General features: G+C 46.9%; 54 protein-coding genes and 1 tRNA gene (1 of these 55 running past the window's edge). 39 read left to right on the top strand and 16 right to left on the bottom strand.

The annotated features are described in order from the left end of the window. The 30 genes from AAKU64_RS09225 to tatC form a co-directional block, all read left to right on the top strand. Positions 1 to 3,456: the 3' portion of a glutamate synthase-related protein gene (locus AAKU64_RS09225; RefSeq protein WP_354329098.1), read on the top strand. 1,233 nt of this gene lie to the left of the window's left edge; 3,456 of the gene's 4,689 nt are visible here — the last part of the coding sequence; its start codon lies beyond the left edge, outside the window; its stop codon occupies positions 3,454 to 3,456. Between the two features lie 127 nt (positions 3,457 to 3,583). Next, entirely contained in the window at positions 3,584 to 5,047 is a 1,464-nt protein-coding gene (locus AAKU64_RS09220) for a glutamate synthase subunit beta (protein ID WP_354329100.1), read from the top strand. A gap of 724 nt (positions 5,048 to 5,771) precedes the next feature. Further along, a complete protein-coding gene (locus tag AAKU64_RS09215; protein ID WP_354329102.1) occupies positions 5,772 to 8,627 on the top strand; it encodes a TonB-dependent receptor domain-containing protein in 2,856 nt (951 codons plus the stop codon). 619 nt (positions 8,628 to 9,246) lie between these two features. Continuing rightward, positions 9,247 to 10,557, top strand: coding sequence for a sensor histidine kinase (locus AAKU64_RS09210; protein WP_354362038.1), 1,311 nt, complete (start codon positions 9,247 to 9,249; stop codon positions 10,555 to 10,557). Between the two features lie 10 nt (positions 10,558 to 10,567). Then, on the top strand, positions 10,568 to 11,008 hold the full coding sequence (locus tag AAKU64_RS09205) for a response regulator (protein ID WP_322121076.1): 441 nt from the start codon (positions 10,568 to 10,570) through the stop codon (positions 11,006 to 11,008). Positions 11,009 to 11,033: 25 nt separating this feature from the next. Beyond that, positions 11,034 to 12,752: a putative bifunctional diguanylate cyclase/phosphodiesterase gene (locus AAKU64_RS09200; RefSeq protein WP_354362037.1), complete on the top strand. Its 1,719-nt coding sequence runs from the start codon at positions 11,034 to 11,036 to the stop codon at positions 12,750 to 12,752. Positions 12,753 to 13,069: 317 nt separating this feature from the next. Then, the gene (locus AAKU64_RS09195; RefSeq protein ID WP_354330634.1) at positions 13,070 to 13,903 is read left to right on the top strand and encodes an ABC transporter ATP-binding protein; all 834 of its coding nucleotides are present in this window, start codon (positions 13,070 to 13,072) and stop codon (positions 13,901 to 13,903) included. Then, positions 13,900 to 14,667: a lipid asymmetry maintenance ABC transporter permease subunit MlaE gene (mlaE, locus tag AAKU64_RS09190; RefSeq protein ID WP_354330636.1), complete on the top strand. Its 768-nt coding sequence runs from the start codon at positions 13,900 to 13,902 to the stop codon at positions 14,665 to 14,667. Before AAKU64_RS09195 ends, mlaE begins: the two co-directional genes overlap by 4 nt. Positions 14,668 to 14,780: 113 nt before the next feature. Next, the gene (mlaD, locus tag AAKU64_RS09185; protein ID WP_354330638.1) at positions 14,781 to 15,254 is read left to right on the top strand and encodes an outer membrane lipid asymmetry maintenance protein MlaD; all 474 of its coding nucleotides are present in this window, start codon (positions 14,781 to 14,783) and stop codon (positions 15,252 to 15,254) included. Then, positions 15,251 to 16,027 (top strand): MlaA family lipoprotein, encoded by a 777-nt coding sequence (locus AAKU64_RS09180; RefSeq protein ID WP_503012587.1) that lies wholly within the window; start codon positions 15,251 to 15,253, stop codon positions 16,025 to 16,027. Before mlaD ends, AAKU64_RS09180 begins: the two co-directional genes overlap by 4 nt. 110 nt (positions 16,028 to 16,137) lie before the next feature. Next, complete coding sequence (locus AAKU64_RS09175; RefSeq protein WP_354330639.1) at positions 16,138 to 16,767, top strand: MlaC/ttg2D family ABC transporter substrate-binding protein; 630 nt, start codon at positions 16,138 to 16,140, stop codon at positions 16,765 to 16,767. A gap of 82 nt (positions 16,768 to 16,849) precedes the next feature. Then, entirely contained in the window at positions 16,850 to 17,131 is a 282-nt protein-coding gene (locus AAKU64_RS09170) for an STAS domain-containing protein (RefSeq protein WP_322121082.1), read from the top strand. Between the two features lie 227 nt (positions 17,132 to 17,358). After that, a complete protein-coding gene (locus tag AAKU64_RS09165) occupies positions 17,359 to 18,264 on the top strand; it encodes an ABC transporter ATP-binding protein (protein ID WP_354330641.1) in 906 nt (301 codons plus the stop codon). Then, a complete protein-coding gene (locus tag AAKU64_RS09160) occupies positions 18,261 to 19,016 on the top strand; it encodes an ABC transporter permease (protein WP_354330643.1) in 756 nt (251 codons plus the stop codon). The genes AAKU64_RS09165 and AAKU64_RS09160 overlap by 4 nt, the downstream gene beginning before the upstream one ends. Before the next feature lie 23 nt (positions 19,017 to 19,039). Then, a complete protein-coding gene (locus AAKU64_RS09155; RefSeq protein ID WP_354330645.1) occupies positions 19,040 to 19,276 on the top strand; it encodes a BolA family protein in 237 nt (78 codons plus the stop codon). Continuing rightward, positions 19,276 to 20,526 carry a UDP-N-acetylglucosamine 1-carboxyvinyltransferase gene (gene murA / locus AAKU64_RS09150; RefSeq protein WP_354362036.1) on the top strand — a complete coding sequence of 417 codons (1,251 nt, stop codon included), beginning with the start codon at positions 19,276 to 19,278 and terminating at the stop codon, positions 20,524 to 20,526. The genes AAKU64_RS09155 and murA overlap by 1 nt, the downstream gene beginning before the upstream one ends. Next, positions 20,526 to 21,173: an ATP phosphoribosyltransferase gene (gene hisG / locus AAKU64_RS09145; RefSeq protein ID WP_354330649.1), complete on the top strand. Its 648-nt coding sequence runs from the start codon at positions 20,526 to 20,528 to the stop codon at positions 21,171 to 21,173. The genes murA and hisG overlap by 1 nt, the downstream gene beginning before the upstream one ends. 12 nt (positions 21,174 to 21,185) lie before the next feature. After that, positions 21,186 to 22,547 carry a histidinol dehydrogenase gene (hisD, locus tag AAKU64_RS09140; protein ID WP_354330651.1) on the top strand — a complete coding sequence of 454 codons (1,362 nt, stop codon included), beginning with the start codon at positions 21,186 to 21,188 and terminating at the stop codon, positions 22,545 to 22,547. Positions 22,548 to 22,551: 4 nt separating this feature from the next. Continuing rightward, positions 22,552 to 23,325 carry a DNA-methyltransferase gene (locus tag AAKU64_RS09135; RefSeq protein ID WP_354330653.1) on the top strand — a complete coding sequence of 258 codons (774 nt, stop codon included), beginning with the start codon at positions 22,552 to 22,554 and terminating at the stop codon, positions 23,323 to 23,325. A gap of 161 nt (positions 23,326 to 23,486) precedes the next feature. Beyond that, a complete protein-coding gene (hisC, locus tag AAKU64_RS09130; RefSeq protein ID WP_354330655.1) occupies positions 23,487 to 24,566 on the top strand; it encodes a histidinol-phosphate transaminase in 1,080 nt (359 codons plus the stop codon). Positions 24,567 to 24,648: 82 nt separating this feature from the next. Beyond that, positions 24,649 to 25,245, top strand: a complete 597-nt coding sequence (gene hisB, locus AAKU64_RS09125; protein ID WP_322121091.1) for an imidazoleglycerol-phosphate dehydratase HisB — start codon at positions 24,649 to 24,651, stop codon at positions 25,243 to 25,245. A gap of 129 nt (positions 25,246 to 25,374) precedes the next feature. Then, a complete protein-coding gene (gene hisH / locus AAKU64_RS09120; RefSeq protein ID WP_354330657.1) occupies positions 25,375 to 26,025 on the top strand; it encodes an imidazole glycerol phosphate synthase subunit HisH in 651 nt (216 codons plus the stop codon). A gap of 66 nt (positions 26,026 to 26,091) precedes the next feature. Next, positions 26,092 to 26,877, top strand: coding sequence for a 1-(5-phosphoribosyl)-5-[(5-phosphoribosylamino)methylideneamino]imidazole-4-carboxamide isomerase (gene hisA / locus AAKU64_RS09115; RefSeq protein ID WP_322121093.1), 786 nt, complete (start codon positions 26,092 to 26,094; stop codon positions 26,875 to 26,877). A gap of 2 nt (positions 26,878 to 26,879) precedes the next feature. Beyond that, complete coding sequence (gene hisF, locus AAKU64_RS09110; RefSeq protein WP_354330659.1) at positions 26,880 to 27,644, top strand: imidazole glycerol phosphate synthase subunit HisF; 765 nt, start codon at positions 26,880 to 26,882, stop codon at positions 27,642 to 27,644. Beyond that, on the top strand, positions 27,641 to 28,042 hold the full coding sequence (hisI, locus tag AAKU64_RS09105; RefSeq protein ID WP_322121095.1) for a phosphoribosyl-AMP cyclohydrolase: 402 nt from the start codon (positions 27,641 to 27,643) through the stop codon (positions 28,040 to 28,042). Before hisF ends, hisI begins: the two co-directional genes overlap by 4 nt. Positions 28,043 to 28,066: 24 nt before the next feature. Continuing rightward, complete coding sequence (locus AAKU64_RS09100) at positions 28,067 to 28,405, top strand: phosphoribosyl-ATP diphosphatase (protein ID WP_322121096.1); 339 nt, start codon at positions 28,067 to 28,069, stop codon at positions 28,403 to 28,405. Positions 28,406 to 28,573: 168 nt separating this feature from the next. Next, a complete protein-coding gene (locus AAKU64_RS09095; RefSeq protein ID WP_354362035.1) occupies positions 28,574 to 28,945 on the top strand; it encodes a histidine triad nucleotide-binding protein in 372 nt (123 codons plus the stop codon). Positions 28,946 to 29,013: 68 nt separating this feature from the next. Then, entirely contained in the window at positions 29,014 to 29,241 is a 228-nt protein-coding gene (gene tatA / locus AAKU64_RS09090) for a Sec-independent protein translocase subunit TatA (RefSeq protein ID WP_322121098.1), read from the top strand. Between the two features lie 47 nt (positions 29,242 to 29,288). Next, positions 29,289 to 29,780, top strand: coding sequence for a Sec-independent protein translocase protein TatB (gene tatB, locus AAKU64_RS09085; protein WP_322121099.1), 492 nt, complete (start codon positions 29,289 to 29,291; stop codon positions 29,778 to 29,780). Between the two features lie 59 nt (positions 29,781 to 29,839). Further along, on the top strand, positions 29,840 to 30,604 hold the full coding sequence (gene tatC / locus AAKU64_RS09080) for a twin-arginine translocase subunit TatC (protein WP_354330664.1): 765 nt from the start codon (positions 29,840 to 29,842) through the stop codon (positions 30,602 to 30,604). Here tatC and AAKU64_RS09075 read toward each other — a convergent pair. Next, positions 30,601 to 31,290, bottom strand: coding sequence for a DUF2461 domain-containing protein (locus AAKU64_RS09075; protein WP_354330666.1), 690 nt, complete (start codon positions 31,288 to 31,290; stop codon positions 30,601 to 30,603). The genes tatC and AAKU64_RS09075 overlap by 4 nt on opposite strands. A gap of 322 nt (positions 31,291 to 31,612) precedes the next feature. Then, complete coding sequence (locus AAKU64_RS09070) at positions 31,613 to 32,779, bottom strand: Do family serine endopeptidase (RefSeq protein WP_354362034.1); 1,167 nt, start codon at positions 32,777 to 32,779, stop codon at positions 31,613 to 31,615. Positions 32,780 to 32,828: 49 nt separating this feature from the next. On the opposite strand from AAKU64_RS09070, the gene AAKU64_RS09065 reads away from it, so the two are divergent. Next, positions 32,829 to 33,581: a Nif3-like dinuclear metal center hexameric protein gene (locus AAKU64_RS09065; protein WP_354362048.1), complete on the top strand. Its 753-nt coding sequence runs from the start codon at positions 32,829 to 32,831 to the stop codon at positions 33,579 to 33,581. A gap of 79 nt (positions 33,582 to 33,660) precedes the next feature. On the opposite strand, the gene mscL is transcribed toward AAKU64_RS09065, so the two are convergent. After that, positions 33,661 to 34,080 carry a large conductance mechanosensitive channel protein MscL gene (gene mscL / locus AAKU64_RS09060; RefSeq protein WP_322121103.1) on the bottom strand — a complete coding sequence of 140 codons (420 nt, stop codon included), beginning with the start codon at positions 34,078 to 34,080 and terminating at the stop codon, positions 33,661 to 33,663. 292 nt (positions 34,081 to 34,372) lie between these two features. Between mscL and petA the strand changes: the two genes are divergently transcribed. From petA to AAKU64_RS09030, 6 genes are all read left to right on the top strand, one after another. After that, complete coding sequence (gene petA, locus AAKU64_RS09055; protein WP_354330670.1) at positions 34,373 to 34,987, top strand: ubiquinol-cytochrome c reductase iron-sulfur subunit; 615 nt, start codon at positions 34,373 to 34,375, stop codon at positions 34,985 to 34,987. Continuing rightward, complete coding sequence (locus tag AAKU64_RS09050) at positions 34,987 to 36,399, top strand: cytochrome b (protein ID WP_354330799.1); 1,413 nt, start codon at positions 34,987 to 34,989, stop codon at positions 36,397 to 36,399. Before petA ends, AAKU64_RS09050 begins: the two co-directional genes overlap by 1 nt. A 63-nt stretch (positions 36,400 to 36,462) precedes the next feature. After that, complete coding sequence (locus AAKU64_RS09045; protein ID WP_354330672.1) at positions 36,463 to 37,227, top strand: cytochrome c1; 765 nt, start codon at positions 36,463 to 36,465, stop codon at positions 37,225 to 37,227. Positions 37,228 to 37,403: 176 nt separating this feature from the next. Continuing rightward, positions 37,404 to 38,015 carry a glutathione S-transferase N-terminal domain-containing protein gene (locus tag AAKU64_RS09040; protein ID WP_262838127.1) on the top strand — a complete coding sequence of 204 codons (612 nt, stop codon included), beginning with the start codon at positions 37,404 to 37,406 and terminating at the stop codon, positions 38,013 to 38,015. A gap of 135 nt (positions 38,016 to 38,150) precedes the next feature. Next, complete coding sequence (locus AAKU64_RS09035; protein WP_354362033.1) at positions 38,151 to 38,684, top strand: ClpXP protease specificity-enhancing factor; 534 nt, start codon at positions 38,151 to 38,153, stop codon at positions 38,682 to 38,684. Positions 38,685 to 38,738: 54 nt separating this feature from the next. Further along, positions 38,739 to 38,814: transfer RNA gene (locus AAKU64_RS09030), tRNA-Thr, on the top strand. 119 nt (positions 38,815 to 38,933) lie between these two features. Here the strand turns inward: AAKU64_RS09030 and AAKU64_RS09025 are convergent. The 3 genes from AAKU64_RS09025 to AAKU64_RS09015 form a co-directional block, all read right to left on the bottom strand. Further along, positions 38,934 to 39,521, bottom strand: a complete 588-nt coding sequence (locus AAKU64_RS09025) for a UbiX family flavin prenyltransferase (protein WP_354330676.1) — start codon at positions 39,519 to 39,521, stop codon at positions 38,934 to 38,936. Between the two features lie 27 nt (positions 39,522 to 39,548). After that, positions 39,549 to 39,860 (bottom strand): Grx4 family monothiol glutaredoxin, encoded by a 312-nt coding sequence (grxD, locus tag AAKU64_RS09020; protein ID WP_354330678.1) that lies wholly within the window; start codon positions 39,858 to 39,860, stop codon positions 39,549 to 39,551. A 287-nt stretch (positions 39,861 to 40,147) separates the two neighbouring features. Continuing rightward, positions 40,148 to 42,505 (bottom strand): Tex family protein, encoded by a 2,358-nt coding sequence (locus tag AAKU64_RS09015; RefSeq protein ID WP_354362032.1) that lies wholly within the window; start codon positions 42,503 to 42,505, stop codon positions 40,148 to 40,150. A gap of 725 nt (positions 42,506 to 43,230) precedes the next feature. Between AAKU64_RS09015 and AAKU64_RS09010 the strand changes: the two genes are divergently transcribed. Together AAKU64_RS09010 and AAKU64_RS09005 are read left to right on the top strand one after the other, a co-directional pair. Further along, positions 43,231 to 43,920, top strand: coding sequence for a response regulator (locus tag AAKU64_RS09010; protein ID WP_322121112.1), 690 nt, complete (start codon positions 43,231 to 43,233; stop codon positions 43,918 to 43,920). A 3-nt stretch (positions 43,921 to 43,923) separates the two neighbouring features. Then, positions 43,924 to 45,231 carry an ATP-binding protein gene (locus AAKU64_RS09005; protein ID WP_322121113.1) on the top strand — a complete coding sequence of 436 codons (1,308 nt, stop codon included), beginning with the start codon at positions 43,924 to 43,926 and terminating at the stop codon, positions 45,229 to 45,231. 42 nt (positions 45,232 to 45,273) lie between these two features. On the opposite strand, the gene prmC is transcribed toward AAKU64_RS09005, so the two are convergent. From prmC to minD, 10 genes are all read right to left on the bottom strand, one after another. Then, positions 45,274 to 46,104 carry a peptide chain release factor N(5)-glutamine methyltransferase gene (prmC, locus tag AAKU64_RS09000; protein ID WP_354330685.1) on the bottom strand — a complete coding sequence of 277 codons (831 nt, stop codon included), beginning with the start codon at positions 46,102 to 46,104 and terminating at the stop codon, positions 45,274 to 45,276. A gap of 223 nt (positions 46,105 to 46,327) precedes the next feature. Beyond that, complete coding sequence (locus AAKU64_RS08995; protein WP_354330687.1) at positions 46,328 to 46,837, bottom strand: disulfide bond formation protein B; 510 nt, start codon at positions 46,835 to 46,837, stop codon at positions 46,328 to 46,330. Between the two features lie 217 nt (positions 46,838 to 47,054). Continuing rightward, positions 47,055 to 47,705: a C40 family peptidase gene (locus AAKU64_RS08990; RefSeq protein WP_354362031.1), complete on the bottom strand. Its 651-nt coding sequence runs from the start codon at positions 47,703 to 47,705 to the stop codon at positions 47,055 to 47,057. A 195-nt stretch (positions 47,706 to 47,900) separates the two neighbouring features. After that, positions 47,901 to 48,986: a peptide chain release factor 1 gene (gene prfA / locus AAKU64_RS08985; protein WP_354330691.1), complete on the bottom strand. Its 1,086-nt coding sequence runs from the start codon at positions 48,984 to 48,986 to the stop codon at positions 47,901 to 47,903. A gap of 146 nt (positions 48,987 to 49,132) precedes the next feature. After that, positions 49,133 to 50,413, bottom strand: coding sequence for a glutamyl-tRNA reductase (gene hemA / locus AAKU64_RS08980; protein ID WP_354362030.1), 1,281 nt, complete (start codon positions 50,411 to 50,413; stop codon positions 49,133 to 49,135). A gap of 184 nt (positions 50,414 to 50,597) precedes the next feature. Further along, a complete protein-coding gene (locus tag AAKU64_RS08975; protein ID WP_354362029.1) occupies positions 50,598 to 53,042 on the bottom strand; it encodes a CHASE2 domain-containing protein in 2,445 nt (814 codons plus the stop codon). A gap of 3 nt (positions 53,043 to 53,045) precedes the next feature. After that, a complete protein-coding gene (locus AAKU64_RS08970) occupies positions 53,046 to 54,860 on the bottom strand; it encodes a FecR domain-containing protein (protein ID WP_354330696.1) in 1,815 nt (604 codons plus the stop codon). 227 nt (positions 54,861 to 55,087) lie between these two features. Further along, on the bottom strand, positions 55,088 to 55,783 hold the full coding sequence (locus tag AAKU64_RS08965) for a response regulator transcription factor (protein WP_322121121.1): 696 nt from the start codon (positions 55,781 to 55,783) through the stop codon (positions 55,088 to 55,090). 624 nt (positions 55,784 to 56,407) lie between these two features. Beyond that, positions 56,408 to 56,671, bottom strand: coding sequence for a cell division topological specificity factor MinE (gene minE, locus AAKU64_RS08960; protein WP_322121122.1), 264 nt, complete (start codon positions 56,669 to 56,671; stop codon positions 56,408 to 56,410). Between the two features lies 1 nt (position 56,672). After that, positions 56,673 to 57,488 (bottom strand): septum site-determining protein MinD, encoded by an 816-nt coding sequence (gene minD, locus AAKU64_RS08955; RefSeq protein WP_322121123.1) that lies wholly within the window; start codon positions 57,486 to 57,488, stop codon positions 56,673 to 56,675. Positions 57,489 to 57,671 lie beyond the last annotated feature (183 nt).

Here is a 57,671-nt window from a genome sequence, read left to right as displayed (position 1 = left end):
TTGATCGATCTGGATGCTGGCCGCATCATCGACGACAAAGAAATCAAAGATACCTACTCCAATGCCAAGCCATACAAGCAATGGATTCAGTCTGTGCGTATCAAACTCAACGCACTAAAAGCGGAGCAAGCAGTAGAGCCATCCAGCGCGACTTTGCTTGATCAGCAGCAGGCATTTGGCTATACACAAGAAGATTTAAAATTCTTGATGGCGCCAATGGCAACCAGTGCTGAAGAAGCGATTGGCTCCATGGGCAATGACTCATCGCTGGCGGTGATGTCAAATAAATTGAAGCCTTTGTATAACTACTTTAAGCAGTTATTCGCGCAAGTCACCAATCCACCTATCGATCCGATTCGTGAAGCGATGGTCATGTCGCTGGTATCGTTTATCGGCCCTAAACCTAACCTGCTGGACACCAACAACATCAATCCTCCGATGCGTTTGGAGGTATCGCAGCCAGTGCTGGATTTTGCCGATATTGCCAAGCTGCGTAATATTAGCGCCAACACCGGTGGCAAATTCAAGTCCTATGAACTAGATATCTGCTATCCGGTCGCATGGGGTAAAGACGGGATCGAAGCACGTCTGGCATCGATTTGTGCCGAAGTCGTCGATGCGGTCAAATCCGGTCATAACATTATGATCATCACCGACCGCAAGATGGATGCGAACAACGTCGCTATTCCTGCGCTGTTAGCAACTTCGACCGTGCATCAGCATCTGGTCAGTCGCGGTATGCGCACCATCACTGGCTTGGTGGTTGAAACTGGTTCTGCTCGCGAGACACATCACTTCGCCTTACTGGCAGGTTATGGCGCAGAAGCAGTGCATCCGTATTTGGCAATGCAAACACTTGCGGCAATGGCAAAAGATTTGCCAGGTGATTTGTCCGCAGAAAAAGCGATGTACAACTACACCAAGGCAATCGGCAAAGGCTTGATGAAAGTCATGTCCAAGATGGGTATTTCTACCTATATGTCGTATTGCGGCGCACAGATTTTTGAAGCGATAGGCTTGAATAAATCATTGGTCGACAAATACTTCAAAGGCACTGCCTCCAATGTGGAAGGGATCGGCGTATTTGAAGTCGCTGAAGAAGCATTACGTCTGCACAGTCTGGCGTTTGGTAATGATCCGGTATTGGCAAATGCTTTGGATGCAGGCGGCGAATACGCCTTCCGTATTCGCGGTGAAGACCATATGTGGACGCCGGACGCGATTGCTAAATTACAGCATTCAACCCGGACTAATAACTATAATTCCTACAAAGAATACGCTCAGATCATCAACGACCAATCTAAGCGTCACATGACCTTACGTGGTTTGTTTGAGTTCAAAATTGATCCTGCTAAAGCGATCCCGCTGGATCAGGTAGAGCCAGCCAAAGAAATTGTCAAACGCTTTGCGACTGGCGCCATGTCTCTGGGTTCTATCAGTACAGAAGCCCACGCAACCTTAGCAATTGCGATGAATCGTATTGGCGGAAAGTCGAACACAGGCGAAGGAGGGGAAGATCCTGCGCGTTATCAGCAAGAATTAAAAGGGATACCGATCAAGCAAGGCGACACCTTGGCATCGATTGTTGGTAAAGCCAATATCGAAGTTGATATGCCCTTGTTGCCAGGAGACTCTTTACGCTCCCGCATCAAGCAGGTGGCATCAGGTCGATTTGGTGTGACGACGGAATACCTGATTTCTGCTGATCAGATTCAGATCAAGATGGCACAAGGCGCCAAGCCGGGTGAGGGTGGTCAATTACCTGGGCATAAGGTATCGGAATATATCGCAAAACTGCGTTTTTCTGTGCCGGGTGTCGGCCTGATTTCCCCGCCGCCGCATCATGATATTTACTCGATTGAAGATCTGGCGCAGCTGATTCATGATTTAAAAAACGCGAATCCTAAAGCCTCAATATCTGTGAAATTGGTATCCGAAGTCGGCGTTGGTACTGTTGCCGCGGGTGTCTCTAAAGCCAAGGCCGATCATCTGGTGATTGCGGGACATGATGGCGGAACCGGCGCATCACCTTTGTCGTCCGTTAAACATGCTGGTACACCATGGGAGTTAGGTCTTTCCGAAACTCAGCAAACTCTGGTCCTGAATGGCTTGCGCGGCCGTGTGCGTGTACAGGCAGATGGTCAGATGAAGACGGGGCGTGACGTGGTAATTGCCGCAATGTTGGGTGCGGATGAAATCGGTTTTGCGACTGCACCACTGGTAGTCGAAGGCTGCATCATGATGCGCAAATGTCATTTGAACACCTGCCCTGTTGGTGTTGCAACACAAGATCCGATTTTGCGCGCTAAGTTTTCCGGCAAGCCGGAATATGTCGTCAACTACTTCTTCTTCGTTGCAGAAGAAGTACGTCAGATCATGGCGCAGTTGGGCATCCGTACTTATGACGAGTTGATTGGCCGCGTTGATTTGCTGGATAAGTCAAAAGCGATTGGACACTGGAAAGCGAAGGGATTGGATTTCAGTCGTATTTTCTATCAACCGGATGTGCCTGTAGATACGCCGATCAAGCATGTTGATGTACAAGATCATGGCTTAGAAAACGCGCTCGATAACAAGCTTATTGCGCAAGCGAAAACAGCTTTAGATACTGGTGAAAAAGTCTCTTTCATTTCACCGATCAAAAATTTAAACCGTACCGTCGGTACCATGTTGTCCGGAGAAGTCGCTAAAAAATATGGTCATGCAGGATTGCCGGACGATACGATCCATATTCAATTGCAAGGCACAGCCGGTCAATCAGCCGGTGCGTTTTTGGCACATGGCGTGACACTGGATCTGGTCGGCGAAGGTAATGATTATGTCGGCAAAGGTTTGTCCGGCGGACGTATCATTATTCGGCCTAATACCGAGTTCCGAGGCTGGGCGGTAGATAACATCATCTGCGGCAACACCGTTTTATATGGTGCTATTTCTGGTGAGGCGTTTATCAATGGCGTCGCAGGCGAGCGTTTTGCGGTACGTAACTCTGGTGCGTTGGCCGTAGTTGAAGGTACTGGTGATCATGGATGCGAATATATGACTGGCGGCACCGTGATTGTGCTGGGTGACACGGGACGTAATTTTGCTGCCGGTATGTCGGGCGGTATTGCCTATGTCTATGATCCTGATGGCGAATTTGAAGCCAGATGTAATCTATCAATGGTCGCACTAGCACCAGTTTTGGCGGGCGATGTGCAGGCAGCGACGGTTGATCCATCGCTCTGGCATAGCCGTTTGCGCGGTGGTGAAGGCGAAACAGATGAGGCGATTTTGCGTCATATGATAGAGCGCCACTTCAAACATACAGGCAGTACACGGGCGCGTAATTTGCTGGATGACTGGGCGCGTGGTCGCTCTAAATTCGTCAAAGTATTCCCAACAGAATATAAACGCGCTTTGGCTGAAATGTATGTTGCAAAACAGGCGCTTAAAGCAAAAGACACGATCGCTGCTTAATCGTACCGCGTGTACCGAGCGCACGGGATCACTTTCATGCACTCCCGTGCCGATCTTTCAGCGCAGACAAGAGCATTATTGATAAGTTGGACAGGGCATCGCCCACATCAGAATTGAAGGAATAGACATGGGTAAAGTAACCGGCTTCATGGAATACCAGCGCTTACAAGAAGCGAGCGAAGCACCGCAATCACGTAAAAAGCACTACAAAGAATTTTTAGTTCATCTGAGCGATGATCAGGCAAAAATCCAGGGCGCTCGTTGCATGGATTGTGGCATCCCTTTTTGTAATAACGGGTGTCCAGTGAATAACATCATTCCAGACTGGAATGATCTGGTCTATACCGGAAATTATCAGCAGGCCCTAGAGACACTGCATTCCACTAATAATTTTCCGGAATTTACGGGTCGGATTTGTCCCGCGCCCTGCGAAACTGCATGCACCTTGGGCATCAATGATGCGCCAGTTGGAATTAAATCGATCGAGCATTTCATCATCGACAAGGGCTGGGAAAACGGTTGGGTCAAACCACAACCCGCAGCGATTAAAACTGGAAAGAAAGTGGCGATCGTCGGCTCCGGTCCTGCCGGTCTGGCTGCAGCGCAGCAACTTGCACGGGTCGGGCATGATGTGACCGTATTTGAAAAAAATGATCGTATTGGTGGTCTGCTGCGCTATGGTATTCCTGATTTTAAAATGGAAAAGACGCATATTGACCGTCGTGTAGAACAGATGCAGGCAGAGGGTGTGGTGTTCCGTACCAGCACTTTGGTTGGTAAAGATTTTCCTTCAACAGTCACCAACTGGTCGAAAGAAACAGTCTCACCAGAGCAGCTACAAAAAGAGTTTGATGCAGTCATCATCGCGGGTGGTGCTGAGACACCACGCGATTTGCCGGTGCCTGGCCGCGAGTTAAAGGGTGTGCATTTTGCGATGGATTTCTTGCCTTCACAAAATAAAGTGAACGCGGGTGATAAGGTCAAAGATCAGATCATGGCAAGCGCCAAGCATGTGGTTGTCATTGGTGGTGGCGATACCGGCTCAGACTGCGTCGGTACTTCTAACCGTCATGGTGCTAAGTCTGTTACCCAGTTTGAACTGATGCCGCAACCACCAGAAACAGAGAACAAGCCGCTGGTCTGGCCTTATTGGCCGATCAAAATGCGCACATCTTCTTCGCACGAAGAAGGTTGCGAACGTGATTGGGCGGTCGCGACTAAACGTTTAGAAGGAAAAAACGGCAAAGTAGAAAAGCTGATTGCTGTCCGTGTGGAGTGGAAAGACGGCAAGATGCAAGAAGTACCCGATTCTGAGTTTGAAATGAAGGCAGATCTAGTGCTGCTCGCAATGGGTTTTGTTTCACCGGTACAGCAAGTGCTGGACGCTTTCGGCGTAGAAAAAGATGCCCGCGGCAATGCCAGAGCAACGACCGACGGTGTTGATTGCTACAAGACTAACGTGGACAAAGTCTACGCCGCAGGGGATATGCGTCGCGGGCAATCGCTGGTGGTATGGGCGATCCGTGAAGGCCGTCAATGCGCTCGGGAAGTGGATGCCGCTTTGATGGGGGAGTCGGTATTGCCGCGTTAATTGGTAGTAACTTAATGGCAATTTAGTAGTAATTCCTAAAGTTAACGATTTACAAGCACCCCAAAAGTTCGATATCCATCGTGACTGTTTGGGGGTTACCTTGTTTTTGAAAAGTATTAAAACCGTCCCGGCTAAACGGCGCCAATGACAGTTTTTGTGTATTAGTCAACGATTTGACGTTAATGCATCGACTATAAAATAGTCTGCAATCAAATACGTCTGCTCTTCATATCCATTACATCTCTTACTTCTCGTTTATAAAAGTCTTGCCAAGGCTTTTTATCTTGATACAAAAATTATCTTATTTCGCTTTCGTTACATTTGATTTACATGATTTTGCAATGTGATCAATGTTAGTAGCCGCATTAAGCATAAATTTACGCAAGTTTTCATTAGGCGGTACAGCCAGAAATTGCATCTTATTTCTAGTTTAGGCCAAGTGAATTTTCGTAAAACCAGCAATGAAAATGGAGTGATAGATACATTGCTTAATTGCAAGTTAAATCGATACTCTAATGCTTTGTTTTGTTGTTTTCAGGTTTTTCTAATACTGATTTGTTGACATGGAATATGTAAAAATGTTTTCATCGAGAACTGGAATTTGATTTCATGTTGTTTCAAGATGTTTCAAGTTGTATCAGGTTCGGTGTCGTTTTGGCCGCAAGATTTAATACGACGCCACAGTAACGCACTTTTAAATGTAACTAATGTAAAAGGGAAGACTATGAAGTTTCAATTGAAATTAATGCCGATGGTAATCGCCCATGTGATCGCTAGTGGTGCACTATCCGCTATGACCGCTTCAGTAGCGATGGCGCAAGAAACAACGGCCTCAGCAGATGCGCCACAGCGTATTACGATTACAGGTTCCGCGATTAGCCGCGCGAACAAAGAAACACCGAGTCCTGTGCAGGTTTTGAGTTCAGACGATTTGGCGAAATCAGGTTTTACGACAGTTCAAGAAGTACTCAATAACATTACATCTAATGGCGCAGGTGCATTGTCACAAGGCTTCGCAGGCGCATTTGCCGGTGGCGCCAGTGGTATTGCATTGCGCGGTTTGTCTGTAGGTGCAACCTTGGTCTTGATCGATGGTCACCGTATGGCGCCGTTCCCAGTTGGCGACGATGCGCAGCGTCAATTCGTCGATATTTCAAGCATCCCGTTTGATATGGTTGATCGTATTGAGGTACTTAAAGATGGTGCTTCCTCCATGTACGGTTCAGACGCGATCGCAGGCGTGGTCAACGTTATTTTGAAAAAATCTTACAAAGGTACTGCTGTTAGTGCTGAAGCCGGTGCTACACAGCATGGCGGCGGTCAAAATACCCACCTGACTTTGTCTCATGGTTTCGGTGATCTTGACACAGATGGCTACAATGCTTTTGGTAGCGTTGAATATCGCAAATCTGATCCAATTAAGGTTTCCCAGCGCTCAAACAATTTGTGGGCAAATGGTGACTGGACCTCACGTGGCGGTATCAATCAGAATCCAGGCGTACCTAATGCTGCCAATGCTGGCCGTACTGCAACCAATACACCATATTTCTATAACCAGACCGGTACTGGTGGTGCAACTAACCCAGCTAATTTTAGCTTTGCGACACCCGCTTGTGATTTTGCTAAATACAGCGCAGGCGCTTGCGCTGTAAGCAATACGTCCTCAAATATTTTAAGTGAAACTGAAAATCTCAATTTGTTGGCTGGCTTCACTAAAAAATTAGCTGGCGATTGGGAATTGAAACTCAAAGCATCAATGTTCAGCAGCGAAAACAAAAACAATCGCGGCTTACCTGCTACTTTTCCAGCGGGTTCATTTGCTGGTAGCACAACGCTGGTACCGGGTCAGGCGCCGCAAATTGTTAACGTAATCCCAAGTTTCTTGGTGCCTGCTAACTACCCTGGCAATCCTTATGGCAAAGCCGTTCGAATTTATGGTTATATCCCAGACGTTGATTCAAATGCCTCTGCAGATACAAAAACTAAATCGTATCGTCTGGCTAGTGATTTGTCTGGTTCCCTCGCTGGATGGGATGTTAACGCGTCTTTAGGTTACTCAAAAGTAGTTTCTGATACTGACTACTCTGGTTATATTAATCGTGCAGCACTTTATGCTGCGCTGACACGTGCAACTAACCCTTTCAAGATTACTGGTGGTAACACTGCCGAAGATATTGCTGCAATTTCACCGCATTTTTCTAAAGAAGCTACCTCCGAGTTGGCCTTTGCTGAATTGCGTTTTGGTCGCGAATTGATGGCGTTGCCAGGCGGAGCGTTGGGATTGTCTACTGGTCTGAGTTTTGTGCATAAGAAAATTGATTCACCATCCGCGCTGCTGTTGCAAAACGGAACTGTTGGTAACGGTGGAGCGTACTCTTTTGGTAAAGAAAATAACACCGCCGCATTTTTCGAATTAGTTGCGCCAGTCCTGAAAAATCTGGAACTAGATGTATCAGGTCGTTTCGATCATTTTGATACTTACGGTAATTCATCAACGCCAAAAGTGGGCTTCAAATTTACGCCTCATCAAATGATCACTGTGCGTGGTACATATTCGCAAGGATTCCGCGCTCCTAATGCGGCAGAGAATGGTACTGCTGGAGCATTCTTCTCATCCGGTGCGGTTAATGACCCAATTTTGTGTGCTGATGGAAATCCAAAGACTAAAGGTAACGTTGTTGCAGCTTGCGGCGTACAACCCGCTTATGTACAAACCACGACCAAAGATCTGCAACCTGAGAAATCGACTTCAGCAACGTTTGGTCTGATTATCGAGCCAATTAAAGGCTGGGCAACGACGATCGATTACTACCAGGTTGAAATTAAGAACCAAGTCAACACAGCGTCCTTGTTACCAGGTTTCGTTCCTAATTTCGTTCGCTCAACACCATTGGAAACAGCGATTGCTGATGGTAATGGCGGAACTGTTCTTGCAGTACCTCCTGTCGGTCAGATTGCTTATGCAACATCTGGTTATGTTAACGTTGGTAGCACTAAGACAACTGGCATCGATCTGGATACATCATATAAATTTAAACTTGATTCGTACGGTGATGTAAAGGTCGGTTTGCAGTTCTCCCATATGTTCAGCTATCAACTGACATTCCTTGATAAGACGTATGAACTTGCAGGTACTCATGGTCCATCAGGTGTCAGTGGTAATACTGGTAATCCTAAAAACCGCGCACAGTTGACTGTCAGTTACGACAAGGGTCCTTTGAACGTGACGACTGCTCTTAACTGGGTAGGTAGTTTCTCAGCACTCGACCCATCAGTCGATGGCAACAGCTGTGCAACTGCTGCACGTGATGTCGGTGGCCGTAACTATTTCTTCGGAAAAACTCAGCCAGATAGCTTCTGTACGATTGCATCGTTCTTGTCTACTAACATGACAGCAACTTATAAGTTGACCAAGAACTGGACAGTACACGGTACAGTGTTGAACATGTTTGATCGTCAACCACCTATCGATGCATCAACATACGGTAACGCTGGTAATGTACTCGGCTACAATGCAACCTTGCATCAAGCAGGCGCAATTGGTCGTGCATTCAACATTGGCGCAGCTTATACGTTCTAAGTTGTAAGTCATTTGATCACTATCCTGCTTCAGGATAAGTGATACAAGGGAGGGAGGGCTTTTGCCTTCTCTCCCTTTTTTCTTAATGGATTAAAACCAGATTTTCACTACATAGTGATCACTTTATAGAATTGTAAGTGACATGCGGTGCGCCTAATCGATGGGTAGTATGGCCGACCCGTGAAGTCTGTTATGGCGCAACCGAAGTTGATAGTACTTTGATGCGGGAGTCGTTATTGCCACGTTAATTCCCATTAATCCCTCTTGATTGAGATTCATAAGCTAACTGTATCAACGCAGACACAGATGTCGTGTTGGTAATAATAAAAAATAATAGACATATTTGCAAATATAGCGGTACTGCGCTACATTGGATTCATAGATTTTTCCCATCGGTAATGCATCTGTTTTATTTAAAAAAAACAGTACTTTTCGATAGCTAAGCAAGCTTGCCAGTGTTCGTGATTTTGAGATTATTGATAAAGATTCAATATACTCCCCCTTTATTTTTTTGAAATATGCCTTAATGTCCAATGATTATATGGACAAATTAAATATACTCATGACAGTATTAATTTGAGCTTTGTGTTTGTCCTATACACCAAGAAAGGTGTGCGATATGGATTCACTACTAAGTTGGATTATCACTAGCGAGTTTATGCCGCACGGTCATTGTTATTTATGGACGCCATCCTTGCTTTGGCTCTACGTCGCGTCCGATACGCTGACTGGGATTTCTTACTACTCCATCCCCCTTGCACTGATCTTTTTTGTTCGCAGACGGCATGATCTGGAATTTAACTGGATCTTCATTATGTTTTCCGCATTTATCTTTGCCTGCGGAACGACTCATTTGATTTCCATTTTAACGATATGGGAGCCGGCTTATTGGCTTGATGCCTCGGTCAAAGGATTTACCGCTGTGTTGTCGGTGGTGACTGCAGTGATGCTATGGCGCTTAATGCCAACCGCACTCAAAATTCCTAGCACTACTTTACTCAACGAAACGATTAAAAAGCTAGAGTCAGAAGTAGCTCGCAGAGGTCTGGCCGAGAGAAATCTGACTCAACTCAACAAAGAGCTGGATGCGCAAGTCATCGCGCGTACCCAGAAATTAACTGAAACAAATGAGATGCTTCTCCTGACGCAACAAAATCTTGAGAAAAAAATACAAGAAGTCACCGTCATCAATCAAGAGTTAAATAATTTTACCTATGTCGCCTCACATGACCTGAAGTCGCCGTTAAGAGGCATAGATCAGCTGGCTAACTGGATTTCTGAGGATTTAGCCGATACGCTCAATCCAGACACACAACGGCATTTATATTTAATCAGAAGCCGTATTCAGCGCATGGAGATGTTGCTGGATGATTTACTTGCTTATGCGCGCGTCGGGCGGGCAGATGATGAAATCGTGACAGTCGATACCCGCGTATTGGTAAGCGATATTTTTGAATTACTCAAAACTAGTGGGGCAATTCGATTGGAGGCCGCAGACGATTTACCTACTGTCCAAACACGAAAAGTCCCTTTGAATTTGGTGCTCCGTAATCTAATCAGTAATGCGATAAAACATCACAACAAGCCGGATGGGCGTATTTTTGTCGGAGCAAAGATTATTGCCGTGAGTGTAAATAATGAAGCAAACAATCGCCTAAACAACGACGCAAACAATGACGCAAACAAAGGTATCGCTCATTACATAGAGTTCACCGTCAAAGATGATGGCCCAGGTATTGCGCCCGAGCATCAGCAACGCGTATTTGGCATGTTTCAGACTCTTAAGCCACGCGACGAAGTTGAAGGTAGTGGTATCGGTCTGGCGCTGGTAAAGAAAGCGGTTGAATCTGTCGGTGGTACGGTACAGCTGGTTTCTGACGGGCAGACTGGATGCACATTCCGTTTTCTATGGCCTGTCAATATTACTTAATGAGGTCGCCATGCCAGACAAAGCTAAGCGTTATAAAGACGTCACAATCATGCTGGTTGACGATGATGATGTCGACGTCATGGGTGTTGAGCGCGCCCTTAAAAAGTTAAAAATTATCAATCCGGTAGTACGTGCAAGAGATGGCATTGAAGCGCTCGAATTATTACGAATGCCGAATGCCGTTCGTCAGCCGTATTTGATTATGCTGGATCTCAATATGCCCAGAATGAACGGTCTGGAGATGTTGGAGGTACTGCGCAATGATCCATCCCTTTCCAGTGCGGTCGTATTTGTTTTGACCACATCAAAGACGGATGAGGATAAGGTTGCGGCCTACCAAAAGCATGTTGCAGGTTATATCGTCAAAAGTCAGGTCGGCGATGGTTTCTTGCGGGTGATGGAGATGATCGATCATTTCTGGCGGGTGGTCGAACTACCGGTTATGGAGTGAGACAAACAAAACAACAGGTCCAACGATGAATAATTCTTCGCTTCGCTTATTGTTAATTGATGACGATGCACTTGATCGTCAATCCGTGATGCGATCTTTGCGTCAGAGCGCCGTTGTCTGTGAGATCGTTGAGGCAACGAACGCGCAGAGCGGTTTAGCATTTGCTTCAGAGCAGCACTTTGACGCGATTTTGCTAGACTATCGCTTACCTGATCAGGACGGGATTGAGGTTCTTCGGCTACTGAGAAATGGGCCGTTTGAGAGTGTCGTCATCCTGATGCTCAGTGGGGTGGATGACGAACTTATCGCTGAACGTTGTTTGCAGTTAGGAGCGCAGGATTTTTTACTAAAGACTGAGGTTACAGGCAGAGGTTTGATCCGATCAGTACGACAAGCGAGGCAGCGCTATGTTATCGAAAATGAGTTGAAAGAAAGTCGTGAGCAATTACGGCAGTTATCAGAACATGATCAGCTCACCGGCCTGATCAATCGACGGGGATTTGAATTGGCGCTCGAAACCGCAGTAGCTAGGGTACGGAGAAGTAAGAGTAATCTGGCAGTACTGTTACTCGACCTGGATGATTTCAAAAGTGTGAATGACACATTGGGGCACGAAGCTGGCGACAGATTATTGATCGAAATTGCGCGACGATTGGGAACTGTCGTTAGGGACAGTGATATTTTGTGTCGACTGGGAGGCGATGAGTTCGTCGTGTTGATGACCAATTTTGAGCATGAAGATCAGCCAGCGTTGCTCGCCGATCGTATTGTAGTAATGCTGCAATGTCCGATATCAACGGGAGTGACTGAGCAGATTATTACGACGAGTATCGGTATTGCTTTACTCGATGTATCGACAAATAATGGCGATGATTTGCTCAAATTTGCCGATGTGGCGATGTATCAGGCTAAACAAGATGGACGCAATCAAAGTCGATTCTATTCGGCATCATTGCAAGAGACAGTCGAGTTTCGTAGTTTGATGAAAAACGACCTGTATAAAGCCTTGGATAGGGAGGAATTTCTTGTCTTCTATCAAGCACAAATTAATTCTGTTGATGGATCATTGGGTGGGATGGAGGCATTGGTACGCTGGCAGCATCCGCGTTTTGGTTTGTTATCACCGATTGCGTTTATGTCAGTCGCAGAAGAGACCGGTTTGATTGTCGATATCGGCAACTGGGTTTTGCGGCAGTCTTGCCAGCAGCTTAAAGAGTGGCAACAGCGATTTCCAGCTAAGTGTAGTAACTTAGTGGTTGCTGTTAATTTGTCGGCAATACAGATTAAGCAGATTGGACTGGCGAAACTTGTATTTGATGTGCTTGCCGAATCTGGCTTGGACGCTGGGAATTTAGAATTGGAAATTACTGAAAGTGCTTTAATCAGAGATCCCAGTTCATCCGTCGCGGTACTGTCTGCTATTGCGGAGCAAGGTATTCATTTCTCTCTGGATGATTTTGGAACCGGTTATTCTTCGCTGGATCATTTGAAGTTATTCCCCGTTACCGTTTTGAAAATTGATAAAGGCTTTATTTCTACAATTGGGGATAGTACGAAGAGTGAGCGTCTGTTGATGGCGATTATTGCGTTTGCCAAAGCTTTGGAGATGAAAGTTGTCGCTGAAGGAGTCGAGACTAAAGAGCAAGCAGCTTTTTGTATTCGATATGGTTGCGACTTACTGCAGGGATACTATTATTCGCGGCCAATACCGGCAAACGAGTTTGAAGTAGCATTTTTATTATAAGGATGTACTGTAGTTGCCATACTAATATCTTAAATTCAGTACGATGCCGCCATCAATGCTGTATTTTATAGACAAAATACAAAGACTATTTCAGATTTATTTATATTGCTGACTATAGATTCATTTATTTATTGCCTCTACTAACATAGAAAAATAAATATAAGTTTGTATTCCATTAATAAATAGTATGAATATTTTATAAAAATAAGTTTCTTTGAGAGATTGTTTATTTTAATATTTTATTAGCAAGTAATTGCATTCATGCCTAATTTCTAGTTCTGCATTACAATCTCGACTTTGCAAACTAAAACTCATTTGTGACTAATCTCGTCGAAATTCGTGATTTACACTTTGGCTATGGAGATCGCTCGATTTTATCGGGTCTCCAGATGGATTTTCCACGTCGTAAAGTAATCGCAGTAATGGGCGGGTCGGGCTCTGGCAAGACAACCATTTTGCGTCTGATTGGTGGCCAATTGTTGCCGCAACAAGGATCGGTCACGGTGGATGGGCAAAATGTTCACACTCTGAACACGAAAGATCTATATGTTTTGCGTCGCAAAATGGGTATGTTATTCCAGCACGGTGCCTTGTTCACAGATTTAAGTGTATTTGACAACGTCGCTTTTCCGTTGCGTGAGCATACTGATCTGCCCGACGCGATGCTGCATGATCTGGTACTGATGAAATTGCAAGCAGTCGGTTTGCGCAACGCAGCGCAACTCAAGCCAGCGGAAATCTCAGGTGGTATGGCGCGCCGTGTAGCCTTGGCCAGAGCCGTTGCCTTAGACCCTCAGTTGATTATGTATGACGAGCCTTTTGCCGGATTAGACCCAATTTCTATGGGGGTTACCGCAAACTTAATACGGAACTTGAATGATGCATTAGGGTCTACGTCCATCCTTGTATCGCATGATGTGCATGAATCTTTTGCTATTGCTGACTATGTCTACTTCTTGTCGCAAGGGAAAATCGTTGCACAAGGTTCGCCTGAGGAAATGCGCGCTTCTAACGATCCGTATGTAAAGCAATTTGTACATGCGGAAACTGATGGTCCTGTGCCTTTCCATTATCCTGGCAAATCGTTAGCCGAGGATCTGGGCATCAAATTGGTGACGCAGGGTCAATCTGCTCAAGGGGATGCAAGATGATTACTCGCCTTGGGCAAGCCGTGCGAGAGACTGCGGCCGACGTTGGTTACGCTGCACGCAGTTTTTTTGCGATTTTGTTTAGTTCATTGGGATTATGGCGCAGACCACGTTTAGTGACAGATCAGATTCATTTTATCGGTAATTATTCCTTAGTAATCATCGCGGTGTCTGGTTTGTTTGTTGGTTTTGTATTGGGTTATCAAGGTTTTTATACCTTGAATCGCTATGGTTCTGAAGAGGCTTTGGGATTATTAGTCGCCTTATCTCTGACGCGTGAGCTTGGACCTGTCGTCACCGCTTTGTTATTTGCTGGTCGCGCCGGTACGTCGTTGACGGCAGAAATTGGCTTGATGAAAGCCGGCGAGCAATTGGCTGCGATGGAGATGATGGCGGTAAATCCAATTCAGCGCGTGCTCGCACCTCGTTTTTTAGCTGGTTTGATTGCGATGCCTGTACTGACTGCAATTTTCAATGCTATGGGTGTCATTGGTGGTTATCTGGTTGGCGTTAAGCTGATTGGTGTTGATAATGGTGCTTTCTGGTCGCAAATGCAGGCAGGTGTTGATGTCTTTCAGGATATTGGTAACGGTGTCATCAAAAGTATTGTATTTGGATTCGCAGTCACTTTCGTTGCCTTATTTCAAGGCTACGAGGCTAAGCCTACACCTGAGGGCGTAGCACGTGCGACGACTCGTACGGTAGTAATTTCTTCGTTATTAGTGCTTGCCTTAGATTTTCTGTTGACTGCATTAATGTTTCAATAGCATTTAATTAGTCTAAGTAATTGTTTGGTAGTGCGAGCACAAAAGGGCTTCGAGCGTTTTAAAGAGAATACTCTCCATGTGGACGAGGTTCCTGAATGAATTGGATGGTGTCTATGCAAAAAAAATCATTGGATTTCTGGGTTGGCTTATTTGTTTTATTGGGTGCGGCTGCCTTGCTGTTTCTGGCATTGAAGGCAGGCAATATGAGTACCTTATCTTTTGATAAAACTTACGATGTCGTAACTCGGTTTGATAATATTGGTGGCTTAAAACCGCGCGCAGCTGTCAAGAGTGCTGGCGTGGTAATCGGTCGCGTAGGTAATATTACATTTGACGATAAAACTTACCAGGCAACGGTAACTTTACAACTCGAAAATAAATACAAATTTCCAAAAGATACGTCAGCCAAAATTTTGACGGCAGGTCTTTTAGGTGAGCAATATATAGGCCTAGAACCAGGCGGTGATACCAATAATTTGGTAGCTGGTGACAGAATTAAAATGACTCAATCCGCTGTTGTACTTGAAAATCTGATTAGTCAGTTCTTGTTCAGTAAAGCAGCAGATGGTAAGGATGAAAAAAAATGAAATCCCAAATAAAAATTACTGGATTAGTCTTGGCTTTGACCTTGATTCTCAGTGGATGTGCAACAAATACGGTCAAAGATAGTCTTAAAGATACGGTCAAAGAGATTAAAGATACTACCTCTCAGACTCTCACCAAGATCAGCGTAAAAACCAATATTGGTGATAATCCGCGTGATCCGCTGGAGGGCTTTAATCGCGTGATGTTCAATTTTAACGATGCCATTGATCAGGCAGTTTTAAAACCTACAGCGAAGGCATATCGCGCTGTTTTGCCAAGTTTTGTACAAACTGGTATCAGCAACTTCTTTGGCAATATCGGCGATGTCTGGACCGCGGTGAATGACTTGCTGCAAGGTAAAGTAGCCGAGGGTGTAACTGATGTCATGCGCGTTGCTGTGAATACGACTTTTGGTCTTGGTGGCGTTATTGATATTGGTTCTGCGGCAGGAATGCAAAAACATCGGGAAGATTTTGGTCAGACCTTGGGGACTTGGGGTGTTAAATCAGGTCCTTACTTGGTACTCCCGTTATTAGGTCCTTCAACTCTACGTGATGCGGTAGCTACGCCAGTTGATTACAAAGGTGACCTCTGGTCTTATGTTACGCCAGTTAAGGATCGCAATATTGGCACTGTCGTGCGTTTAGTGGATAAGCGGGCTTCTGTTCTGGATGCGGGCGCGTTGTTAGAAGAAGCTTCGCTCGATCGTTATGTCTTTCTACGCGATGCTTATCTGCAGCGTCGGGCTGGTCAAATTAAAGCCGAGGATGATTGAATCCAAACCGTCACTTTGTAAGTAAATATAAAGGCGGTCAACCAGACCATAGTCTGGGCAGTTAATAACAACATCATTAATACGCTCTTGAGAGCGGGGAAAGTAAAATCATGAAATTATTTAGACAATTTATCTTGTTTATGTTCGCTAGCTTTGCATTTGTTGGCAGTAGCATGGCGGCAGATGAAGCAGCGGATCAATTGGTAAAGCGTTTGAGCCAAGAAATTATGGATATCGCTAAGAGTGACAAAGATATTCAATCCGGCAATCAAAAGCGCGTATATGACTTAGTCGAAACCAAGGTGTTGCCATTCGTTGATTTTCAGCGCATGACTTCGTTGGCTGCAGGTAAAAGCTGGCGCGATGCCACACCAGAACAACAAAAACAGTTGATCAATGAATTCCGTACATTGTTGGTATTCACATACTCGGGAGCGATCTCTCAAATCAAAGATCAGACTTTAGAGTTTAAACCTTTTCGTGCTGCAGCTGAAGACACCGATGTTGAGGTCCGTAGTCAGGTAATACAAAAAAATGGCGAAGCTTTGCAACTCAACTATCGCCTTGAAAAATTGGCGACAGGATGGAAAATCTATGACATCAACGTTTTAGGTGCGTGGTTGGTAGAAACTTACAAAGGCACCTTTACTGCAGAAATTACTAAATCTGGTATCGACGGTTTGATCAAAACTCTGTCTGAGAAAAATAAAAAGTTGGCTGCGGGATCACCAAAGAAATAAGTCTGAAAAGTAAGTTTAATAAATAAGCCAGATAACTAAATTGGCAGTAAAAAATTAGTTAATTCCTGACGGAGTAAGTAATATGTATCAAACAAACCGTGAACTTAGCCTGCAAAATGCCGTGAGCGTGGCGCAGTCCGGTTTGTCTGCGATTTCTCAAGGCGAGACTGAGTTTGATCTGTCTGCATTGGTTGTAGTTGATTCGGCAGCAGTTGCTGTGATGCTTGATTGGCAGCGTGCTGCGAGTCTTAAAAATAAGACTATTCATTTCAAATCTATTCCTTCAAATCTTCTTAGCTTAATCGCCCTTTACGGCATGTCTGAGCTTCTCAGCACTAATCCTTCGCAAGTCGAACGACATTGATCCTGTACTGAAAGTTTTCTCGAACTGTCGGGTTGACAATGTAATAATCGATGTGGTGAGCAAGAAGTCTGCAAAGGCTTAGCGGCTTAATAAGCGCCACAGCGATTGTCATCAGCAATTGCGTCAATCCGGTTCAAGACACGAAAATCCCCTATAATTAAAGGTTTTCGCCATATCTTTGGCGACTCACCGGATAAACGCTAGTCAACAGCGCAATAATTGTCTTCATGGCCGCCATACAAATTACTAATGTTGAAAAACGCTACCAGTCGCTGCAAGCGCTAGGTGGTGTTTCGCTTTCTATTGAAGAAGGTGAATTTTTCGGTTTGCTAGGCCCTAACGGAGCTGGCAAAACAACCTTGATTTCTATCATTGCCGGACTCAATCGTGCAGATTCAGGCCAGGTCAAGATTCAGGGGCATGATGTGGTGACGGATTACCGTGCAGCACGTAAGAACCTTGGTGTTGTGCCGCAAGAACTGGTATTCGATCCGTTCTTTACTGTACGTGAGACCTTGCGTATGCAGTCTGGTTATTTCGGTTTAAAGAATAACGATAAATGGATAGACGAGGTCATGGAGAATCTTGATCTCACCAATAAAGCTGATGTCAATATGCGTGCATTATCTGGCGGTATGAAGCGTCGGGTACTTGTTGCCCAGGCTCTGGTGCATAAGCCGCCTGTGATCGTGTTGGATGAGCCAACTGCTGGCGTTGACGTAGAGTTGCGTCAAACTTTGTGGCAGTTTGTCTCCCGCTTGAACAAAGAAGGCCATACGGTGGTGTTGACCACGCACTATTTAGAAGAAGCTCAGGCGCTTTGCAATCGTATTGCTATGCTAAAAACGGGTAAAGTAGTCGCGCTTGATAGCACTGCCGCGTTGATTAAACGTATCTCAGGATCTCAGCTCAAAGTCACATTAGTCGCTGGACAAGGCGTATTTCCAGAGGGACTTAAAGATCTGGTGACCCATCACTCTGGTGATGAATATGTTTTGCGTGTCACCGAGTATTCGCAAGTTGAGCCTATCCTCGCTGCGATCCGAACTGGTGGCTGTGCGATTGACGATCTGCAACTTCAGCAAGCTGATCTGGAAGATGTCTTCCTGCAAATTATGGGAGATCGTAAATGATTGGTTTTCAAACTCTGTTTTACAAAGAGGTTTTGCGTTTCTGGAAGGTTGCAACCCAGACGATCACTGCGCCAATCATGACGGCCTTACTGTATTTGCTGATTTTTGGTCACGCACTGGAAGAACATGTGCAAGTATACAAAGACGTTAAGTACACTGCATTTTTAGTCCCAGGCTTAGTGATGATGAGCGTGTTGCAAAACGCGTTTGCGAACTCTTCTTCTTCGCTGATTCAATCAAAAATTACTGGTAATCTGGTCTTTATTCTATTGCCACCGTTGTCGCATTGGGAGATGTTCAGTGCCTATGTACTAGCGTCTATCGTGCGTGGTTTAGCGGTTGGTCTTGGCGTATTTGTCGTGACGATCTGGATCACCAACGTCAGTTTTGTCGCGCCCTTATGGATTTTGATGTTCGCTTTTTTAGGCGCAGCAATGTTGGGAACCATGGGCTTGATCGCTGGAATCTGGGCAGAGAAATTTGATCATTTATCTGCTTTCCAAAACTTTTTGATCATGCCAGCGACATTCTTGTCGGGTGTGTTTTATTCCATTCACTCCCTGCCACCGTTATGGCAAACCATTTCGCGCTTTAATCCGTTTTTCTACATGATTGATGGATTTCGCTACGGTTTCTTTGGACAGTCTGACGTTAATCCATTTTTCAGTTTATCGGTCGTATTAGTATTTTTTATTGCATTAGTCGTGATTGCAGTACAGATGCTAAAGCGTGGTTATAAGCTCAGGCACTAATATCGTATTTTGAAAGACTCATCGTGTTTCCAACTCCTGAACAAATTAAAAAATATATTGCCGACGGACTCGCTTGCAGTCATCTGGAAGTCGAAGGCGACGGGCAGCATTTTACGGCAGTGATTGTGTCCGAACTCTTCATCGGTAAGCGTTTGATACAGCGCCATCAATTGGTGTACGCCGCTTTGGGCGACCGCATGCGCGAAGAAATTCACGCACTGTCGATGAAAACTTTAACTCCAGACGAATTTCAAAAATAATGGATAAATTATTGATTACAGGCGGACAACGCCTGAATGGTGACGTCAGCATTTCTGGTGCGAAGAACGCAGCTTTGCCCATTTTGTGCGCAGGTTTATTGAGTTCGGATGATGTCGTTTTGCACAATGTTCCATCGCTGCAAGATGTGTCCACTATGCTGAAGTTACTCGGCCAGATGGGTTTGCGCATCACACAAGAAAATGGTGTTGTTACCTTGAATGGTGCTGCGATCGACAAGTTGGAAGCACCCTATGACCTGGTAAAAACCATGCGAGCTTCTATCCTGGTCCTGGGCCCTTTGCTGGCGCGTTTCGGCGAGGCAAAAGTATCCCTGCCAGGCGGTTGTGCGATTGGTTCACGTCCTGTTGATCAGCACATCAAAGGCCTGCAAGCTATGGGTGCCGAGATCACAATTGAGGCCGGTTACATCCATGCTAAAGCCAAGCGTTTGAAGGGTACACGTGTCGTCACCGATATGATTACCGTCACAGGTACAGAAAATTTGTTGATGGCAGCTACCTTGGCTGAGGGCGAAACCATACTGGAAAACGCGGCACGCGAACCCGAGGTCACTGACCTTGCCCATTTATTGGTGGCTATGGGTGCCAAGATCGAAGGCATAGGCACAGATCGTCTGGTTATCCAGGGTGTTGATCGCTTGCATGGCGCGGCTCACGCCGTGATTGCAGACCGGATTGAAACTGCAACCTTCCTTTGCGCAGTCGCGGCAGCAGGTGGCGACATCACCTTAAAAAATGTACGTAGCGATATTCTGGATGTGGCATTAGATAAGTTGCGTGAAGCCGGCGTCATCCTGACCAGTGGCACAGATTGGATACGCGCACAAATGGGCGCACGTCCTAAGGCCGTCAGTTTCCGTACCACCGAATATCCCGGCTTTCCTACCGATATGCAGGCGCAGTTTATGGCGGTTAATTGCATCGCCCAGGGTAGCAGCCGCGTGACTGAAACGATCTTTGAAAATCGTTTTATGCACGTACAAGAAATGAATCGCTTGGGCGCACATATAGAAATCGATGGCCACACTGCGATGATTTCCGGCGTTGATAAACTGGTCGGCGCTCCAGTCATGGCGACAGACTTACGCGCTTCGGCGTCGCTGGTCATTGCCGGTCTGGCTGCTGAGGGCGAAACCCTGATAGACCGTATTTACCATCTAGATCGAGGTTACGATCGGATGGAAGTCAAATTGTCCGGTGTCGGTGCATTAATTAAGCGAGTCAAATAATGTCGACCCAATTGACCCTGGCGCTCTCCAAAGGTCGTATTTTTGAAGAGACTCTGCCGTTATTAGAAGCTGCCGGTATCCGCGTGACCGAAGATCCAGAGAAGTCGCGCAAGTTGATTTTAGCGACCAACGATCCTCATGTACGTGTGATTATTGTCCGTGCTTCTGATGTGCCAACCTATGTGCAATATGGTGCAGCGGATTTGGGCGTGGCAGGTAAGGATGTTCTGCATGAGCACGGTGGGGAAGGCTTATACCAGCCTTTGGATTTGGACATTGCTAAATGCCGCATGTCAGTCGCGGTATCGGTCGGTTTTGATTATGCCAACGCGGTACGTCAGGGTGCACGCCTGCGGGTCGCAACGAAATATACCGAAACCGCTCGTGAGCATTTTGCCAGCAAAGGCGTACACGTTGATTTGATCAAACTGTATGGCTCCATGGAACTGGCTCCGTTAGTCGGTTTGTCCGATGCCATCGTTGATCTGGTCAGTACCGGCAACACCTTGATTGCGAATAATCTGGTTGAGGTTGAACACATCATGGATATTTCTTCCCGACTGGTGGTCAACCAAGCTGCTTTAAAAATGAAACGTGAGCGCTTGCAACCTATCCTTGAAGCATTTGAGCGCGCCACTAAAAAATAGATCGAGAACATCATGTCGTCCAATTCTTCTGCTTATTCTTCACCACAGCCATCTTCCATCAGCTCGCTTCCGATCCGAAAATTAGACGCCAGCGCACCAGGATTCGCACAGACGCTTAGTGCCTTGCTAGCGTTTGAAGCCAGTGAAGATGCCGCAATTGATCAGGCAGCGGCACAGATTTTGGCGGAAGTAAAAAAACATGGTGATGCGGCAGTGCTCGCTGCAACGAACCGGTTTGACCGCTTGCAGGCAAGCAGTATGGGTGCATTGGAATTGACTCAGCAAGAGATGCATGCGGCATTGGCATCGCTGACGGCAGAGCGTCGTCACGCGTTAGAGGCCGCCGCAGCCAGAGTACGTGCTTACCACGAACAGCAAAAAATTGAATGCGGCTCAGCGGGCTTTAGCTATACCGAGGCCGACGGCACAGTGCTTGGTCAAAAAGTGACACCCTTAGATCGAGTTGGACTTTACGTTCCGGGTGGCAAGGCTGCCTATCCCTCATCGGTATTGATGAATGCGATTCCGGCTAAAGTCGCCGGAGTCAAAGAAATTATCATGGTCGTACCAACGCCTGATGGCATCAAAAATCCTTTGGTATTGGCTGCCGCCGCGATTGCTGGCGTAGACCGTGTCTTCACTATTGGCGGTGCTCAAGCGGTTGGTGCTCTGGCCTACGGTACCGAGACCATTCCCCAAGTAGATAAAATTGTCGGGCCCGGCAATGCCTATGTTGCTGCGGCCAAGCGCCGTGTCTTCGGTACGGTGGGTATTGATATGATCGCAGGCCCCTCTGAGATTTTAGTAATTTGCGACGGCAGCACTGATCCAGACTGGATCGCCATGGATTTGTTCTCGCAAGCAGAGCATGATGAGCTGGCGCAATCTATTTTGCTATGTCCTGATGCCGCCTACATTAATGCCGTACACGCCAGCATTGATAAATTATTGCCGACCATGCCGCGTCAGGAAGTCATTCGTACTTCATTGACTAACCGTGGAGCTTTGATCAAGGTCAAAGACATGCAACAAGCCTGCGATATTGCGAACGATATTGCGGCAGAACATTTAGAGATTTCTACTGAAAATCCCCAGCAGTGGGCGGACAAAATTCGCCATGCCGGTGCGATGTTCTTAGGACGTTTTTCGTCGGAAGCGCTGGGGGACTACTGCGCCGGACCAAACCATGTATTGCCGACCTCACGTACTGCACGGTTCTCATCACCGCTTGGCGTGTACGATTTTCAAAAACGTTCATCAATCATCTACGTTAGCGAACAGGGCGCACAAACCTTGGGTCGCGTTGCCGCAGAGTTAGCGTATGGCGAAGGCTTGCAAGCGCATGCACGCAGCGCCGAATTGCGCTTGAAATGACGTCATGACAGATCTGGTGAGCAGTTGGCGTAATCAGATATTTTGTGAGGATGCGCTGATCGGTTTAGCGCGTATTCCCGATGCCAGCGTTGATTTGTTGCTGGCAGATCCACCTTACGGATTGGGTAAGGATTACGGCAACGATTCAGACAAAATGGCATCCGCTGACTATCTTGCCTGGACAGAGCAATGGATTGACACAGCTTTGCCTAAGCTAAAAGAAAACGGCAGTCTGTACATTTTTTTGACCTGGCGCTACTCACCTGAGATTTTTGTCATGCTCAAACAGCGCATGAGCATGATGAATGAAATTATCTGGGACAGACGGGTGCCGTCGATGGGGGGCAGTGTGCGCAAGTATTCATCTGTGCACGACAGCATCGGTTTTTTCGTTAAGGCGAAAGATTATTACTTTGATCTGGACGCCATCCGCATTCCCTACGACGCCGTGACTAAAAAGGCACGTAGCCGCAAGATTTTTGAGGGCGCGAAATGGCTGGAACTGGGCTACAACCCAAAAGATATTTGGAGCGTATCCCGCCTACATCGTGAACATGCCGAACGGGAAGATCATCCAACCCAGAAACCACTAGAGATTATTGAGCGCATGATCAAAGCCTCATGCCCGGTTGGCGGCGTTGTCTTAGATCCGTTTATGGGCAGCGGCACCACGGCGGTAGCTGCGAGAAATTGTGGTCGTGACTTCGTCGGCTTTGAATTGAATCAGGATTATTGCGAGCGGATTGTAGAGCGCTTGAGTCGTCTGGAAGCTGCTTGAATTTATGCTCAGAATTGATCATTAAATTTACCTGCTAAAACCCAGCGTTCAGAACTTGAATCTGAACCTATAATTGAGTAAAAATAGGGGAGTATGCGACTAAATAGCATACATAGTTCAGATAATGTATGGACGATTAAAAATACAAGTGGGAGTATATTTTGTCATTGATTGAAAATATTATTCGTTCTGACGTGCGCGCGTTGTCTGCCTACCATGTGCAGGACTCCGCCGGTTTCGTCAAACTCGATGCCATGGAAAATCCCTACACGCTGCCGGAGTCTCTGCGTTTGGAACTGGCACAACGTTTGTCTGAAGTGGCTTTAAACCGTTACCCCATTCCGTCTTATTCCGCGTTAAAAGCCGCCATCAGCGACAAGCTTGGCGTCCCGGTAGGTTTTGATGTCGTCCTTGGCAATGGCTCTGATGAGCTGATCAGTATGGTCTCGGTTGCCTGCGCCAAGCCAGGTGCAAAAGTGTTGGCACCTATCCCAGGTTTTGTGATGTATGCGATTTCTGCACGTTTCGCCGGGCTAGAATTTATCGGCGTGCCGTTTCATCCTGATTTCAGCTTAGACAAAGCCGCTATGCTGGCCGCGATCGCAGAACATCGTCCTGCAATTATCTATCTGGCTTACCCGAATAATCCGACCGGCACCTTGTTTAATACCGGTGAGATGGAAGAAATTCTGCACGCGGTCGGCGACAGTGGCGTGGTGATTGTGGACGAAGCCTATCAACCTTTTGCACAAACCAGTTTTATGCCACGTCTGGCCGAATTCGATAATCTGGTTGTGATGCGTACCGTATCGAAGCTCGGCCTAGCTGGTATCCGCCTCGGTTACATGTCGGGCAACAACGCGCTGATGCAAGAGTTCGAAAAAGTCCGGCCACCTTACAACATCAATGTCCTGACGCAAGCCGCGGCAGAGTTTGTGCTGGAGCATGCAGATATTCTGGATGCGCAAGCAGCTGAATTACGTCACCAGCGCAGTGAGCTCAGCGCAGCCTTGGCGGCATTGCCGGGCGTGCAAGTGTTTCCATCAGCGGCAAATTTCCTACTGATACGCGTGACAAAAGCGGAACAAGTCTTTGCCAAATTGCTGGAACAAAAAATTTTAGTCAAAAATGTAGGTAAAATGCATGGGCTGCTGGAAAACTGCTTGCGTATCACCGTCAGTAATCCGCAGGAAAACGCCTTATTTCTCGCGGCTTTTAAAGCATCCTTGGTTGCTTCATAGTTAGGCTCAGTCTTAAAGCCCGACTTTTATAAAGCCGCAAACTAAAGACCAGACCACCGGTTCAAATTCAAAGATCAAAATCATGCAAGCCCAACGCACTGCTGAAGTAAGCCGCAATACTAACGAAACTCAGATCCGCGTCGCCATCAATATTGACGGAACCGGAAAGCAAAAGCTCAATACGGGCGTTCCCTTTCTGGATCACATGCTGGATCAGATTGCCCGTCATGGTTTAATCGATCTGGAAATTGAAGCCGTCGGTGATTTGCATATCGATGCACACCATACGGTAGAAGATGTCGGTATTACGCTCGGTCAGGCATTTGCAAAAGCTATCGGTGACAAAAAAGGTATTCGTCGTTACGGTCATTCTTATGTGCCGCTAGATGAAGCTTTATCGCGTGTGGTGATTGATTTTTCCGGTCGCCCTGGACTAGAGTTCCACGTACCGTTTAAGCGCGCCATGATAGGGTCGTTCGATGTCGATTTGACCCATGAATTTTTTCAGGGTTTTGTGAACCACGCGTTGGTATCTTTGCATATCGATAATCTACGTGGCGATAATGCTCACCATCAATGCGAAACCGTCTTCAAGGCCTTTGGCCGAGCCTTGCGTATGGCGGCTGAATTAGATGCGCGCGCTGCTGGTACCATTCCATCGACCAAAGGCAGCTTGTAATTCTGTTTGAATCAAATCTGAATCAAACCAGAATCTCAGGCCTTACATTTGCTGCTTAAGATGTCTTTGAATTTGATTCTGAATTTATTCTTTAAATTGCTAAATCATTAGCCAAATAAACTCATCAGCATGAATAAAATTGTTGTAGTCGATTACGGCATGGGCAATTTGCGCTCAGTAGCGCAAGCCCTGCGTGCAGTCGCGCCGGACGCCGATGTCAAAATTTCTGGCGAGATCACCGATATCCAAAGTGCCGATCGCCTGGTGTTGCCAGGCCAGGGCGCGATGCCCGATTGCATGCGCAGTCTGCGCGAATCCGGTGTGCAAGAGGCAGTATTGCAAGCTGCGCGTAGCAAACCGCTGTTTGGCGTTTGCGTAGGTGAGCAAATGCTGTTTGATCTGAGCGATGAAGGCAATACGCCGGGATTGGGTTTATTGCCTGGCAAAGTAGTGCGTTTTGCGCTGGACGGTCAGCTACAAGATGACGGGTCGCGTTTTAAAGTGCCGCAAATGGGGTGGAATAAAGTCAGGCAAGCACGGACGCAAGGCCAAGTACATGCGCTCTGGCAAGATATTGCCGATGAGGCTTATTTCTATTTTGTTCATAGTTACTATGCTCAGCCAGCCGATGTGGCACACACAGTCGGAACTACCGACTATGGCACGCCGTTCGCCTGTGCAGTTGCAAGAGATAATATTTTTGCCACGCAATTCCATCCTGAAAAGAGTGCACATGCTGGCTTGCAACTATACAAAAACTTTGTACACTGGAACCCTTAAGCTTGTGATACCGTCAAACTGATTTACCCATTTATTCTGTCTTTAATTACTTAACTTTATACAGCCATGCTGCTCATTCCTGCTATCGACCTGAAAGACGGTCACTGCGTACGCCTTAAACAAGGTGATATGAACCAAGCCACCGTGTTCTCCGAAGACCCCGCCGAGATGGCGCGTCATTGGCTAGAGCAAGGCGCAAGACGACTACATCTGGTCGATCTGAACGGAGCTTTCGCAGGTAAGCCAAAAAATGAAACAGCAGTCAAAGCGATTTTGAAGGCGGTGCGTGAGTTTGCGGAAGAAAATGATATTGATGAAATCCCGGTGCAACTCGGTGGCGGTATACGTGATCTGGATACGATAGAGCGTTATCTGGATGACGGTATCAGCTACATCATCATCGGCACCGCAGCAGTCAAAAATCCTGGATTTCTGGCAGATGCCTGTGGTGCCTTCCCAGGACAAATTATTGTCGGTATTGACGCCAAAGATGGCAAGGTCGCTACCGATGGCTGGAGCAAACTGTCGGGTCATGAAGTCATCGATCTGGCGAAAAAATTTGAAGGTTACGGCGTCGAGTCGATTATTTATACCGACATCGGCCGCGATGGCATGATGGGCGGCGTCAATATCGAAGCCACAGTCAAGCTGGCGCAAGCTGTGAGTATTCCGGTGATTGCATCTGGCGGCGTCCATAATCTGCAAGATGTTGAAGCCTTGTGCGCGGTGCAAGGCGAGGGGATAGAAGGCGTGATTTGTGGCCGTTCTATTTACGAAGGCACATTAGATCTTGCCAGCGCACAGGAACGCGCCGATGAATTTGATGACATAGACGATAGCGAAGAAAATTAAGTATGGCTTTAGCAAAGCGCATTATCCCTTGTCTTGACGTGACTGCTGGTCGTGTCGTCAAGGGCATCAATTTTCAGGAACTGCGTGACGCCGGTGATCCAGTTGAGATTGCGCGCCGCTATGATGGACAAGGCGCTGATGAAATTACCTTTCTTGATATCACCGCGTCCAGTGACGGACGCGATTTAATTTTGCCGATTATCGAGGCAGTCGCGTCACAAGTATTTATTCCTTTAACGGTGGGTGGTGGCGTACGCACTGTGGCCGATGTGCGTCGCTTATTAAATGCCGGTGCAGATAAGATTGGCATCAACACATCTGCGGTGACCAATCCGCAATTGGTGTTTGAAGCATCGCAAAAATACGGATCACAGTGCATTGTTGTGGCGATTGACGCAAAACAAACGGCGCCTGGAAAATGGGAAGTCTTTACGCATGGCGGTCGCAACGCCACTGGCTTAGATGCAGTGGAGTGGGCGCAAAATATGGCACGCTTGGGCGCTGGAGAAATTCTGCTGACTAGTATGGACAGAGATGGCACCAAGATTGGTTTTGACCTGGGACTGACACGTGCAGTGTCGGACGCAGTCTCAATACCGGTGATCGCTTCCGGTGGCGTTGGTGGTCTACAAGACTTAGCCGACGGCATCAAAATCGGTGGCGCTGATGCGGTACTCGCCGCAAGTATTTTCCATTATGGACAACATACCGTGCAAGAAGCCAAGAAATTCATGGCAGCACAACAGATTTCAATGAGACTGTCATGAGCGCGTCAAAATGGTTGAATAAAGTGCGCTGGGACGATCAAGGTCTGGTACCTGTGATTGCGCAAGAAGCATCCAGCAATGATGTGCTGATGTTTGCCTGGATGAACCGCGATGCACTAACCAAAACAGTGGAATTAGGCGAGGCCGTTTACTGGAGCCGTTCGCGTAAAAAGTTATGGCACAAAGGTGAAGAATCCGGTCATGTTCAAAAGGTATTAGAGATACGCCTGGATTGTGATGAAGACGTGGTATTGCTCAAAATAGAACAAGTCGATAGCATCGCTTGCCATACGGGTCGCCATTCTTGCTTCTTCCAAAAGTTTGAAGGTGGCGTCAATGACGGTGACTGGGAGGCAGTTGATCCGGTCTTAAAAGACCCAGAAACCATCTACAAATAATGACCAGTAATCAGAAAAGATTGTATGAGTGAAACCTTAAAGCGACTGTCTGAAGTCATTGAGAGCCGCAAAGCTGCTAACGGCGGCGACCCGGCAACTTCGTATGTCGCGCGTTTGTTTTCCAAGGGCGACGACGCGATACTCAAAAAAATTGGCGAAGAAGCGACCGAAACTGTAATGGCCGCCAAAGATGCCCGTGTATCAGGTGACAAATCTAAAGTCTTGTATGAATGTGCCGATCTCTGGTTTCATTCCATGGTCTTGCTGGCACAGTTTGATTTGACACCGCAAGATGTCTTGAATGAGTTGGCAAGACGCGAAGGCTTATCTGGTATCGAGGAAAAAGCTTCCCGCCCAGATTAAGTTAGAACTTACGCGAAATCGCCCCAGCTGCGTTGCAGCGCCTAGTCGTACTAAAGTACTGCCTTCGTCGCTACGCCTTGCTGGGACAATTTGGCATAAGTCCTATAAGAATTTAAGCAAATTTTTTAACTGTATTTCAACCGTCTTGCACAACAATATGAGGACACCGTGAGTAACTGTATTTTCTGTAAAATTGTGGCAAAACAAATTCCGTCTAGTGTGGTTTATGAAGACGAAGAGTTTCTGGCGTTTAAAGATATTAATCCTGCTGCTCCGGTGCATTTTTTAATTATTCCCAAGCAGCATGTAGAAACTCTGGCGCAAACAACTCCGGAGCATGCAGGCATGTTGGGGCGGATGTTAGCGCTGGCGCCTAAATTGGCGCAAGAGCAAGGTTGCGGTCTCACGCAAGATATCGATGGTAACGTCAGTGGTGGTTACAAGACGCTGATCAACACCGGACCGGATGGCGGGCAAGAGGTGTATCATCTTCATTTACATGTGATTGGCGGTCCGCAGCCATGGCGCGGTCAGCGATAGTTCCGCATCAACCGCTTCTTATAGATCAATAATTTGTCTGAGCGTTCACGCTCGTTTTAGGAGATATCATGGGTTCATTCAGTATTTGGCACTGGTTAATTGTGTTGGTCATTGTGATGCTGGTATTCGGCACCAAAAAAATTGGCAACATCGGGTCCGATCTTGGCAAGGCTGTCAAAGGTTTTAAAGACGGCGTCAAGGGCGAAGAAGAGAAGGCTGCAGACGCACAAAAAGTCGCGGATAAAACATCGGGTACAACAATTGATGTTGATGCTAAAGAAAAATCCAAGCTCTGATGTTGCTACCTCAGATTGCTAGCCTCTGGTTTTAAAAGACACCACTCATGATAGATCTTGGCATCAGTAAGTTGGCGTTAATTGGCGTGGTTGCTTTAATCGTAATCGGTCCTGAAAAACTGCCAAAAGTAGCGCGTATGGCTGGCACTTTATTTGGTCGTGCCCAACGTTACATCAACGAAGTGAAATCGGAAGTCAGTCGTGAGATTGAGCTTGATGAGTTGCGTCAGATGCATAAAGATGCGCAAGAGGCAGTGCAGGACGTCGGGCAGTCGATTGCTAAAGGTTTGTCTGAAACGCAGAACGATATCCGCTCTGCCTGGCAAGATCCAGAAACGGATTCTTCCTTGCTCAATCCACCCAGCGTGAGTCATCTGGCTTTTAAGGCAAAAGATTTCCGTCGTAAAAAGATCGCTAAGACATCAGCAATTCCTGCCTGGTATAAAAATCGTCATGGCGGTCGCAGTCATGTGATGTCCGGCGCGGCGCGGGTTGCCAAGTTCAGAGCAAAACGCAATTCTTCCGCCAGTTTCTTTTAAATGACATGCCTTATCGCTAGTCATATCATTTTCCACATTGTTATAGGTTCTGCACCAGCATGAGTGACCCACAAGTATCGGGAGTTGAAGACACGTTTATCTCGCATCTGGTCGAATTGCGTGATCGGCTGGTCAAAGCATCGATCGGTATTGCGATTGTCTGTGCGGCTTTGTTTGCCTGGCCCGGGCCTTCTGCCATTTATGATTTTCTGGCGAAGCCGATGATTGCATCCTTGCCTGTTGGTGCCAAGATGATTGCGACGGGTGTGATTTCTCCTTTTCTGGTACCGATGAAAGTGACCTTGCTTTTAGCGTTTATGCTGGCGCTACCATGGGTGTTGTATCAAGTCTGGGCATTTGTCGCGCCTGGTTTATATTCGCATGAGAAAAGGTTGGTGGCGCCTTTAGTGATTTCCTCTTCACTGCTGTTTTTTTCTGGCGTGGCGTTTTGTTATTTCTTCGTGTTTGGGCGCGTATTTAAATTCATCAGCGAGTTTGCACCGACCTCAATTACCGTTTCGCCGGACATAGAAAATTACCTCGATTTTGTGATGTCGATGTGCCTTGCCTTTGGCATGACATTTGAAGTGCCGATTGTGGTCGTGGTGTTGGTACGCATGGGACTGGTATCGGTAGAGCAGTTGAAGGCGATGCGTCCTTACATCATCGTCGGCGCCTTTGTGGTTGCCGCGATTGTGACGCCACCTGACATAGTCAGCCAGTTCTCACTGGCATTGCCGATGTGGTTTTTATTTGAATTGGGTTTGCTGGTGGCTCCGATCTTTGTCAAAGCCACGCAAGCACCGGATGAAGTCCCTGATTAGTCTTGGGCCACGCTACTAGCGGCGGTGCGCAACCAGCTGACCAGGGGATAGGCTGCCTTAAAACCTTCGGTGACAATTTCCCCCATTTGTTCTGGCGTGGTTTCATCCAGCGTAAACTCGGTCCAGACCATAAAATTCTTCAGCTTAATTTGCTCGATGTGCGGCGATTCTGGATCAAAGCCTTTGGGCGGCCGGGTTAATTTCCCTTCCTCTTGCAAGCTACCAAAAATTTGTTTCAGCCCTTTATTTTTTAAGACTTTAGAAAAACCCTCTGGATCAGCCAGGATCTGATTGCGGATGGCGCGCAAGCGATCCGATGGCGGCATGTATTCGCCCACAGCGAAGAACAATCGTCCCGTCGCATCAATCTGAAAATAATAAGCAGGGCCACCACCTTCGCTAGGTTTCTTGCGACCGCTAGGCAAAATCGAGGCGGAGAAGGTGGTCTTGTAAGGCGATTTATCTGCAGAAAAGCGCATGTCGCGGTTGATACGGAACAAAGCTTTTTTGGGCTCGCAACCAATGATCGCCGGATCAAATTTGCTGATTTTAGCGATCAGATCAGTCACGAGTTCTAAAAATTCAGCGCGTAAAATATCGTAGCGAGGCTTGTTCATGACGAACCAGGCGCGGTTATTGTTTTCGGATAATTCGAACAGAAAGCGTTTTAAATCACGGATATGCATTGCGTGCCTTTGCGTCTTTTAAGTGCTGGTGAACCATGTATTAAATGTATATTTTTTATTGTGTAGTGCAGGGATGTAAAGCAAACCCCATGCATTGTTTAAATAATTGAATTGATCAAAATTCGTGCCAATTTCAATATACTCCCCCTCATTTTTATGAAAAATGCCGTATTGTCCAGTAAATGATTGGACAATTAAATATACATGGTGGGAGTATATTTAATGTTCACTAGCAGGCTGATTATGTATTTTAGATAAAATATTGGCTAAATCATACTAGCGCAGCAGCATATTAACTTTTTCCATTAGTGCGCGGAGTCGCTTATTCTTCTCGTTTTAGAACCGGGCGCTTGCCTATAAATACTTCAAACGTTGATTCTGCGGTATTGCGTAAAACGGCAATTTTAGCTTTTTGGTTGGGTGGCAATTGCGCAATCAGATTCAGCATTTCGGTAGTGTCGGCGACCGGTTTGCCTTCAATCGCCAGCAAAATATCACCCGGCTTGATGCCTGCTTTATCCGCTGGCCCACCACGAATTACGCCCGCAATAATCGCACCGGATTTTTGTTTGATGCCAAAACTTTCTGCCAGTTCTGGTGTGATGTCTTGCGGTTCTACGCCGATCCAACCGCGCACGACTTGCCCATTTTTGATAATCGATTCCATCACTGTTTTGATGGTGGTTACAGGAATTGCAAAGCCTATCCCCAGCGAGCCGCCGCTGCGGGAATAGATCGCAGTATTAATTCCTAATAAATTGCCGTTGACATCGACCAATGCGCCGCCCGAGTTGCCGGGATTGATCGCAGCATCGGTCTGGATAAAATTTTCAAAGGTATTGATGTCGAGATGATTGCGTCCCAGCGCAGAGATAATTCCCATCGTCACTGTTTGGCCCACGCCAAACGGATTACCGATCGCCAGCACCACATCACCGACGCTTGCTTGTTCGGGATGTCCTAATGTGATTGCAGGCAAATCCGGCAAATCAATTTTAATCACAGCCAAATCGGTCTCTGGATCAGTGCCTATGACTTTGGCAATCGATTTGCGCCCATCGGCTAACACGATATCAATTTCTTCAGCAGCTTCGACCACATGGTTGTTGGTCAGGATATAGCCCTCTGGACTGAGAATAACGCCAGAGCCAAGGCTGACTTGTTTTTCCGCTTGTTGATTCTGCTGGTCGCCAAAAAAGCGCTTTAGGAATGGATCGTTCAGCAAGGGATTATTTGTTTGCTTTGCCTCTTTTGAAGTGTAAATATTGACCACCGATGGCATCGCGCGCTTGGCCGCATTTCGATACGAACTTTGGCTGGCGACAGAATTTGCAGGTGCTTCTTGCATTGTGACTGTGGACGCCATGCGCAGGCTTTGATTGCCGCTGAACCCCTTGTTTGCCCATTCTGGTTTTAAGGTGGTTACAATAAACCAGAGTGCTAAAGCCACCGTAATGGTTTGCGCAAATAAGAGCCAGAGACGTCGCATAGAGGAACCAGAAAAAATGAATCAAGTGAAAATGACACAGCCGCAATCAGTGACGAGAGCAAAGCTATCGGACTATTTGGCAGAAGAGCTACAGATTAACCGCTTTCGTGATTATTGCCCAAATGGCGTGCAGGTGGAAGGGCGTGAACAGATTAAACGTATCGTGACCGGGGTCACGGCCAGTTTGGCGCTGCTGGAAAAAGCGGTTCATTTAAAAGCCGATGCGATCTTGGTACACCACGGTTATTTTTGGCGCGGCGAAGACATGCGAGTCATCGGGCAAAAGCACAAGAGGTTAAAGCTGTTGCTAGAGCATGATATTTCTTTGTTCGCCTACCATTTTCCGTTGGACATGCATGCTCAGCTCGGTAATAACGCACAACTGGCGCAGCAATTGAGCTTGTTACCAAAAGCGCGATTTGGTGAGGATGATCTGGGCTGGATCGGCATCGCTGAGGACGCCTCTCTGCGTACCGTCGGACAACTGGTCGCACAAATTGAAGCACGCCTGGGCCGCAAGCCTTTGTTGATTGGTGATCCAGAGCAGCTAGTCGCTAAGATCGCATGGTGTACCGGCGCGGCACAAAACATGCTGGATCAGGCGATCAGTGCCGGTGCCAGTGTCTACTTAAGTGGAGAAATTTCTGAACCCACCGTGCATCTGGCACGTGAGTCTGGCGTGGCTTATCTGGCATGCGGACATCATGCGACTGAACGATACGGCATACAGGCTTTGGGACAACACCTGGCTGAGAAGTTTGGGTTAGCGCATCATTTTGTCGATATCGATAATCCAGTTTGATATAAAAAAGCCGCTAATTCTTAAAGTTACTTTGAAATTAGCGGCTTTTTTATGCCTAAATTTTTACTGCAAGTGGGTGTTACTTTTTTAAGGCATCACGAATTTCACGCAGCAAAATCACATCCTCAGGTGTTACCGGCGCTGCAGCTGGTGCTGCCGGCTCGTCCTTTTTCATCTTGTTAAACATTCTTACCATTTGAAAAATCAGAAAAGCCAAAATAACAAAGTTAAGTGCAATCGTGATGAAATTACCGTATGCCAGTACGGCACCAGCTTTTTTTGCTTCTACCAAGGTAAGGCCGCTAGCCTGACCATTTAACGCTACATAGTAGTTGGAAAAATCTAAACCACCGAAAATTTTACCAACAACAGGCATCACGATATCGGCTACCAAAGAGTCAACAATCTTGCCAAACGCTGCACCAATGATGACGCCGACCGCTAAATCAACCACATTGCCTTTGCTGGCAAAACTCTTAAATTCTTGCATCATGCTCATGTTGACTCCCAGGTTATGTATGACAAAGTAGCAATATTTTAATCCGCAAAGGCAAATTACATGGTGGTTTATTTGTCAAACTTTGTGTCGATTACTTTGAGCGTTTTCTGCTTGATAAGAAATAATCAACGGAAAGCATCAAAATAACCGACAAAACTGAAAAAAAGCGCCGCAGTTTGAACCTATAAACAACTTTTGCTTTAAAACCACTCTCGGCTCCTTTATAATTTAAGGTTGCTAGAAGTAGGTTTATGCTTCGACAAGTTTTGATTTTTGACAGATTGGGGTTGGTATGAGTATTGAAAAGCAGGTCGATTCTGGCCGCCGCGGCTTACTCGTCGCCACGTGCGCGGCGGGTGGTGTTGCAGGTTTAGCAACGGCAGGTGCGCTAGTCAGCACCTTTCAGCCGTCTGAACGTGCTAAGGCGGCAGGTGCGCCGGTAGAAGTAGATATTTCGACTTTAAATCCGGGTGAGATGAGAACAGTAGAATGGCGCGGTAAACCAGTTTGGATACTCAAGCGCACGCCGGAAATGATGGCGAGTCTTGCTAGCACTGAAGACAAGGTTGCCGATCCAAAATCGTTGAAGCCTTACACGATGGAATTACCTGATTATTGCGATAAACAGAGCCGCTCCCGTAAAGAGCATGCAGATGTGTTGATTGCAGTCGGTATTTGTTCTCACCTTGGTTGTTCCCCAAGTTCTAAATTTCAGGCTGGTGCGCAGCCATCTTTGCCGGATGACTGGGCAGGTGGTTTCTTGTGCCCATGCCACGGTTCAACTTTCGACCTGGCTGGTCGTGTTTTCAAAAACAAACCAGCTCCGCAAAATCTGGACGTGCCACGCCATATGTATTTGTCGGACACTAAAATTGTCATCGGTAAAGATCAGAAAGGCGAGGCTTAATCATGGCTTTTGTTGAAAAGAAGCTGCCAGCAGATGCACCTATTGCTGCTAAGGCGCTGAATTGGGTAGATTCCCGTTTTCCGTTGACCAAGCTATGGAATGATCAATGGGGTCAATACTACGCACCGAAGAACTTTAACTTCTGGTACATCTTCGGTTCTCTGGCAATGTTGGTGCTGGTGATACAGATTGTCACTGGTATTTTCCTGGTCATGCATTATAAGCCTGATGCTAATCTGGCATTTGCTTCGGTTGAGTACATCATGCGCGAGGTGCCTGCTGGTTGGTTTGTGCGATATGCACATTCAACCGGCGCGTCGGCATTCTTCATTATTATCTATCTTCACATGACACGTGCGCTGATGTACGGTTCATACCGTAAGCCACGCGAATTGATATGGTTGTTCGGTTTCGCAATTTTCCTGTGTTTGATGGCAGAAGCCTTCTTTGGTTACTTGCTGCCTTGGGGACAAATGTCGTATTGGGGCGCACAAGTTATTGTTAACTTATTCGGCGCAATTCCTTTTATTGGCCCTGATCTGTCTCTATGGATACGTGGTGATTATGTGGTGTCTGATGCGACGCTGAATCGCTTCTTCTCGTTCCACGTGATTGCGATTCCTCTGGTCTTGTTAGGATTGGTTGCAGCGCATTTAATCGCTTTGCACGAAGTCGGATCGAATAATCCTGATGGCATTGAAATTAAAGACAATATCGGTGCAGATGGGCATCCAGTTGACGGTATCCCTTCCCATCCTTATTACACTTTCCATGATATTTTTGGTGTCACCGTATTTTTAACAATTTTCAGCGCGATTATTTTCTTTGCGCCGGAAATGGGCGGTTACTTCCTTGAATACAATAATTTTATTCCTGCCGATTCACTGAAAACACCTTCACATATCGCGCCGACCTGGTATTTCACGCCGTTTTATTCCATTTTGCGTGCTACTACATCTGAGTTTTTATATGTGGTACAAGCTGGTGTCGTTGCCTATGTCGCTTTGATTTTCCTGACAACTAGATTGCCGCAATTGATTAAGATTGCAATTGCTGCGGTAGGCTTATTAGCCATCGTTGGCATGATGCCTTTTGGTCTGGATGCAAAATTCTGGGGCGTTGTACTGTTTGGCGGTTCAGTGATGATATTGGGTGGCCTGCCGTGGTTGGATCTGTCTCCCGTTAAGTCGATTCGTTATCGTCCAGAGTGGCATAAATATGTCTATATCGTATTTGGCATTGCTTTTGTCGCCTTAGGTTATTTGGGTGTTCAGCCGCCATCACCATTGTTTGAACGTATTTCACAAGTATGTGCAGTTCTTTACTTTTCGTTCTTCTTGCTGATGCCTTGGTGGAGCACGATGGGTACATTTAAGACTCCACCGAAGCGCGTTACTTTTTCTGCGCACTAGGCATACTCAGCGCGACTAAATGTGATGTTATGCACCCAAGTAAGCGTCAAAGGAATTAAAAGTATGAAATTATTTAAAAAATTAATCGCAACTTTGGCTTTTGTTCCAGCCCTAGCTTTGGCGAATGAAGGCGGATATCCATTAGATCAGGCACCAGATCGCTCAACCGATATGGCTGCCTTACAGCATGGCGCTAAATTATTCGTCAACTACTGCTTGAATTGCCATTCTGCTTCAGCAATGCGTTACAACCGTCTGAAAGACATTGGTCTGACAGATGATCAAATCAAAGCTAATTTGCTGTTTACTGGCGAAAAAGTGGGTGATTTGATGAAAACGACCTTGACTGCAAAAGATGCCAAAGCCTGGTTCGGTGCAGTTCCGCCGGATTTGTCGGTAATCGCTCGTGCTAAAGCATCTGGTGCGGGTTCCGGTGCTGATTGGATTTACACTTATCTGCGTACTTATTACAAAGATGAGACTCGTCCAACTGGCTGGAATAATATGGTGTTCCCAAATGTTGGCATGCCGCATGTACTGTGGGAGTTGCAAGGCGTGCGTACAGCTAAATTTGTGGAAGAAAAAGATGAGCATGACGCATCCAAAACTGTTCATAAATTTGAAGGTTTTGAAACAGTCACTGCAGGTACTCTGACCGGACCTGAGTACGACATAGCGGTTGCAGACTTGGTCGGATATCTTCAATGGATGGGTGAGCCTGCACAAAAAACACGTACCAAACTCGGCGTATGGGTTTTAATGTTCCTCGCAGGATTGAGTTTCTTGGCATGGCGCTTAAATGCATCATTCTGGAAAGAAGTTAAGTAATTTTGGTAATTTAGTCGTCTGTAAAAAGAAGTTTTAGTTGGTGTTGTAGCTCAGGTTTTAGCTCAGTCTTAATCTAAGTTTTTAGTGTCGCTTGAACTTTTTTAGCAGATGTGTCATCCCAGGGTGAGGTACGCAAATTGGTGCCTCGCCCTAATCGTTTTTAAGGAACTATAAAAATGATGGTTCTCTACTCGGGCACAACTTGCCCATTCTCTCAGCGTTGCCGTCTAGTGTTGTTTGAAAAAGGTATGGATTTTGAAATTCGTGATGTTGATTTATTCAACAAACCGGAAGACATTTCCACGATGAATCCTTACGGTCAAGTGCCAATTCTGGTTGAGCGCGAATTGATTTTGTATGAATCAAATATCATCAATGAATACATTGATGAGCGTTTCCCACATCCGCAACTGATGCCGGCTGATCCATTGCAACGTGCCCGTGCTCGTTTGATGTTGTTCAATTTTGAAAAAGAATTGTTCATTCATGTGCATACATTGGAAAACGATAAATCGACTTCCTCTGCCAAAGTACAAGATAAAGCACGTGCAGAAATTCGTGATCGCCTGACGCAACTGGCACCACTGTTTATCAAGAACAAATACATGCTCGGTGATGAGTTCTCTATGCTGGATGTTGCTGTTGCACCTTTACTGTGGCGTCTGGATCATTATGGTATTGAATTGTCCAAAACGGCTGCACCGCTAATGAAATATGCTGAGCGTATTTTCTCTCGCCCAGCCTATATTGAGGCGCTGACACCATCCGAAAAAGTGATGCGTCGTTAATCGTTTTAATAAGTATGCACAATCAGTATTAATGCGCTGCAAAACAAGGCTGACGAGATGCAATCAAGTCAGCCTTGTCGTTTATAGAATCACAGACTATTCTTCAGTCACTTATCGTTCAGGAAATTTTCAAGCATGTCAGAAACGTCCACTAAACCTTATTTCATGCGCGCCATTTATGAATGGTGTACCGATAACGGCTACACGCCGTATATTGCAGTCAAAGTGAATGCCGCATCGCGGGTTCCTATGGAGTTTGTGCGTAATGGAGAGATAGTTCTTAACATTAGTTTTGGCGCGACTAGTAGCCTTAAGATGGACAACGAGGCGGTGACTTTTAAAGCGCGCTTTGGCGGAATTTCACGCGACATCTATGTTCCTGTTGAAAATGTACAAGCTGTCTATGCCAGTGAAAACGGTCAGGGTATGGCGTTTGAGGTGGATTTATCCGAAGCTTTGCATGAGCAAGCAGATTTACAGCCAATAACTACGGCAAGCAAAGTACCTGCTGCTGCGCTGAATTCTGCATCGGGGAACAAGCCGGTGCTAGGTCTGGCGGTAGTTAATACAAAAACTGAAAGCAATCCGGCTGGGCTGGCCTCGCAATCAGAAAAGCCGCAAGAATCGCAAAAAAAATCAGAAAAGCCCTCGCTAAAAATAATAAAATAGCCTATAATTTTGTTCTTCGAGATTGATTGCAGAATTAATTTTTGAAACAGTTTCGCCGACTTAGCTCATTTGGTAGAGCAGTTGACTTGTAATCATCAGGTGGCCAGTTCGATTCCGGCAGTCGGCACCAGTTAAAAACCCATCGTTAGCAATAACGGTGGGTTTTTGCTTTTCTGCCCCAGACATTCTTGGCAGTGTGGAATGGGCTCGATTGGATGTGTTTGGCTTTATTTAGCAATGCTGAACAAACTATTCTGTTCCTGACTTCATGCCGCTCCAGCGCGGTGCCAGTTCGGTCGCTATGCTAAACAGGTCTAATACTCTAGCAGTGGTGTGTTGCACCATCTCGTCAATGCTGGCAGGTTTGTGATAGAAGCTGGGAAGCGGGGGGAAGATGATGCCACCCATTTCTGTAACGGCGGTCATATTGCGTAAGTGTGCCAGATTGAAGGGCGTTTCGCGCACCATCAATACCAGCCGGCGGCGTTCTTTGAGGACGACATCGGCAGCGCGGGTGATCAGATTATCCGCCATGCCGTGGGCGACGGAGGCCAGAGTTTTCATCGAGCATGGCGCAATGACCATGCCGTCTGATTGAAACGACCCGCTAGCAATGCTGGCACCCACATCACGCACGTTATGCACAACATCTGCCAGTGCTTCAACGTCTTTGCGGCGCATGTCTAATTCTTGATGCAGCGTCAATGTGCCGGCTTCAGAAATCAGTAGGTGGCTCTCTATATGCGGCAACTCGCGGATAGCTTGTAGCAAGCGCACGCCGTACACCGCGCCTGTGGCGCCAGTGATGGCGATAATCAGGCGTTGGGGTGTTGGCATAGTGGGATGATGACGATGTTAAATAAATCAGGCTTTGATCAAGGCTTGTAGTTCGCCGTTTTCAAACATCTCATTCATGATGTCGGAGCCGCCGATGAATTCGCCGTTGATGTACAGCTGCGGTACGGTTGGCCAGTTGGAAAAATCTTTAATCCCTTGGCGTACAGCAGGATCTTCCAGCACATTGATTGTGACCAGATTCGTTGCGCCGGAGGTTTTTAGCAATTGAATGGCACGTCCAGAAAAGCCGCACTGTGGAAATTGTGCAGTACCTTTCATGAACAGTACGATAGGATTTTTGCTTACGGTTTCTTTGATCCAGGCTTGAACGTCGCTCATGGCTATTCCTTGGTTAACAATATGGCGTCATTATAAAGGAAATAGGACTTCCGCAAAAATGCTCTGCCTGTTAGCCCGCGTGGTCTTTTTTATGCTGGATATGTGAGGAACACTTGATCTTGACACGATTTTTTTGATCAGGTAATCGTCAAAGTCACATTATGCAAATAAATATACTCCCCCTTTGTATATTTGTATTGTCCAAATAAAGTCTGGACAATCAGCCTATTTCTATAAAAAATAAGGGGAGTATATTGTGCTGTGCCTCAGTTTCTATCTCAGTCTAACTATGAACGCAGCTTGGCAAAAGCGGCGGCCATCGCGCTACTGCCCGTACTTGGCGCGGCTGGGGCTGGCGATCGCTGGCGATGTTGGTCTAGACGTTTGGCGTCATTACGATCTGCTTTTTGCTCTGGCGTGCTGCCTGGTTGTGGCGCAGAGTCGGTCAGTCGCATGGTCAGCGCAATACGCTTGCGCTTTTCATCGACTTCCAGCACTTTTACTTTGACGACTTGTCCCGCTTTGACGACGGTATGAGGGTCTTTGACAAAGGTGTTGGAGAGTGCCGAAATATGCACTAATCCATCTTGATGCACGCCAATATCGACGAACGCACCGAATGCTGCGACGTTGGTGACCACACCTTCCAATATCATGTCAGGACGCAGATCGCGGATTTCTTCGACGCCGTCTTTGAAGGTCGCAGTGGTGAATTCAGGGCGAGGATCGCGGCCTGGTTTTTCCAGTTCTTTCAAAATATCGGTAATGGTCGGGATACCGAATTGTTCGTCTGCATATTTTGCTGGATTGAGCGATTTCAGCAAGCGTTCATCACCGATCACACCTGCGACATCTTTCTTGATATCCGCCAGGATTTTTTCCACCAATGGATAGGATTCAGGATGAACTGCTGATGCGTCGAGTGGATTATTTCCGCCCATCACGCGCAAGAATCCAGCCGCTTGTTCAAATGTTTTATCACCCAGGCGCGGCACCGACCGCAGATCGGCACGCGAGGTGAACATGCCTTTGGCATCACGATAATTCACGATACTTTGCGCCACTGACGACGACAAACCCGACACACGTGCCAACAAAGGTGCAGAGGCTGTATTGACATCGACACCGACCGCATTGACGCAATCTTCCACCACCGCATCGAGCGAACGGGCGAGTTGCGACTGGCCGACATCATGCTGATACTGACCGACGCCTATCGACTTCGGATCGATCTTCACCAGCTCTGCAAGCGGGTCTTGCAAGCGACGCGCAATGGATACCGCGCCACGAATGGATACATCTAAATCCGGCAGTTCTTTCGACGCAAATTCTGACGCGGAATACACCGATGCTCCGGCTTCTGATACCACGATTTTCGTCAGTTTGAGTTCAGGCTTTAGCTTGATTAAATCTTGCGCGAGTTTGTCGGTTTCACGCGATGCAGTGCCGTTACCAATCGAGATTAAAGAGACATTATGTTTCGCCGCCAACTGCGCCAATACATGCAGTGATCCATCCCAATCGTTACGCGGCTGATGCGGATAAATGGTGGCGTATTCCATGACCTTGCCAGTGGCATCAACGATCGCTACTTTGACGCCAGTACGCAGACCGGGATCGAGTCCCATAGTGGCGCGTGGCCCAGCCGGGGCGGCCAGCAACAGGGCTTTTAAATTCAAGGCAAATACGTGAATCGCTTCGACTTCAGCCTTCTCACGCAGATTACCCATCAATTCGGTTTCCAAATGCATAAATACTTTGACGCGCCAGCTCCAGCGCACCGTGTCGGCTAACCATTTGTCGGCAGGGCGACCGATATTGCTGACGCCAAACTTAGCGGCGATACGGCTTTCGCAAGGATTGAGCGGCGCATCCCATTTTGGCTTTTCTTCTTCTGTATCCAGGCGCAAAGTGACCGTCAGCATTTCTTCGCGGCGTCCGCGGAACATCGCTAGGGCGCGGTGTGATGGAATGGTGCCCAAGGTTTCGGAGTAATCGAAATAGTCGGCAAACTTGGCGCCAGCTTCTTCCTTGCCGGCGACAACTTTAGATTCGACAATGCCGTGGTCCAGCAGATATTCGCGGATCGCTTGCAATAAGGACGCATCTTCGGCAAAGCGTTCCATCAGAATCTGGCGTGCACCATCAAGCGCTGCCTTGGTATCGGCCACACCCGGATTGTCGCCGTTGCTAGTGCTGAAGGGCGCTTTTAAATAGGCGGCAGCTTCCTCTTCTGGATTCTTGCCTGGGTCAGCCAGCAAAGCATCAGCCAAATCTTGCAAGCCCGCTTCAATCGCAATCTGTGCCTTGGTGCGGCGCTTGAGTTTGTACGGCAAATATAAATCTTCAAGCCGGGTTTTGTCTTCGGCATGCGTGATCGCATCGAGCAGCACCGGCGTCATTTTGCCTTGTTCTTCAATCGAAGACATGATCGCAGAGCGACGGTCTTCGAGCTCGCGCAGATAGCGCAGACGCTCTTCTAACAAGCGCAATTGAATATCGTCCAAACCGCCGGTCGCCTCTTTGCGATAACGTGCAATAAAAGGCACGGTCGCGCCTTCATCTAGCAGGGCAATAGCAGCAGCCACTTGTACTGGTTTGGCGGCAAGTTCTAGGGCGAGACGTTGTTCGATGGAAGGCAGCATAAATAATGGTATGAGAGATAAACTCTGAGAATTAAAATCAAGTCGCAGATGATACGCGCTCTGTGTGATTGCACCAGTCTTGACATCACGCTGTAGTCGCAGTAATCAAGCCGATAATATGAATAATATGGGGAGTATCTAAAAATAATCACGTATTGTCCAATTAAGATATGGACAATTCATTTTGATATTGATATACCTACCCTCAGTATATGTAGGTTTTATTTTTTTAATGATGGCTATAAGCAAGCGACTTCAAGGTGCGAGCGGGACAAAATCTAGTTTTTTTCTACGCCGGATTGCCGGAAACCGATATTGGATATCGATGATAGTTTGTCCGTGAGGCAAGTATTTGCTGTAAAACTGGGTAAATCATCGTTGCCTAATCCTAGCCGAATCGGTATTTTAGGTATGATAATCCTAGAAAAGGCAGTTGACCGCTTGTCAGTACTAATTAGTATTTGATTCAATTGAATCATTTCAGTGTTTTCAGCGTCACGGTTTTGGTGAGAGCGCTACGAATCTGATTGCCCCTTTTTCGGCTCCTCAGCTGCCGTTTTTAGGATAATTCGATGATTTGTTTAACGAATTTAGTTTGCGTCGGTACAAGCTGCTCCTCACAGGTGGCGATGTGTCCTATCATATTCTTGCCGCCGCCCTAAAAGTCACTCTATAAGCCACTCTATTAGCCACCTTCAACGCCACGCTTTACAACAAGGTTTTACATGACCCAAGTTTTACTCGCAGATGATGATGTTGAATTAGTTGATATGCTCAAAGAATACCTAGAGCGTGAAGGCTATCTCATTACGACCGTGCATGATGGCGAACGAGCCGTTGCAGAAGCTTTAATGGGGGATTACGCCATTATGGTGCTGGATGTAATGATGCCGCGTATGAACGGGATTGAGGCTTTGCGACGGATTCGTGCAGAAAGTCGTTTGCCCGTCTTGATGTTGACCGCTAAAGGCGATGACGTCGATCGCATTATCGGTCTGGAATTGGGCGCAGATGATTATGTCCCCAAGCCATGCACCCCGCGTGAATTGCTGGCAAGGATTCGTGCGATTTTGCGACGTACACAAGTCGTTGCCGGTACCGAAGCGCAGGCGCATCCGCTGGTCATTGGTTCATTAACGATCTGGCAGGCGCAGCGTCGTGCCGATTGGGATGGCAAGCATCTGGATTTGACCAGTACAGAGTTCAGCTTATTGGAGGTACTGGCAAAAAATGCTGGTCATACCGTCAGCAAAACGGATTTATCAGAACAAGGATTGGGTCGTCCGCTCGCGCGATTTGATCGTAATATCGATGTCCATATCAGCAGCATCCGCCAAAAATTTGGCCCTCTAATTGATGGACGTACGATCATTCAGACCGTCTATCGTCAAGGTTACTTGCTGACTAAGGAGTAGGCGGTGGGGCGTCTGTTCTGGAAGTTTTTCTTTTTTATCTGGCTGGCGCAAGTCACGGGTATTGTCGGGATTGGCGTCACTCTATCGCTGCGGCATCAAAGCGAACAAGCGATGCTCGCTGCGGGGATTCGTGAGCATATGCAACTGCATCTTGAAACTGGCGCTAGTGCTAGTAGTGCTAGTTCCACGACAGAATCGTACGTTCCGCCGAACCCGGATCAGCTGAGAATGTGGCCAGAGCAGGACGATAATTTGCCGCCGCATTTACGCCGCCACCGGCTGCATTCAGCTTATCCACCTGATGGGTTTTCTGCGTTTGTCCCCATGGTGGCCGCCTTAATCGTTAGTCTGTTATTTGCCGCTTTGCTGGCCTGGTACACCTCCAAACCTATTCGTAATTTGCGTTCTGCTTTTCTCTCTTTGGCTGCGGGTAATTTACAAACACGGGTTGGCAGTAGCATGGGACGACGGCGCGATGAGTTGGCTGATCTGGGGCGTGAATTTGACAATATGGCAGAACAGCTTTCCAAATTAATGGAAAGTCAGCGCCGGCTGTTGCACGATGTATCGCACGAGTTGCGTTCACCTCTGGCTCGTTTGCAAGCGGCGATCGGATTAGCGCGCCAACAGCCGGAGCGCGTCGAGGCCACCATGGAGCGGGTAGAGCGCGAAGCGGTAAGGATGGATAAGCTGGTGGGGGAGTTACTCACTTTGTCGCGGATTGAGGCTGGTGTCATGGCTAGCATGGACGCGATTCAGATTGATGAATTGCTGGCGGAAGTGGTGGATAACGCAGGATTTGAGGCAGAGTCCAAACACAAGCAATTGGTTTTTTCGAGTGTTACCTTGGGTGGCAACATTATGCTGCAAGGGCGCTATGAATTGCTGTATCGCGCCCTTGAAAATGTCGTCCGTAATGCAATCAAACACACTGCCAAGCTTGGTATCATTACTTTTGAGGTGCAGTTGTTATCAGCGGACCAGGAGTTATTGATCCGTATATTGGATCAAGGACAAGGCGTACCAGAGGATGAGTTGCAGGCGATTTTTGAGCCTTTTTATCGCGGTAGTAACTCGACCTCTAGTTTAAATACTAGCCTTAGTACAGAGCTCGATAGTAACGTCAATAACAGTACCAACAACAGCCCCAATACCCGGGGTGATGATGGTTATGGCTTGGGCCTAGCCATCGCTCAGCGCGTCATCCTCGCCCATGGTGGCAGCATTTCAGCCTCCAATCGCAAGGACGGCGGATTGTGCGTAGAGATTAGATTATCGCTACGTAATCCTGAGCATCCTGGCAATATCTGAGCATACTTTTGCGGCGGGAGTTGCGACTGAATTACCGCTTGCTTACTTCAGGCGACCGCCACTGACGCGATCGATTCCCGATAAGTCAAGCCAGCTTTGCACTTCAATGAAACCATGTTGTGTCAATAAATCACGTACCGCTTGCGCTTGGTTGTAGCCATGCTCCATCAGAAGCCAGCCTTGAGGATGCAGATGTTCTGCTGCATTCTTGATGATATGCCGATAGTTAGTTAAACCATCTGCATGGTCGGTCAAAGCGACCGTCGGCTCAAAGCGCAAATCGCCCTGACTCAGATGAAGATCATCTTTTTGGATATAAGGCGGATTGGCTACGATAGTATGAAAATGCTGACCAGCGAGTGCGCTATACCAGTCACTTTCACAAATATGCATGTTCGCGTCAGGGACATTTCTGTCAGCATTTTTTTGTGCTACTGCTACCGCAGCTGCGCTGATATCCGTTGCACTGACATGCGTATCACGCCGTTGATGTGCAATTGCAATCGCGATTGCGCCCGAGCCTGTACCCATATCCAGAACGCGACTATTTTGCGGCGTATGCTGAATTGCCAGCTCGACTAATAATTCTGTATCTGGTCGTGGGATTAAAACATCTGCAGTGATGTGGAAAGGCAAACCAAAAAATTCTCGCTCACCGATCAGATAGGCAATTGGCTCGCCATCATAACGACGTTGCAGCAGATCGCCGACTTGCTGCGCCTGCGCAGCGGTGAGCTGCATCTCCGACTGGGTGATCAGTTGTATCCGGCTTAAACCTAATGCATGCATCAATAAAATGCGGGTGTCGATCAAATCCAGAGGGCCTGCTTTTTGGCAGTCGGCAAGCGTGATGCCTTCTTTAATCCATTCCATTTTTATGTCCGATTCAGTAAAAAAGTTGCTATAGAAATCGACATGTCGGTATCTGTTCGCTTGCTGCTTGGTGAGTAATATAGTCGAGATTTTTTGTGATATTGCGGTAATGATGTAGATCGTAATTCTAAAACGGGCGAGTCATGATTAGTCTGGCGAGCCTGTTTTCAATATGAACTAATTAATTCAGGCCAATTAATGCAGACTAATTACGGCTGACTAATCACCGCAGACTTCTAAATAAATGGCGCCTTTGCGCTTTACGGTTTTGAATAAGGATAACCAAGAGCGCGATTGAAAAAATGCCAAACCATACGGCTGACCACGCTGGTATGGATAAACCCAAAATCGGTTCATAAGGTGTTTCGCATATGCCATCCGCTCGGAACATCGTTGGCAGCAGCTTGGCCGGAAAAATCTTATTCAGCGATGTTTCCAGCGGGTCGATACCGCAAGTTAATTGCGGATTGGCTAATATCCACACATGGTAAGCAGCAACGCCTAGTCCGAAAGCCGATGCGGTCAGAGCCATTGCACTGGAGAGGCGACGTCCAACATCGGGCAATGCCAGCGCTAGCAGGCAAAACAAGGCGACCATAACAAATGCATAGCGCTGCATTACACAATAAGGGCAGGGCAACATTTTTTCAACCAGTTGCAGGTATAAGGCGATCCCTAGCAAGGCAATACAAACAGAGGCGATAGAAATTAGTAGTGGTTTTGTAGGATTCATAGTGAGCTGGGTTTGCTTACGTTGCAATCTATGCAAATATAGTAACAACGTGCCATCAATAAAAACAATACGCGCATTGTGTACTGGTTCGTGGAATTACACCACCTGCAAATTAGGATACGTAAAGCGCGATTTGGTTCGGTGATGGGCTTAATAAATTGTAAGCTGCGCTATAACTGATGCTTCATAGATAGCTCTTTGCAACATAAAACATAAATCAAACATCAATCTTGACGACATCAAGTAGTTGATACTGAGTCATAAATTCATCCAGAGTTTGCCTGATCACACCGCGTTCACCATGCGCATGCCAAATGTCCGAGTTGATATAAATGCCGACGTGATGAATGCCGCGACCACCGATGCGTGTGCAAAAGACCAGATCATTATTTGTGATGTCCGCCAAGGTCTTGCTGATACCTGCACGGCGCTGGTCGTAGGTGTTTTTGGGAATGCGTTGATTCAGTACATCTAAAAAATAACGTTGCGTCAGACCTGAGCAATCTACGCCATGGCGCGTGATGCCGCCCCAGATATAGGGTGTGTTTTGCCATTGCTGGAAGAACACTTCTACCGAAAGTTGCGCTGATTGCGGTAGTACAAACGCGGTCAGCGTTGCATCAACAGCGAGGCTGCTTACTGATAACCAGCCCAGCACCTGATCTGATTTCATGACAAGCGCATGGACGTTATAGAAACCTAAGATACGCACCACTTCGTCCGCTTCGATTTGTGATTGCCGCAAGCTGTCTTTTTCAATCGCGGTCATAGTCTCGTAATCGGCTGCCGGGTGACGCAGCACATCGACCAGACTTAGCGCTTTTGCGTAAGTTTGCGGCAGCCATTGGTCTGGTTCAATTCTGATCATGGGTGATAGCTTTGGCTAAGTGCGTAGAGATTGAGCAGAATGATTTTAAAATACTCCCACTGTGTATATTCTAATTGTCCATATATTATCTGGACGTAAAGCTATATTTTACTTAATTTATGGGGGAGTATATGTATTTTGGTATTTGTCCCGTGTGAATCCGCGTTGAATCTACAATACCTGCTTTAGCCCATTTTAAATCCCATCATCACCCAAAGCTGCCAGCAATTCTGCCTGATGTTCTGCCACAAGTGCATTGGTCAGCTCCACTAGATCGCCGTCCAAAATAAAATCTAGTTTGTACAGAGTCAGGTTGATGCGGTGATCGGTCATCCGGCCTTGCGGATAATTATAGGTGCGGATACGTTCGCTACGGTCGCCCGAGCCGATCAGGCTCTTGCGGGTTGCCGCCTCTTTTGCTTGCTTCGCGCGCATCTGACCGTCCATGATGCGGGTTGCCAGAACGCGCATCGCCTGGGCTTTATTTTGATGCTGGCTGCGACCGTCCTGGCATTCGACTACGATCCCGGTCGGTAAGTGGGTCAGACGCACGGCAGAATCGGTTTTATTAATATGCTGACCACCTGCACCGGAGGCGCGGAAGGTGTCGATACGCAAATCGGCATTATTGATCACGACATCGGCCAGTTCATCTGCCTCTGGCATCACCGCGACGGTACATGCAGAAGTGTGAATGCGGCCTTGAGTCTCGGTGGTCGGCACACGTTGTACGCGATGACCGCCGGATTCGAACTTGAGCTTTGAGTAAGCACCAAAACCGGCGATGCGGATGATGACTTCTTTGTAGCCGCCCAACTCGGATGGGGATTCGGACATCATTTCGATTTGCCAGCGATTACGTTCCGCAAAACGGGTGTACATACGCAGCAAGTCGCCCGCAAATAACGCTGCTTCATCGCCACCGGTACCGGCGCGAACTTCCAGCAAAATATTACGTTCGTCATTCGGGTCTTTGGGCAGCAGCATTTTTTGCAAATCGACTTGTAACTCTTCCATGCGCTGTTTGGCGTCATTGATCTCTTCCTGAGCAAAATCTTTCATCTCAGGATCTGCCATCATTTCTTGCGCCGAATCGATATCATTTTGTGCTTGCTGGTAATTCTTATACAGTTCCACCAAGGGTTCCAACTCGGCATGCTCACGGGTGAGCTTGCGGTAGTTGTCCATGTCATTGGTGACGCCTTCCTGATTTAATAGTTGACCCACTTCGACCAGGCGTTCTGCCAATTGGTCGAGCTTAGAGAGCATGGATGGTTTCATCGTCTTACCTGTTATTGTGAGTACAGTGAGATCGTCACTATGGGATTATTGCAGATACGCAGTCGTTCTTGGTGCGCATCAGTTTTGATTCGATTTTGATGATGAGTGGCAAGTTGCCAGTGTCATCAGATGAGTTTTGTGCGTCGCTAACGCTTGGTACGGAATAATTGCGGTAATAGTGTAGCAAGACGGGCGCGTTCGTCGCCGCTAGCCTGATGCAAAGCCTGTTGCGGGCCATGCAGAAATTTGGCGGTGATGCCTTTGGAGAGCGCTTCTAACACCGCTTCAATATCATCCCCACGGGCTAGCATTTTGCGTGCTCTTTCTAGCTCCAGCAAGCGCATGGCTTCGCTGTTTTCATGCAAATCCTGAATGATAGGTACTACCAGGCGACCATCTACCCAATGCATAAAGGACTGCACACGGGTTTCGATAATTGCTTCTGCCTGCGTCACCGCCGCCTGGCGATTTTCTTTACCGGTTTGCACCACATTGCCCAGATCATCTACGGTGTATAGAAACACGTCATCCAGCGCGCCGACTTCTGACTCAATATCGCGTGGTACCGCCAGATCCACCATAAACATAGGGCGATGACGACGCGCTTTGACTGCGCGTTCAACCATGCCCAAACCGATAATCGGCAATGACGACGCCGTGCAAGAGATGATGATGTCAAACTGGGACAAACTATTTGGTAGTTCTGCCAGACGGATTGCTTTGCCATTAAAGCGGTGCGCCAGTACTTCGCCGCGTTCCAGCGTGCGGTTGGCGATGGTGATGCTCTTAGGATTTTGTGCAGCAAAGTGGGTGGCGCATAATTCGATCATTTCACCAGCGCCGATAAACAGCACATTTTGCTCAGAAATTTTATCGAAAATCCGCTGCGACAAACGTACAGCAGCAGCTGCCATTGACACACTGTGCGCACCGATTTCAGTGGTGCTGCGAACTTCTTTTGCGACGGCAAAAGTACGCTGGAATAACTGATGCAGATAAGTGCCAAGCCCACCCGCGGCATCCGCCTGGCGCACGGCGTCTTTCATCTGACCTAAAATTTGCGGTTCGCCCAACACCATCGAATCCAGACCAGACGCTACGCGGAAAGCATGGCGGACAGCATTGTCTTGTGGCAGCGTGTACAGATGATGGCGCAACTCGGCATAAGGCAATTTGTGGAAATCTGCCAAAAAATGCGCAGTCGCATCGACCGGATTATCCACATGGCTCGCCGCATACATTTCGGTACGGTTGCAGGTCGATAAAATCGCTGCCTCCACTTCCGTTTGCTGATTGAATCCGTCGCGACCAAACCAGGAGCGTGCAGCTACCACCGCCGGACCAATCTGGTCAGGCGAAAACGCCAGCTTTTCGCGGAGCGAAACTGGCGCAGTCGTGTGGTTGAGGCCAACAGCTAGTAGTTGCATAATTGGGCGGTTAGGGCGTATGGCTTAGGCAGCTTAATGTAGATCAAATGCTTAGATCGCTTGCTGACGTGTTTGCAAACACTTGCAAACAGCAGCAAACACGGCTGTCATTATAACGCTTAGCGCAGATCAAGTTTCTGCACAGTTACATGGTTTGATCCAGATCAATATAAATCAAACCAGATCAAATACTAAATGCTGGTAATTTGATATTAAAGGTCGTGCCTTCGTTGGGGGCGCTGACGAAACTGATCTGACCGTGATGACGATCAATCACTGCTTTGACGAATACCATTCCCAGGCCGACACCATCATTTTTGGGTTGCTCGCCATTTCTAAAACGTTGAAAGCGCTGGAATAATTTGGGCTGATCGGCTCTGGCGATGCCATAACCTTGGTCGCTGATAGAGCAAATGACGGAGGCTTCTGCCAGACCCCGTTCGTATTCCAGGCTGCAACTGATAATCGTGTTGGGCGGACTATATTTGATCGCGTTAGAGAGCAAATTGGTCAGAGCGCGCGTCATTAGCGCCCGGTCAACCCTCACCGGATAGTCACCTGCTGGTATTTGACTCGAGATACGGATATTTTTGGCCCTAGTGAGGGTCCACATTTCTTCGGTCGCATCCAACAAGATATCCTGAAAGTCTGTGTCTTCCATTCGATAATCTTGCGATTCAGCGCGTGCTAACTGCACAAAGTTATCTGCCAGCCCGAGCGTGATACGAGACGCTTTTTCGATACGACTTAAAAAGTCTGCCTGTGGTAAAGCGGTAGCGGAGTCTTGTTGCAGCTCCAGCAGCGCCAGAATAGATGCTTGCGGAGCGCGCATATCGTGCGAGATAAAATGTAAGGTCTCGTCCCGGCTGCGTTCTGCTGCTCGGATATTAGTGATATCAATCAGACTGACAATCCAGCCCACTAGTTCTTTGCTGCTGGAATAGCAAGGTGCACTTTTGATCAACAAGTCACGACTGCGGGGATCCACCACTTCTATACCGCTTGCCATAGTTTTACTTTGATGTAAATCTAGCAAATGCCACCAGCTAAATGCGTTGCTGGCAGTCTGGTCCATCGCTTGCGGATTACTCATTTTGGCGAATAAATAGGGTACCAAGGCATCGTTCACTTGCGGTATGCCTATGCTACTAAAATAATCTTTGGCAACTTGGTTGGACATCAACACATTACCGTCTGTGGTGGTGACTAGCGTAGCATCAGGCAAACTACTTAAGCTGTCGCTCACAAACTGACGCAGATCACGCACCCGGCGCGCCGCCAGTTGCATTGCATCGATGCGTTGTTCTAAGCGATCTTGCAAGGGACGGCTTTTTTCTTCGTCATCCAGATCGATCTGTAGCTCAGGAAGCAAATGAGGCTCATTGTCCAGCAAGATAAATTCTTCACCCAGATACCTGATGGCGGCTTCCAGCCGGCGCCAGCTCCAGAGCGGATAAGCGATAATCAGAATAAACAGTGCCGCAGTGGGCGGTAGCCATACGCCTTCACGCAATGCCACATAACTGATCAGCAATAAGCCTATAAATAAAATCACGGTGATGACTAACGCGATCCGCGGTGATAAAAGCAAATAGCCTAGCAATGCGATTAAGACTGCGGAAAAGCAATACAAGCTAGTTTGCCAGTTGGCAGCAAAATGGATGGAGCGATTATCCAGCAGACTAGCCAGGACATTGGCATGGATCTCTATCCCTGCCATATTGCCGTCTTCTCCAGAGACAGGTGTGGGGTAGGCATCTGCCATGCCGATCGCGGTAGGGCCGACTAAGACATATTTGTTTTTGAAAAAACTAGCGGGAACCTCGCCGCGCAAGACCGCAACATAAGGTACTGATGTGAATTGGCCATTGTTGCCATAAAACGGGATATGCATCTGGTAATCACGTTGCCATATACCCTGGATGTTTTGCGCTGTACTGGCTTTAGTTGAGTTATTTAATGCTGAGCTGTCTTTGGCATGATCGCTGGCAGGCGCTCTGGCTCCTGGTAAATTTGTCTCGGTACCAGGCGCGATTTTAGTGCCGATATCTTTCATCGCCAGTGCAAATTGTGGCCACATTTCGCCATTCATACCTTCTCGTAAAAATACGCTGCGGGCGACGCCATCCTGATCCAATTCCAGATGAATATGCCCTAGCTGTCGTGCTGCGCTGGCGAGTGCAGGTATCGGCTTTACGATGCTTAATCCTTTGCCCGCGCTTTCGGATGATAAAGGCAGCACGACAACATTATTCTGGTTTAATGCGTCGGCTAATTGTTGGTCGCCATTGGCTTGGTTTGCCTGCACTGGCTCTGCTTCTGTAAAAGAAACGTCGATGCCGATGGCCAGTGGTTTGGCAGCAGAAAGTTGCCGCAATAATGCAGCATGATGTTCTCTTGCAAAGGGCCATTTACCGAGTTCAGCAAGACTGTAGTCATCAATCGCTACGATGATGATGTCATCACGGGCAGGGACGGAATTGGCTTGCATGAAGCGATCATACAAACTTAGATCAATGCGTTTAAGGACATTGGTTGATGCCAATCCCACTGTGAGTAATAACATCAGGATACTAATGGCTATCCATTCTCGCAGAGCGATCCGTTCTACCTTGATGTTTTTATTCATTGATTAAAAGCCTGGTTTGACGCTGGCACCATCCGATTTGATCGGCTCGCCAGAGCTACTGACCCAGCGAGAATCAATGGTGAATTTTTGCGGTGATGAATATTCACCGACATAACCGTCTGCATCAGTAGCTCTGACCCGAATAAAATAATCACCAGCGGCAATGCGAGGGATTTGTAATTCGGGTTTATCTAGTTTTCTAAAAAAGTAGATATTACTAAAGCTAGCGTCGCGTCCAATTTGGACTACAAAGGTTTGACCAGGCTCAGACGGCCAGTTAAATGTCAATTGATTTGCATCGCCATCACCTGGCGGGTTCATCTTTTGAATCGGTAAAAAATCGACCACTTTGGCATCGCTATAAGGGCCTTGATTGGGTTCGCCATTTTTTTGCGCAATCGTTGCAACCCGCCAGTAGTATTTGCCGTTAGCAAGTTTGTCTGCGCTGTATTGCACGGTTTTTATATTGTTTTGATCCAGCACGATTTTTTCGAAGCCGCTATCGCTGGCGACTTGTAGGCGATATGCCTGTGCATTGGCTGCCTCAGTCCATACAAAGTCTACTTTTTCTGCGCGTATTTTCGCTTTAGGTAGTACGTTAAAGGGTGGTTCAGGGCGAGCTTTAAGAGTGAATGCCTGGATTAACGGTAAGCCTTCCAGGCCAACGCTATCAATCGTACTGGCGCGAATAAAATAATTGCCATCCTCAAGACCATCAATTTTTATCCTGTCTTCAACTGAGCGAACTTCTGTCAACACATTTTGAATTGCCGCATCGCTGGCAATTTGTAAATGGTAGCTTTTTGCTTCGCTAGATTTTTCCAGATTGAAAACCAGTGTTGGTTTTTCTTGTAATTGATAACTACCAACCAGTGTAGGTGGTGGTAATAAATCAACTGCATCACCCACCCCTTGTTGAGTCACTACATTGCCTTTACCGGCCGGTATTACCAGCGTATTTGGTTTTTTGACCGAACCTACGGCAACACCGCCAGACAAGACCTCATTCGCTATGCCATTATCATTCACGCTGACACGGAAATGTGTGCCACGGACACCCGCAACGGCGAGTGGCGAGCGAACCTCAAATCGCCCCTTATTAGATTCCAATGGCGTGACTTTAGACTCGACCCGGCCCTGCAATAAAGTAATTTCAGTACGCGGGCTTTTAGAATATTTGGTCATGCGTAATTTGCTTAACTTGACCTGACTATTGGATGGAATAGAGATACGTGAGTCGTCAGGTAGCACCAAAGTCAAAAATCCATTTTTACCAGTGGTAATCATGGTGCCCTCTTTATAGGTATTTCCTAAAGTAATATTCTCTTCGGCACCAGTGGGTAATTTTGCGGTTGACGTCCCAGCCATCGCCAGCACTTTGGCTTCTACGAGATCAGCTGGCAATAAGTCTAATGGGATCAGGATGAGCGAGCCAATGGGTATTGTTCTGTCATTGGTAATATTATTGACTTTGCCGATGATGACCCAGTTGGGTGTTTTTTCTGTAAATCGTTGCGCAATTGAAGAGAGTGTATCGCCCTCTAAAGCGTAGTAGACCATATCGGTTTCTGTACGCGAGATGGAGCCCGGCTCACCAGTCGATTTTGGCGCGGCAAATACAGCACTGCTCGATATGGACAGCACTAAACTCGCCACACTTAGGATTAACAGGATTAGGTTTTTACGTAGCGATGACCGCAGTGATGGCAATTGCGAGGACAGCGAAAAATAGAAAGAAGTATGGAAAGAAGAACGCAAAGAAGAATACAGCGAAGAATGCAACAAAGGATTGAGGGCAGGGCGTGAAGCGAGCGACATGTAAATCTCCGAAGGGACATTGGTCTGGCTTTGGTATCAGGATTTGTTAGCAAGTCATAAAGACAAGCTGTGGAATCAAACCCTAAACAAGCTGCCAGACAAGCTATCAAACACGTCGATAATAGATACTGCGGCAGATATGATTGCTAATTATTCAGTCCGTGCCCTGATCAATATCCTCGGTAAAGTGCTAACTAAGATTGAAACAGGAAATTGAAGCAGGAATCTTACTGCTCCGCTGTAACTTGCTCCAGGCGATAGCCATAGCTGTAAACGGGAGCCAGTCGGTAGCCGTTTTCTGGCCGAAGTTCGAGCTTGCTACGGACGCGTGAGATATGCGTATCCATGGTGCGTGACGGAATATCAATATCACGCGACCAGACTGCTTCTAAAATATAAGCGCGCGATAAAGGGCGACCAAGATTGCGGAACAAAAGCAGCGCCAGATCAAATTCTTTTTGCGTCATTTCAACCGGTACGTCATTGACACTGACGCGACCAGCGCGCGTTTCAAACTTGTAGATACCAAATTGCAGATGCTCCGACATAGTTTGCGCCGGGTATGCGCGGCGCAACAGCGCTTGCACACGTGCTACCAGTTCGCTACGACGTATTGGCTTGATCATGTAATCATCCGCACCCGCTGCCAGACCCGCGACGATATCGTCTTCGCCAGAGCGGCTGGTCATAAACAAGACCGGCAGATTGGGTGAGAGTTTCTCTCTGACCCAGTGCAGGATTTCAGTTCCGCTCAAATCGGGAACTTGCCAGTCAAGGATCAGCATATCGTAGCTATCACGACGTAAGTTATGCAGCATCTCTTTACCGCTAAGGAAAGGGTGGCAGGTATGGCCAGCCGCAGTCAAGATGGTGCAAACCAGCTCTAATAAATTATTGTCATCGTCAAGTACGGCAATTCTCATGGGAGCACACAGATTGGGGTTGAGCAATCATTGAGTAGTAAAGATACAGCATTGTACCTAACACAAGAATGATTGTAGGAAAGCTTCTAATAATGAGCAAAATAAATAGGCATTTTTTCCATTTTTTCTCAATTAATCATAAAAATAGCAATTAATATTGTCCAATAAGCACTTTTTAAAGATGTGCTGAGCAATTTTTGAAAGAAGTTGGCTAAAAGATTATTTCTAATATTTTTGGTGAAAATGATGCGCAGCCTTACGCAAAAATAAGATTTTAAATTTATATACTGCCATGTAGTATTATTTATTTATCCATATAAAAATTGGCTTACAAGTCTTATTTTTTAAAAATAATTGGGAGTATGTAAATTTATTGCTGAATTGTTAGCCAGATTTATCTACATAATTAAAAGTGGACGTTAGCGCGTCTTCATCAAAAATAAAAACAGCAAATTGAAAAAACTGAAATCATCCTTAAAGCTTAAATTCAGTTTTCTAATTGACTGATAATAAAAATGGCCCATTCCTGTAAAAGAGTGAGCCGTTTTTAAATAGAGCAAATTATGCTTAAAACTTTGCCAATGAATCCAATAATTACGCTGCTAAATTCGTTTGCTTATTCTGTTAGCTACGCAATTCCACATCTGGCAACACCACATTCACATCCAGCACTTCTAAATTGCCTTGGCGATCAAGTGATACTTTGATGTCTTCAGCGTTGACTTTAGTGTACTTAGAAATAACTGCGATCAGTTCTTCACGTAGAGCTGGCAAAAAATCATAGCCATCACGGCTGGTGCGTTCACGGGCGATGATGATTTGCAGGCGTTCTTTGGCGGTGTTGGCGCTCTTTGGTTTATTGTTAAATAAAAATGATAGCAAGGCCATATTACTTACCTCCAAAAATCCGTTGCAGCAGACCCGGTTTTTCATAGTTGACAAAACGCAGGGGCACTTCTTGGCCGAGGAAACGGGAGATCACATCTTCATACGCCTCAGAGACATCGCTGCCCTTCATATGAATTGCAGGATTACCTTGATTGGACGCATGCAATACCGCTTCCGATTCAGGGATCACGCCGATCAACGGGATGCGTAAAATTTCTTGTACATCGGTGTAGGACAACATTTCACCGGCTTCTACCCGTTTAGGTGAATAGCGCGTTACCAGCAAATGTTCTTTTACCGGCTCGCCACCCTCCTGAGCACGTTTGGATTTGGCCTGAATAATACCCAGAATACGATCCGAATCACGTACAGAAGATACTTCAGGATTGGTGACGACTATCGCTTCGTCCGCAAATGTCAGTGCCATCACTGCGCCGCGCTCGATGCCCGCAGGCGAGTCGCAGATGATGTATTCAAAATCCATCTTGATCAATTCGTTCAGAACGCGTTCTACGCCCTCTTCGGTCAAGGCATCTTTATCGCGGGTTTGTGAGGCAGGCAAAATAAACAGATTGTCGCAGTGCTTATCTTTGATCAGCGCTTGCTTTAATGTCGCCTCGCCGCTGATGACGTTGACCAGGTCATACACCACACGACGCTCGCAACCCATAATCAGATCCAGATTACGCAGACCCACGTCAAAATCCAGCACCGCAGTTTTATGTCCGCGCATGGCAAGGCCAGACGAAAAGCTGGCACTGGAAGTTGTTTTCCCCACGCCGCCCTTACCAGATGTCACAACGATGATTCTTGCCACAAAGAACTCCTTTAATTTTTTAACTCAATTTGCTGAAAGCGATTCTGAATCGTTTGACTAGTTGCAATCAATACATTTTTATAATGATGAGACCTTTGCATGACAGCCTTAATCAGAGCCGTTTCAGCAAAGGTTGAATTTTTAAAAAATAAAATGATGCTTTTTTAGTGATTTTGTCTTCAG

Origin of the sequence: Undibacterium sp. GrIS 1.8 (genome assembly GCF_040544445.1) — a bacterium.
Classification (GTDB): domain Bacteria; phylum Pseudomonadota; class Gammaproteobacteria; order Burkholderiales; family Burkholderiaceae_D; genus Undibacterium.
This window is presented reverse-complemented; position numbering and strand designations above follow the sequence as displayed.

Excerpts from the sequence above, each read along its gene's own strand:
- AAKU64_RS09220 (WP_354329100.1), top strand. The coding sequence starts at position 3,584 with ATGGGTAAAGTAACCGGCTTCATGGAATACCAGCGCTTACAAGAAGCG.
- AAKU64_RS09215 (WP_354329102.1), top strand. The coding sequence starts at position 5,772 with ATGAAGTTTCAATTGAAATTAATGCCGATGGTAATCGCCCATGTGATC.
- AAKU64_RS09210 (WP_354362038.1), top strand. The coding sequence starts at position 9,247 with ATGGATTCACTACTAAGTTGGATTATCACTAGCGAGTTTATGCCGCAC.
- AAKU64_RS09205 (WP_322121076.1), top strand. The coding sequence starts at position 10,568 with ATGCCAGACAAAGCTAAGCGTTATAAAGACGTCACAATCATGCTGGTT.
- AAKU64_RS09200 (WP_354362037.1), top strand. The coding sequence starts at position 11,034 with ATGAATAATTCTTCGCTTCGCTTATTGTTAATTGATGACGATGCACTT.
- mlaE (WP_354330636.1), top strand. The coding sequence starts at position 13,900 with ATGATTACTCGCCTTGGGCAAGCCGTGCGAGAGACTGCGGCCGACGTT.
- mlaD (WP_354330638.1), top strand. The coding sequence starts at position 14,781 with ATGCAAAAAAAATCATTGGATTTCTGGGTTGGCTTATTTGTTTTATTG.
- AAKU64_RS09180 (WP_503012587.1), top strand. The coding sequence starts at position 15,251 with ATGAAATCCCAAATAAAAATTACTGGATTAGTCTTGGCTTTGACCTTG.
- AAKU64_RS09175 (WP_354330639.1), top strand. The coding sequence starts at position 16,138 with ATGAAATTATTTAGACAATTTATCTTGTTTATGTTCGCTAGCTTTGCA.
- AAKU64_RS09170 (WP_322121082.1), top strand. The coding sequence starts at position 16,850 with ATGTATCAAACAAACCGTGAACTTAGCCTGCAAAATGCCGTGAGCGTG.
- AAKU64_RS09165 (WP_354330641.1), top strand. The coding sequence starts at position 17,359 with ATGGCCGCCATACAAATTACTAATGTTGAAAAACGCTACCAGTCGCTG.
- AAKU64_RS09160 (WP_354330643.1), top strand. The coding sequence starts at position 18,261 with ATGATTGGTTTTCAAACTCTGTTTTACAAAGAGGTTTTGCGTTTCTGG.
- murA (WP_354362036.1), top strand. The coding sequence starts at position 19,276 with ATGGATAAATTATTGATTACAGGCGGACAACGCCTGAATGGTGACGTC.
- hisG (WP_354330649.1), top strand. The coding sequence starts at position 20,526 with ATGTCGACCCAATTGACCCTGGCGCTCTCCAAAGGTCGTATTTTTGAA.
- hisD (WP_354330651.1), top strand. The coding sequence starts at position 21,186 with ATGTCGTCCAATTCTTCTGCTTATTCTTCACCACAGCCATCTTCCATC.
- AAKU64_RS09135 (WP_354330653.1), top strand. The coding sequence starts at position 22,552 with ATGACAGATCTGGTGAGCAGTTGGCGTAATCAGATATTTTGTGAGGAT.
- hisB (WP_322121091.1), top strand. The coding sequence starts at position 24,649 with ATGCAAGCCCAACGCACTGCTGAAGTAAGCCGCAATACTAACGAAACT.
- hisH (WP_354330657.1), top strand. The coding sequence starts at position 25,375 with ATGAATAAAATTGTTGTAGTCGATTACGGCATGGGCAATTTGCGCTCA.
- hisA (WP_322121093.1), top strand. The coding sequence starts at position 26,092 with ATGCTGCTCATTCCTGCTATCGACCTGAAAGACGGTCACTGCGTACGC.
- hisF (WP_354330659.1), top strand. The coding sequence starts at position 26,880 with ATGGCTTTAGCAAAGCGCATTATCCCTTGTCTTGACGTGACTGCTGGT.
- hisI (WP_322121095.1), top strand. The coding sequence starts at position 27,641 with ATGAGCGCGTCAAAATGGTTGAATAAAGTGCGCTGGGACGATCAAGGT.
- AAKU64_RS09100 (WP_322121096.1), top strand. The coding sequence starts at position 28,067 with ATGAGTGAAACCTTAAAGCGACTGTCTGAAGTCATTGAGAGCCGCAAA.
- tatA (WP_322121098.1), top strand. The coding sequence starts at position 29,014 with ATGGGTTCATTCAGTATTTGGCACTGGTTAATTGTGTTGGTCATTGTG.
- tatB (WP_322121099.1), top strand. The coding sequence starts at position 29,289 with ATGATAGATCTTGGCATCAGTAAGTTGGCGTTAATTGGCGTGGTTGCT.
- tatC (WP_354330664.1), top strand. The coding sequence starts at position 29,840 with ATGAGTGACCCACAAGTATCGGGAGTTGAAGACACGTTTATCTCGCAT.
- AAKU64_RS09075 (WP_354330666.1), bottom strand. The coding sequence starts at position 31,290 with ATGCATATCCGTGATTTAAAACGCTTTCTGTTCGAATTATCCGAAAAC.
- AAKU64_RS09070 (WP_354362034.1), bottom strand. The coding sequence starts at position 32,779 with ATGCGACGTCTCTGGCTCTTATTTGCGCAAACCATTACGGTGGCTTTA.
- mscL (WP_322121103.1), bottom strand. The coding sequence starts at position 34,080 with ATGAGCATGATGCAAGAATTTAAGAGTTTTGCCAGCAAAGGCAATGTG.
- petA (WP_354330670.1), top strand. The coding sequence starts at position 34,373 with ATGAGTATTGAAAAGCAGGTCGATTCTGGCCGCCGCGGCTTACTCGTC.
- AAKU64_RS09045 (WP_354330672.1), top strand. The coding sequence starts at position 36,463 with ATGAAATTATTTAAAAAATTAATCGCAACTTTGGCTTTTGTTCCAGCC.
- AAKU64_RS09040 (WP_262838127.1), top strand. The coding sequence starts at position 37,404 with ATGATGGTTCTCTACTCGGGCACAACTTGCCCATTCTCTCAGCGTTGC.
- AAKU64_RS09035 (WP_354362033.1), top strand. The coding sequence starts at position 38,151 with ATGTCAGAAACGTCCACTAAACCTTATTTCATGCGCGCCATTTATGAA.
- AAKU64_RS09025 (WP_354330676.1), bottom strand. The coding sequence starts at position 39,521 with ATGCCAACACCCCAACGCCTGATTATCGCCATCACTGGCGCCACAGGC.
- grxD (WP_354330678.1), bottom strand. The coding sequence starts at position 39,860 with ATGAGCGACGTTCAAGCCTGGATCAAAGAAACCGTAAGCAAAAATCCT.
- AAKU64_RS09015 (WP_354362032.1), bottom strand. The coding sequence starts at position 42,505 with ATGCTGCCTTCCATCGAACAACGTCTCGCCCTAGAACTTGCCGCCAAA.
- AAKU64_RS09010 (WP_322121112.1), top strand. The coding sequence starts at position 43,231 with ATGACCCAAGTTTTACTCGCAGATGATGATGTTGAATTAGTTGATATG.
- prmC (WP_354330685.1), bottom strand. The coding sequence starts at position 46,104 with ATGGAATGGATTAAAGAAGGCATCACGCTTGCCGACTGCCAAAAAGCA.
- AAKU64_RS08995 (WP_354330687.1), bottom strand. The coding sequence starts at position 46,837 with ATGAATCCTACAAAACCACTACTAATTTCTATCGCCTCTGTTTGTATT.
- AAKU64_RS08990 (WP_354362031.1), bottom strand. The coding sequence starts at position 47,705 with ATGATCAGAATTGAACCAGACCAATGGCTGCCGCAAACTTACGCAAAA.
- prfA (WP_354330691.1), bottom strand. The coding sequence starts at position 48,986 with ATGAAACCATCCATGCTCTCTAAGCTCGACCAATTGGCAGAACGCCTG.
- hemA (WP_354362030.1), bottom strand. The coding sequence starts at position 50,413 with ATGCAACTACTAGCTGTTGGCCTCAACCACACGACTGCGCCAGTTTCG.
- AAKU64_RS08975 (WP_354362029.1), bottom strand. The coding sequence starts at position 53,042 with ATGAATAAAAACATCAAGGTAGAACGGATCGCTCTGCGAGAATGGATA.
- AAKU64_RS08970 (WP_354330696.1), bottom strand. The coding sequence starts at position 54,860 with ATGTCGCTCGCTTCACGCCCTGCCCTCAATCCTTTGTTGCATTCTTCG.
- AAKU64_RS08965 (WP_322121121.1), bottom strand. The coding sequence starts at position 55,783 with ATGAGAATTGCCGTACTTGACGATGACAATAATTTATTAGAGCTGGTT.
- minE (WP_322121122.1), bottom strand. The coding sequence starts at position 56,671 with ATGGCCTTGCTATCATTTTTATTTAACAATAAACCAAAGAGCGCCAAC.